Annotated in this window: 58 protein-coding genes and 3 pseudogenes; 2 read left to right on the forward strand and 59 right to left on the reverse strand. The window is 66.5% G+C overall.

Annotated elements, in window-relative coordinates:
• Positions 1-944: TIGR03621 family F420-dependent LLM class oxidoreductase (locus tag QF777_10055; protein MDP6911891.1), on the forward strand; the 944-nt coding region annotated here is incomplete at its 5' end.
• A gap of 20 nt (positions 945-964) precedes the next feature.
• On the opposite strand, the gene QF777_10060 is transcribed toward QF777_10055, so the two are convergent.
• From QF777_10060 to rplC, 55 genes and pseudogenes are all read right to left on the reverse strand, one after another.
• Positions 965-1789 (reverse strand): hypothetical protein, encoded by an 825-nt coding sequence (locus QF777_10060; protein MDP6911892.1) that lies wholly within the window; start codon positions 1787-1789, stop codon positions 965-967.
• 21 nt (positions 1790-1810) lie between these two features.
• Positions 1811-2656, reverse strand: a complete 846-nt coding sequence (locus tag QF777_10065) for a thioesterase family protein (protein MDP6911893.1) — start codon at positions 2654-2656, stop codon at positions 1811-1813.
• 7 nt (positions 2657-2663) lie between these two features.
• Entirely contained in the window at positions 2664-3299 is a 636-nt protein-coding gene (locus QF777_10070) for a TIGR03086 family metal-binding protein (GenBank protein MDP6911894.1), read from the reverse strand.
• The gene (locus QF777_10075) at positions 3290-3490 is read right to left on the reverse strand and encodes a hypothetical protein (GenBank protein MDP6911895.1); all 201 of its coding nucleotides are present in this window, start codon (positions 3488-3490) and stop codon (positions 3290-3292) included. Before QF777_10075 ends, QF777_10070 begins: the two co-directional genes overlap by 10 nt.
• A 61-nt stretch (positions 3491-3551) precedes the next feature.
• A pseudogene (gene guaA, locus QF777_10080) lies at positions 3552-4856 on the reverse strand (glutamine-hydrolyzing GMP synthase).
• Between the two features lie 51 nt (positions 4857-4907).
• Positions 4908-6077 (reverse strand): GuaB3 family IMP dehydrogenase-related protein, encoded by a 1170-nt coding sequence (locus tag QF777_10085; GenBank protein MDP6911896.1) that lies wholly within the window; start codon positions 6075-6077, stop codon positions 4908-4910.
• Positions 6078-6249: 172 nt separating this feature from the next.
• The gene (locus QF777_10090) at positions 6250-7701 is read right to left on the reverse strand and encodes a pyridoxal-dependent decarboxylase (protein ID MDP6911897.1); all 1452 of its coding nucleotides are present in this window, start codon (positions 7699-7701) and stop codon (positions 6250-6252) included.
• Positions 7702-7725: 24 nt separating this feature from the next.
• Positions 7726-8445, reverse strand: coding sequence for a CoA pyrophosphatase (locus QF777_10095; protein MDP6911898.1), 720 nt, complete (start codon positions 8443-8445; stop codon positions 7726-7728).
• The gene (locus QF777_10100; GenBank protein ID MDP6911899.1) at positions 8442-8774 is read right to left on the reverse strand and encodes a hypothetical protein; all 333 of its coding nucleotides are present in this window, start codon (positions 8772-8774) and stop codon (positions 8442-8444) included. Before QF777_10100 ends, QF777_10095 begins: the two co-directional genes overlap by 4 nt.
• Positions 8775-8912: 138 nt before the next feature.
• Positions 8913-10565: a chaperonin GroEL gene (gene groL / locus QF777_10105; protein ID MDP6911900.1), complete on the reverse strand. Its 1653-nt coding sequence runs from the start codon at positions 10563-10565 to the stop codon at positions 8913-8915.
• A gap of 7 nt (positions 10566-10572) precedes the next feature.
• On the reverse strand, positions 10573-10863 hold the full coding sequence (gene groES, locus QF777_10110; protein ID MDP6911901.1) for a co-chaperone GroES: 291 nt from the start codon (positions 10861-10863) through the stop codon (positions 10573-10575).
• A 196-nt stretch (positions 10864-11059) separates the two neighbouring features.
• Complete coding sequence (tsaD, locus tag QF777_10115) at positions 11060-12136, reverse strand: tRNA (adenosine(37)-N6)-threonylcarbamoyltransferase complex transferase subunit TsaD (protein MDP6911902.1); 1077 nt, start codon at positions 12134-12136, stop codon at positions 11060-11062.
• Positions 12136-12645: a ribosomal protein S18-alanine N-acetyltransferase gene (gene rimI, locus QF777_10120; GenBank protein ID MDP6911903.1), complete on the reverse strand. Its 510-nt coding sequence runs from the start codon at positions 12643-12645 to the stop codon at positions 12136-12138. The genes tsaD and rimI overlap by 1 nt, the downstream gene beginning before the upstream one ends.
• Before the next feature lie 5 nt (positions 12646-12650).
• The gene (gene tsaB / locus QF777_10125) at positions 12651-13352 is read right to left on the reverse strand and encodes a tRNA (adenosine(37)-N6)-threonylcarbamoyltransferase complex dimerization subunit type 1 TsaB (GenBank protein ID MDP6911904.1); all 702 of its coding nucleotides are present in this window, start codon (positions 13350-13352) and stop codon (positions 12651-12653) included.
• Positions 13346-13864 carry a tRNA (adenosine(37)-N6)-threonylcarbamoyltransferase complex ATPase subunit type 1 TsaE gene (tsaE, locus tag QF777_10130; GenBank protein MDP6911905.1) on the reverse strand — a complete coding sequence of 173 codons (519 nt, stop codon included), beginning with the start codon at positions 13862-13864 and terminating at the stop codon, positions 13346-13348. The genes tsaB and tsaE overlap by 7 nt, the downstream gene beginning before the upstream one ends.
• Before the next feature lie 13 nt (positions 13865-13877).
• Entirely contained in the window at positions 13878-14453 is a 576-nt protein-coding gene (locus QF777_10135) for a uracil-DNA glycosylase (GenBank protein MDP6911906.1), read from the reverse strand.
• 41 nt (positions 14454-14494) lie between these two features.
• Positions 14495-15400 carry a P1 family peptidase gene (locus QF777_10140; GenBank protein ID MDP6911907.1) on the reverse strand — a complete coding sequence of 302 codons (906 nt, stop codon included), beginning with the start codon at positions 15398-15400 and terminating at the stop codon, positions 14495-14497.
• A gap of 11 nt (positions 15401-15411) precedes the next feature.
• The gene (locus QF777_10145; GenBank protein ID MDP6911908.1) at positions 15412-16581 is read right to left on the reverse strand and encodes a DUF3524 domain-containing protein; all 1170 of its coding nucleotides are present in this window, start codon (positions 16579-16581) and stop codon (positions 15412-15414) included.
• Positions 16582-16589: 8 nt separating this feature from the next.
• A complete protein-coding gene (gene alr, locus QF777_10150; protein ID MDP6911909.1) occupies positions 16590-17708 on the reverse strand; it encodes an alanine racemase in 1119 nt (372 codons plus the stop codon).
• Positions 17708-19132, reverse strand: a complete 1425-nt coding sequence (locus tag QF777_10155; GenBank protein ID MDP6911910.1) for an NAD(P)H-hydrate dehydratase — start codon at positions 19130-19132, stop codon at positions 17708-17710. Before QF777_10155 ends, alr begins: the two co-directional genes overlap by 1 nt.
• 23 nt (positions 19133-19155) lie before the next feature.
• Positions 19156-19521, reverse strand: a complete 366-nt coding sequence (locus QF777_10160; protein ID MDP6911911.1) for a holo-ACP synthase — start codon at positions 19519-19521, stop codon at positions 19156-19158.
• Between the two features lie 19 nt (positions 19522-19540).
• Entirely contained in the window at positions 19541-23068 is a 3528-nt protein-coding gene (locus QF777_10165) for an SIS domain-containing protein (GenBank protein ID MDP6911912.1), read from the reverse strand.
• 119 nt (positions 23069-23187) lie between these two features.
• Positions 23188-24618, reverse strand: coding sequence for a hypothetical protein (locus QF777_10170; GenBank protein ID MDP6911913.1), 1431 nt, complete (start codon positions 24616-24618; stop codon positions 23188-23190).
• A gap of 56 nt (positions 24619-24674) precedes the next feature.
• Entirely contained in the window at positions 24675-25067 is a 393-nt protein-coding gene (rpsI, locus tag QF777_10175) for a 30S ribosomal protein S9 (GenBank protein MDP6911914.1), read from the reverse strand.
• 26 nt (positions 25068-25093) lie between these two features.
• Positions 25094-25546: a 50S ribosomal protein L13 gene (rplM, locus tag QF777_10180; GenBank protein ID MDP6911915.1), complete on the reverse strand. Its 453-nt coding sequence runs from the start codon at positions 25544-25546 to the stop codon at positions 25094-25096.
• 240 nt (positions 25547-25786) lie between these two features.
• The gene (gene truA / locus QF777_10185; GenBank protein MDP6911916.1) at positions 25787-26560 is read right to left on the reverse strand and encodes a tRNA pseudouridine(38-40) synthase TruA; all 774 of its coding nucleotides are present in this window, start codon (positions 26558-26560) and stop codon (positions 25787-25789) included.
• Positions 26561-26650: 90 nt separating this feature from the next.
• Positions 26651-27004: a 50S ribosomal protein L17 gene (gene rplQ, locus QF777_10190; protein ID MDP6911917.1), complete on the reverse strand. Its 354-nt coding sequence runs from the start codon at positions 27002-27004 to the stop codon at positions 26651-26653.
• Between the two features lie 4 nt (positions 27005-27008).
• Entirely contained in the window at positions 27009-27947 is a 939-nt protein-coding gene (locus QF777_10195) for a DNA-directed RNA polymerase subunit alpha (GenBank protein ID MDP6911918.1), read from the reverse strand.
• A gap of 60 nt (positions 27948-28007) precedes the next feature.
• A complete protein-coding gene (gene rpsD, locus QF777_10200; GenBank protein MDP6911919.1) occupies positions 28008-28625 on the reverse strand; it encodes a 30S ribosomal protein S4 in 618 nt (205 codons plus the stop codon).
• A gap of 4 nt (positions 28626-28629) precedes the next feature.
• The gene (gene rpsK, locus QF777_10205) at positions 28630-29028 is read right to left on the reverse strand and encodes a 30S ribosomal protein S11 (protein MDP6911920.1); all 399 of its coding nucleotides are present in this window, start codon (positions 29026-29028) and stop codon (positions 28630-28632) included.
• Positions 29028-29405 carry a 30S ribosomal protein S13 gene (rpsM, locus tag QF777_10210; protein MDP6911921.1) on the reverse strand — a complete coding sequence of 126 codons (378 nt, stop codon included), beginning with the start codon at positions 29403-29405 and terminating at the stop codon, positions 29028-29030. Before rpsM ends, rpsK begins: the two co-directional genes overlap by 1 nt.
• A 12-nt stretch (positions 29406-29417) precedes the next feature.
• On the reverse strand, positions 29418-29531 hold the full coding sequence (gene rpmJ, locus QF777_10215; protein MDP6911922.1) for a 50S ribosomal protein L36: 114 nt from the start codon (positions 29529-29531) through the stop codon (positions 29418-29420).
• 41 nt (positions 29532-29572) lie between these two features.
• On the reverse strand, positions 29573-29797 hold the full coding sequence (infA, locus tag QF777_10220) for a translation initiation factor IF-1 (GenBank protein MDP6911923.1): 225 nt from the start codon (positions 29795-29797) through the stop codon (positions 29573-29575).
• Between the two features lie 194 nt (positions 29798-29991).
• On the reverse strand, positions 29992-30621 hold the full coding sequence (locus QF777_10225) for an adenylate kinase (protein MDP6911924.1): 630 nt from the start codon (positions 30619-30621) through the stop codon (positions 29992-29994).
• Complete coding sequence (gene secY, locus QF777_10230) at positions 30622-31932, reverse strand: preprotein translocase subunit SecY (protein MDP6911925.1); 1311 nt, start codon at positions 31930-31932, stop codon at positions 30622-30624.
• A 56-nt stretch (positions 31933-31988) separates the two neighbouring features.
• The gene (rplO, locus tag QF777_10235; GenBank protein ID MDP6911926.1) at positions 31989-32474 is read right to left on the reverse strand and encodes a 50S ribosomal protein L15; all 486 of its coding nucleotides are present in this window, start codon (positions 32472-32474) and stop codon (positions 31989-31991) included.
• 1 nt (position 32475) lies between these two features.
• Positions 32476-32670, reverse strand: coding sequence for a 50S ribosomal protein L30 (gene rpmD / locus QF777_10240; protein ID MDP6911927.1), 195 nt, complete (start codon positions 32668-32670; stop codon positions 32476-32478).
• A gap of 5 nt (positions 32671-32675) precedes the next feature.
• Complete coding sequence (rpsE, locus tag QF777_10245) at positions 32676-33251, reverse strand: 30S ribosomal protein S5 (protein MDP6911928.1); 576 nt, start codon at positions 33249-33251, stop codon at positions 32676-32678.
• The gene (rplR, locus tag QF777_10250; GenBank protein ID MDP6911929.1) at positions 33251-33607 is read right to left on the reverse strand and encodes a 50S ribosomal protein L18; all 357 of its coding nucleotides are present in this window, start codon (positions 33605-33607) and stop codon (positions 33251-33253) included. The genes rpsE and rplR overlap by 1 nt, the downstream gene beginning before the upstream one ends.
• Complete coding sequence (rplF, locus tag QF777_10255) at positions 33604-34143, reverse strand: 50S ribosomal protein L6 (protein MDP6911930.1); 540 nt, start codon at positions 34141-34143, stop codon at positions 33604-33606. Before rplF ends, rplR begins: the two co-directional genes overlap by 4 nt.
• Positions 34144-34156: 13 nt before the next feature.
• Positions 34157-34561, reverse strand: coding sequence for a 30S ribosomal protein S8 (gene rpsH / locus QF777_10260; protein MDP6911931.1), 405 nt, complete (start codon positions 34559-34561; stop codon positions 34157-34159).
• Positions 34562-34573: 12 nt separating this feature from the next.
• Positions 34574-34759: a type Z 30S ribosomal protein S14 gene (locus QF777_10265; protein ID MDP6911932.1), complete on the reverse strand. Its 186-nt coding sequence runs from the start codon at positions 34757-34759 to the stop codon at positions 34574-34576.
• Positions 34759-35298 carry a 50S ribosomal protein L5 gene (gene rplE / locus QF777_10270; protein ID MDP6911933.1) on the reverse strand — a complete coding sequence of 180 codons (540 nt, stop codon included), beginning with the start codon at positions 35296-35298 and terminating at the stop codon, positions 34759-34761. The genes QF777_10265 and rplE overlap by 1 nt, the downstream gene beginning before the upstream one ends.
• 40 nt (positions 35299-35338) lie before the next feature.
• Positions 35339-35653: a 50S ribosomal protein L24 gene (rplX, locus tag QF777_10275; GenBank protein ID MDP6911934.1), complete on the reverse strand. Its 315-nt coding sequence runs from the start codon at positions 35651-35653 to the stop codon at positions 35339-35341.
• A 1-nt stretch (position 35654) separates the two neighbouring features.
• The gene (rplN, locus tag QF777_10280) at positions 35655-36023 is read right to left on the reverse strand and encodes a 50S ribosomal protein L14 (GenBank protein MDP6911935.1); all 369 of its coding nucleotides are present in this window, start codon (positions 36021-36023) and stop codon (positions 35655-35657) included.
• Positions 36023-36301, reverse strand: coding sequence for a 30S ribosomal protein S17 (gene rpsQ / locus QF777_10285; GenBank protein MDP6911936.1), 279 nt, complete (start codon positions 36299-36301; stop codon positions 36023-36025). The genes rplN and rpsQ overlap by 1 nt, the downstream gene beginning before the upstream one ends.
• Positions 36301-36537 (reverse strand): 50S ribosomal protein L29, encoded by a 237-nt coding sequence (gene rpmC / locus QF777_10290; protein MDP6911937.1) that lies wholly within the window; start codon positions 36535-36537, stop codon positions 36301-36303. Before rpmC ends, rpsQ begins: the two co-directional genes overlap by 1 nt.
• Positions 36538-36539: 2 nt before the next feature.
• The gene (gene rplP / locus QF777_10295; protein ID MDP6911938.1) at positions 36540-36956 is read right to left on the reverse strand and encodes a 50S ribosomal protein L16; all 417 of its coding nucleotides are present in this window, start codon (positions 36954-36956) and stop codon (positions 36540-36542) included.
• A gap of 306 nt (positions 36957-37262) precedes the next feature.
• Positions 37263-37889, reverse strand: a pseudogene (gene rpsC, locus QF777_10300) (30S ribosomal protein S3).
• Between the two features lie 359 nt (positions 37890-38248).
• Positions 38249-38599 (reverse strand): annotated as a pseudogene (gene rplV, locus QF777_10305) (50S ribosomal protein L22).
• The gene (rpsS, locus tag QF777_10310) at positions 38599-38877 is read right to left on the reverse strand and encodes a 30S ribosomal protein S19 (protein MDP6911939.1); all 279 of its coding nucleotides are present in this window, start codon (positions 38875-38877) and stop codon (positions 38599-38601) included. Before rpsS ends, rplV begins: the two are co-directional and overlap by 1 nt.
• Before the next feature lie 6 nt (positions 38878-38883).
• Positions 38884-39720, reverse strand: a complete 837-nt coding sequence (gene rplB, locus QF777_10315) for a 50S ribosomal protein L2 (protein MDP6911940.1) — start codon at positions 39718-39720, stop codon at positions 38884-38886.
• Positions 39721-39724: 4 nt separating this feature from the next.
• On the reverse strand, positions 39725-40015 hold the full coding sequence (gene rplW / locus QF777_10320) for a 50S ribosomal protein L23 (protein ID MDP6911941.1): 291 nt from the start codon (positions 40013-40015) through the stop codon (positions 39725-39727).
• Positions 40012-40695, reverse strand: a complete 684-nt coding sequence (gene rplD, locus QF777_10325; GenBank protein MDP6911942.1) for a 50S ribosomal protein L4 — start codon at positions 40693-40695, stop codon at positions 40012-40014. The genes rplW and rplD overlap by 4 nt, the downstream gene beginning before the upstream one ends.
• Complete coding sequence (gene rplC / locus QF777_10330) at positions 40695-41336, reverse strand: 50S ribosomal protein L3 (protein MDP6911943.1); 642 nt, start codon at positions 41334-41336, stop codon at positions 40695-40697. Before rplC ends, rplD begins: the two co-directional genes overlap by 1 nt.
• A 403-nt stretch (positions 41337-41739) precedes the next feature.
• On the opposite strand from rplC, the gene QF777_10335 reads away from it, so the two are divergent.
• The gene (locus tag QF777_10335) at positions 41740-42900 is read left to right on the forward strand and encodes an AI-2E family transporter (GenBank protein MDP6911944.1); all 1161 of its coding nucleotides are present in this window, start codon (positions 41740-41742) and stop codon (positions 42898-42900) included.
• A gap of 67 nt (positions 42901-42967) precedes the next feature.
• Here QF777_10335 and rpsJ read toward each other — a convergent pair whose 3' ends face one another.
• The 4 genes from rpsJ to QF777_10355 all read right to left on the reverse strand — a co-directional run.
• Complete coding sequence (gene rpsJ / locus QF777_10340) at positions 42968-43288, reverse strand: 30S ribosomal protein S10 (protein MDP6911945.1); 321 nt, start codon at positions 43286-43288, stop codon at positions 42968-42970.
• Between the two features lie 13 nt (positions 43289-43301).
• The gene (tuf, locus tag QF777_10345) at positions 43302-44492 is read right to left on the reverse strand and encodes an elongation factor Tu (GenBank protein MDP6911946.1); all 1191 of its coding nucleotides are present in this window, start codon (positions 44490-44492) and stop codon (positions 43302-43304) included.
• A 67-nt stretch (positions 44493-44559) separates the two neighbouring features.
• Positions 44560-46647 (reverse strand): elongation factor G, encoded by a 2088-nt coding sequence (gene fusA / locus QF777_10350; protein MDP6911947.1) that lies wholly within the window; start codon positions 46645-46647, stop codon positions 44560-44562.
• A 170-nt stretch (positions 46648-46817) separates the two neighbouring features.
• On the reverse strand, positions 46818-46973 hold a 156-nt coding region (locus QF777_10355), incomplete at its 5' end, for a 30S ribosomal protein S7 (GenBank protein ID MDP6911948.1).

Below are 46973 nucleotides of genomic sequence, written 5' to 3' on the forward strand. Positions count from 1 at the left end.
GTGTGCGGGCAATGACCCGTTCCTTCCGCTTCAGCATCCAGGCCTCGGCGCCCCGTCCAGCTGCCGAATGGCGCGAACTTGGCCGTCGGGCTGAAGACCTTGGCTACTCCGCCTTGTCGGTCTCGGACCACCTCGATGCCGAGATGGCTCCCCTGATCGCCCTGGCCGTCACCGCCGAGGCCACCCGTGACCTGCGCCTGACCACCCTCGTGCTGGGCAACGACTTCCGGCACCCGCTGTTCCTGGCTAAGCAGGCCGCCACGCTGGACCTGCTGTCGGACGGGCGCCTCGAGTTGGGCCTGGGGGCCGGCTGGAAGACCTCCGACTATGACCAGTCGGGTCTCGCCCTGGATCAACCGGGCGTGCGCATCGCCCGGCTGGCCGAGTCCGTCGAGATCCTGAAGCGGTGCTTCGCCGAGGGGTCGTTCGACTTTGACGGCAAGCACTACACGGTGAGCGGCCACGACGGACAGCCGACCTGCATCCAGTCGCCCCACCCACCGTTCCTACTAGCCGGTGGGGGTCGCAAGATGTTGTCTCTGGCTGCCCGGGAGGCCGACATAGTGGGGCTGAACGCCAACATGGCCGCCGGGGTGATCGACGAGCGGGCCGGCGCCTCGGCCACCGTGGAGGCCACCGACGAAAAGTTGGGGTGGATACGCGATGCAGCCGGCGACAGGTTCGAGGACCTCGAACTGCAGACCCGGGTCCACATGTCCCAGATCACCGACGATCCGATCGGTCTAGCCGAGTTGATGGCGCCGGCCCTGGGCCTGGACGCCGAGGCGGCGTTGGCCTCGCCCCACGTGTTGGCGGGTTCCACGGGCCAGTGCGTCGAGACGCTGCTGGCTTGGCGGGAACGATGGGGCCTGACCTACATCGGCCTCAACGAGGACTCGATGGTCGAGTTCGGACCGGTCGTGGAGGCCCTGTCCGGCGTCTGAGCCCAGATCCGAAGACCGGGCTACCAAAGTTCGTCTGTGTAGCGGTCGGTGCCGACCACGGTGCGCAGGAACGGTGCGGCCGACGTGACCCGACCTAGGCCCGATGCTTCGAGGCGAGCCGCATAGTCCACGAACCGGATCCAGCAGGCTGCTGGATCATCCTCGACGAAGAAAAGTTGCATCGTGGCATCGGGGCCGATGGGTGGCGATCCGAGGTCCATGGGGGCGTTGTTGGTCATGTCGTCGCGGGGGACGGCCTTCCACTGGGCACACGCCGCCACTGGCCCGTCGGCGAATAGGCCCGGCAGCCCCTCGGTGTCCACCCAGGCATCCAGGCCAGCAGCCTCCCCCGAGGGCTCCACGACGACCGACACCAAACCGGCGTACCCGTGGTCGAGAGCCACGTCGACGGGCACCGGGTCGGCGTCTCGGTACCGGTTGGACAAGTGCAGGTACAACACGGTGTGGGCGTGACGGCGCTCCTGGAAGCCCCGGCCGGCCATATAGAGCTTCACCACCTGGTCGGCCCCCCAGGAGAAATGGTCGTCGTGGTGACCCTCCTCCACCCAGTAGACGGCCAGGTACGAGCCCCGGTCCGACGGGTCATTGACCGAGTTGCCATCGGTCGGAAAACGCAGCTCCTTCAACGCCCGAGTGGCCACCCACCGGCTGCCAGCGAAGCACCACGGGCCGGTCATGCAGCCCCCGTAGTAGTGGTCACGCTCGTACCAACGGTTGTAGGCGACCTCATGGCCCTTCTCGGGGTCGACCAGCGTGTAGAGCATGCTGCCCACCCTTACCGGGTGTACGGGCCCCCTCTCCGGGTCATGGGTTTCGTCAGCCATCGGGGGTCCTCCGGGTTCGGGTCAGCGGGGTTCGATGAGGATCGACGCGGTGGCCCTTCCCACCCGCCCGTCCAGGTCATAGAGCACGGCCTCGGACAAGCCGATGCCGTCACCGTCGTTCTTGTGCAGGGCCCGGACTCCCATCCAGTCGCCCACCGGGTCACGGAAGGCGGTTACTGCCAGGTCGGCGTTGACTGTCATCCACTCGTCAGGCTGGAGGTACTGGGCGGCCATGGACGCCATGTCGGCCACCGTAGCCAGGCGCACGAAGGCGCTGGTCTTGCACCCGGCCACCATCTCGTTGTGCATACGCAGCCACACGAGGCCTGGGGCGCCATCGCGATACTCGCCAGTACGTCGGAACTCCACCGCCCGAAGGAAGGCCGGGACACCGATGCCCAGCATGGTGAGAAGCACCGGCTCATCGGGCAGGGCGTGGGGCTCGTCCTCGGGGTGGGCCGTCTTTTCGGGTTCGACCGGGTTGGGGATATCGGCCACCCGCATTCGCAGCGAGGTAGCGCGGGCCATCTCCACATCGAGGTCGGAGCCGGAAAAGAGCGACGCCCTCACGACCTGGATTCGGCGACCGGACCGCAACACCTCCACCTCGGGCCGCAGCGGGGTGAGCGGCACACCGCGCATCATGTCGACGGTATGGCGGACCGTGCGCATGGGTGCAGGGGCGGGAACCGTCTCAACGAGATGGGCGAGGATGCCCGAGATAGGGCCGCCGTGCTGGATGGTCGGGTCCCACGGGCCGCCGGTCAGCGGTCCGGGCACCAGGAGGCCGCCACGTTCCCCGTAGAAGGGCTCAGTCGAGTACTGCTGATTGGTCTCGGCAATGCCGCCGACGGGGTCCGAGGTCACCGCCCGATCATGCCGTCCGGCCGAGCAACGACAGGAGTCGGACACCGGCCGATGCACCGTCGGGCGGCATCACCTTTGACCCGAAGTGGCCGGTGAGGGCGTCCGAGCCGGCCAGCGGCAACCAGAAGTCGAGACACCGTTCGGCCAGGGTTTCCGGCAGTTCAACGTAAGCGCCGCACGACCGGGCCAGGTCCCAGCCGTGGACCAGATTCTCGGTGACCCGGAAGCCGATGATGACCCCGCCCGGCAGTTCGCCCACCGCGTGGGGGTGTAGGGCATCCAGCACGCCGTCGACCGATGCCGACTCGATGGCGGCCAGCACCGTGCCCCGCCAGGTGGCCATGGGATTCAGGCCCAGGATCGACGGGTCGGCCTGGGACTCCCATGCTCCACCGCCGCGCAGCACGCGGGTGACCAGCGCCTCGCCGGTGATCACGTGGGCTACCAGCGTGCGGACGTCCCATCCGTCGCACGGGGTATCGGCCGTCCAGTCCAGTTCGGTGACCTCAGCGAGGCGTTCACCGAAGAAGGCGCACGCCGTCGTGTAGGCGGCCACCGTGTCGGTGCGCTCGCTGTCAGTCAGGCCCGTTCCCGGCCCTTCGGGCGGATCGGCGCCCGGCCTGTCCGCTGGGTTCACTCCCACTCGATGGTGCCGGGGGGCTTGGAGGTGATGTCGTAAGCCACCCGATTCACGCCGTCCACCTCGTTGATGATGCGGCTGGACATCCGCTCTAAGAGGTCGTGGGGCAGGCGGGCCCAGTCGGCGGTCATGGCATCTTCGCTGGTGACGGCCCGGATGATGACCGGTCGGGCGTAGGTGCGCTCGTCGCCCATGACGCCTACGGACCGGGCGGATGTCGGCCAGTACTGCGAAGGCCTGCCAGATCTCGCGTTCCAGACCAGCCTCACGAATCTCCTCACGGACAATGAGGTCGGCGGCCTGCAGGGTGGCGGCGGTCTCCGGTGTGACCTCGCCGACAATGCGAACGCCCAGGCCGGGGCCGGGAAACGGCTGGCGCCACACGATCTCGTCGGGCAGGCCCAACTCGGAACCGACAGCTCGCACCTCGTCCTTGAACAGGTTGCGGAGCGGTTCGACGAGGGCGAAGTCCATGTCGTCGGGTAGGCCGCCCACGTTGTGGTGGCTCTTGATCTTGGCTGCGTCCTTGGTGCCCGATTCGATGACGTCCGGGTAGAGCGTGCCCTGGACGAGGAACTTCGCATCGGTGATGCCGCTCGAGGCGTCCTCGAAGATCCGGATGAACAGTTCGCCGATGACCTTGCGCTTGTCCTCCGGGTCGGTGACCCCGGCCAACTTGTCAAAGAACCGGTCGGCGGCCCGCACGTGGATGAGCTCGATGCCTTGGGTCTTCTGGAAGGTATCCACGACCTGTTCGCCCTCGCCGGCCCGCATCAGGCCGGTGTCGACGAACACGCAGGTCAGCTGGGACCCGATGGCCCTGTGCACGAGTGCCGCGGCGACCGCTGAGTCAACCCCGCCGGACAGTCCGCAGATGGCCCGTCCGGTGCCAACCTGTTCTCGGATGGCGTCCACCGACGAGTCGATGACCGAGGCCATCGTCCAATCGCCAGCACACCCGCAGACGTCGCGGACGAAGCGGGTGAGCAGGTCCTGGCCACACGGCGTGTGGTGGACCTCGGGGTGGAACTGGACGGCGTACAACCCGTCGTCGGGGGCCTCAAAGGCGGCTACCGGGGCGTCGGGCGACGAGGCGGTCACCGTGGCGCCGCCCGGCGCGTCGGTGATGGCGTCGAAGTGGCTCATCCAGACCGAGTGGCTGCCGGTGCCAGCGTCGCCCAGGAGCACGCCGGTGTCGGCGACGGTCAGCTCGGTGCGGCCGTACTCGCCGTGTTCGTTGCGACCCACCGTGCCGCCCCGCTGGTGGGCAATGAGTTGGGCGCCGTAGCAGATGCCCAGGATGGGCACACCGAGGTCGTAGACGCCGGGATCGATCCGAGGGGCGCCGTCGACGTGAACCGAGGCTGGGCCACCGCTGAAGATGATTCCGGTGGGTGCCCGCTCGGCGAACTCGGCCGCCGTCAGGTCGTGGGGGACGATCTCACTGAAGACATCTGCCTCACGAACCCTTCGGGCAATGAGCTGGGCGTACTGGGCGCCGAAGTCGACAACCAGGATGCGGTCGGTAGCGCGTGCGCTCCCGCCGGGGGTCTCAGCCATGAAGTGGTGGGTCGATCCGGTTGCGTTGGTCGGAGAAGCCGGGCCGCAGGCCTAGTGGCCCATCCCCACGCCCTGGGACTTCTGAAGCGACTTGCCCTCGGTCATCAGCGCCGGGGCGACCATGACCTCGGCCTTCTGGAACTCCTTGACGTCGAGGTAACCACAGGTAGCCATCGAGGTTCGGAGCCCGCCGAACAGGTTCAACTTGCCGTCGTTCTCGTTGGCCGGACCGAGGAGAATCTCCTCGAGAGAGCCTCTCGTCGCGGTCTGGACCCGAGCGCCGCGGGGCAGCGTCGGGTGGAAGGTGGCCATGCCCCAGTGGTAGCCGCGGCCTGGTGCTTCCGAAGCGGCAGCCAGAGGCGAGCCGATCATCACGGCGTCGGCGCCACACACGATGGCCTTGGAGATGTCGCCACCGGTGGCCATCCCGCCATCGGCGATGACGTGGCAGTAAACGCCGGTCTCGTCAAGGTGACGCATGCGGGCCGCACGGACGTCGGCAATGGCCGTGGCCTGCGGGACGCCGAGGCCCAGCACACCGCGGGTGGTGCAGGCGTGGCCGGGACCCACGCCAACCAGCACACCAGCCGCACCGGTACGCATCAGGTGGAGGGCCGCTTTGTTGGTGGCACAGCCGCCGACGATGACCGGGATGTCCAACTGGCGGATGAACGTCTTGAGGTTCAACGGCTCGACGGTGGTCGACACGTGTTCGGCCGACACGACGGTGCCTTGGATGACCAGCATGTCCAGTTCGCCGGCGAGAATGTTCTCGATCATCCCGTGGGTGCGCTGCGGGGTGACCGAGGCGCACGACACCACACCGGCGGCGTTGATCTCGCGGATCCGCTCGGTGACTAGGTCAGGGATGATGGGCTGCTGGTACAGCTCCTGCATCCGCTTGGTGGCCTTCTCGACGGGCTGTTCGGCAATCTCGGCGAGGATGGAGTCGGCGTCCTCGTAGCGGGTCCAGAGGCCCTCAAGGTTGAGCACGCCTACGCCACCTAGGCGGCCAATCTCAATAGCCGTGGCCGGGCTGATGACACCGTCCATGGCTGAACCCATAAGGGGCAGGTCGAAGCGGTAGGCGTCGATCTGCCAGGAAATGTCGACGTCTTCGGGGTCGCGAGTCCGACGGCTGGGGACGATTGCGATGTCGTCGAACCCATAGGCCCGTCGACCGCTCTTTCCCATCCCGATCCCGATCTCGATCTCGGCCATGGTTGCTGCAACTCCCTGTTGGTGCCTGAAAGTCACCGTCTCCGGCCGGAAGGCCTTGTGACGGCCCCCGGAAAGGGTCGATTCTAGTCACGCGCGTCCGACGCGAACGGCGAGAAGAGCCCGCTGTTTTCGGGTTTGTCAGGCTCAGCCTCGACCCGGCCATCGGCGTCGATCAGGGGCCGTCGAAAACCAGGGCGTCGAGGAGGTCGGCCAGTTCGGTGACGTGCTCGGCAGTCGTCCAGGTACCACCCACTGCGACTCTCAGCGCGTACCGGTCGTCGAGGCGGGTGTGGGTGAGGAAGGCCCGGCCCGAGGCGTTGACGGTGGCCAGCAGGTGCTCGGAGGCCTCGTCTCCGTCCACGTGGCGGAAGCACACCAAGCCCAACGACAGGGGCGCCGCCATCTCCAAGCTCGGGTTGGACGCCACCCGGTCGGCTAGATCGGTCGTGGCCGCCACGTGGGACCGGATGTGGGCTCGCAGGCCGTCCGTCCCGTAGGAGCGCAACACGAACCAGAGCTTGAGGGACCGGAAGCGGCGCCCGAGGGGCACCTGCCAGTCCCGGTAGTCGATCACCTCGCCGGCATCGCTGGCCGCGTTGCGGAGGTACTCGGGGACGATTGACAGCGAATCCAGCAGCGGACCCGAATCGGCCACAAAGAACGCCGAGCAGTCGAAGTTGGTGAGCAGCCACTTGTGGGGGTTGAAGCAGTAACTGTCGACCCGGTCCAGTCCGTCCAACAGGTGGCGGTACTCGGGGCACACGGTGGCCGAACCGGCCCACGCGGCATCCACGTGTACCCACGCCCCGACGGGCCCGGCCACATCGCAGACCCTGGCCACCGGGTCGATGGCGCCCGACGACGTAGTACCTACCGTGGCAGCGATGAGGCACGGCACGAGGCCCTCGGCCTCGTCGGCGGCAACCATGGCGGCCAACGCATCGGCATCCATGGCGAACCCGACGTCGGTGGGCACGACCCGCAACTGCTCACGGGCGAAGCCGGCGACCAAGATGTCCTTTTCAATCGAGGAGTGGGCTTGGGCTGACGTGTAGACCCGCAGACGTGGCAGTTCGGCAGCGCCGCCGGATCGGTCGCGGGCAGCCAGCACGGCACACAGCGACGCTGACGAGGCCGAGTCCTGGATGACGCCGCCGCCCGGACCGTCGGAGCGGAACCGGTCGGGAAGCCCGCAGGCCTCGACCAGCCAATCCAGGACAAGGGTCTCCAATTCCGTGCAAGCCGGACTGGTCGACCACATCATTCCCTGAACCCCCAGGCCGGCTGAGATCAACTCACCCAGGATTGATGGCGGCGACGAGTCGGCCGGGAAGAAACCATAGAAACCGGGGTGCTGCCACTGGGTGGTAGCCGGGACGATGAGACGGTCCACGTCGGTCAGCAGATCGGCAAATGGTTCGCCGACGGCGGGCGGGGACGAAGGCAGTGACCGGTAGACGTCCCCAGGAGCCACGTCGGGCACGATCGGTCGGTCATGCCCGCCATCGCGGTGGTCGGCCAGGAAGTCGGCCAACCAGTCGATTGCAACCCGTCCGGCCTCCCGGAATTCGTCGGGCGTCATGTGCTCGGGGCCCGTCGGTTGCTCAGAAGGTCGGTCAGTCATCGCTGATTCCTCTCAACACGGGCATCACGAGTCAGCACGATAATTGCGGTGGTCGTCAACGCCGAGGGCGAGCGCCAGCAGCTGGCGCAGCATGGCTGCCGTGGCACCCCATATCGTGTCGCCGACCAACTCGAAGAACGTGATGATCCACGGATCACCGTAGGTGGACCACTCCTCCTCGCGGTACACCTCGTCCAGCAGCAGCTCGGCCAGCGGCACGTGGAGGATGGCCTCCACCTCATCGGGGTTGGCCACCAGATCAGGACGGCCGTCGAGGACGGCCACAAACGGGTGGATGAGACTCCGACTGCCCACGGTGACCAGCGGGTCGAGACGACCGACAAGTCGGACCAGCGACGGATCCAGCCCGATCTCCTCCTCGGCCTCGCGCAAGGCGGTGGCCCAGAGGTCCGGGTCGGTCGGATCATGGCGGCCGCCGGGGAACGAGACCTCGTGGGTGTGGCTGGAAAGGCTGGGCGACCGTCGGGTCAGTACCACGTGGGGTCCACCACCCTCGGGGTCGTCATAGAGGGCGACCAGCACGCCGGCTTCGCGTTCGTCGCCGCGGGGTCGCCCTCGAATGCCGCCGGGTTCGCGGCCGACGAACACGGCAACTAGGTGGCCGAGGGTCAGATGCCGGTCGACCAGCGCGCCCCACGGCGGCGCCTCGCCTAGGCGCCAACCATCAGGCCGGGGGATCTCTTGGGGTCCGCCCCATCCGGTGGGCCGCACGACGGCGGTCACTGCTCGATCGGGTCGGCCAGGAACGCCTCAAGCCCCGCGTCTCGGAGGCCTTCGGCCACCTCGAGGGGGACAATGGAGCCACGCTCCCAGCCATCCCAGTGAACGGATAGGGCGGCGACCAGCTCGGCTCGGGGGTCGTCGTCCTCAGCAGCCAAGGCTGCGGCGGCCAACACCTCGGGGAAGCGACCCGTCTTGAGGTTGGCCAGCATTCGACCCACCAAGGTCTCACCCCGGATCCATTCCGCGAACTGGCCGGCCAACTTGACGGAATCGGGGGCGGGCCGGTGGTCAGGCACCGTTGAATCGTCGAAAACCACCGGATCGGACATGGTTGCCACGGTACCGGCGCACCCGACTCGCCAGTCAGCGGGACGGGCCGAAAGTGGGTTCAAAACGACGGAAGCCGGACCCGTGGGCCCGGCTTCCGTGACCCCCGGCCGAAGCCGGAGGACAATCCCGAAGGATCCCTACATCATGCCGCCCATGCCGCCCATGCCGCCCATGGGATCCATGCCTCCACCAGGAGGCATTGCCGCCTCGGGCTCGGGCTTGTCGGCCACGAGCGCCTCGGTGGTCAGCAGCAGGGCTGCGATAGACCCCGCGTTCTGCAACGCCGCACGGGTGACCTTGGCCGGGTCGATGACGCCGGCTTCCACCAGGTCGACCAACTCGCCGGTCGCTGCGTTAAGGCCGGTCGGACCGGAGGCCTGCTCGACCTCACGAACCATGACCGCACCCTCGAGGCCGGCGTTGTCGGCAATGAGCCGAGCCGGAGCGTCGAGGGAAGCGTGCACGATGCGGGCACCGGTCGCTTCATCACCCTCGAGGCCCTCCATGGCCGTGGAAACCGAAGCACGCGCCCGCAGCAGAGCGGTACCGCCACCGGCGACCACACCCTCCTCGATGGCCGCACGGGTCGCCGACAGGGCGTCCTCGATGCGGTGCTTCTTCTCCTTGAGCTCCACCTCGGTGGCTGCACCAACCTGGACGACGGCGACGCCGCCGGCCAGCTTGGCCAGTCGCTCCTGGAGCTTCTCGCGGTCCCAATCGGAATCGGTCTCTTCGACCTCACGCTTGATCTGGCCGATGCGGCCTTCGACGTCGCCGGCATCGCCGGCTCCGTCGACGATGGTCGTCTCGTCCTTGGTGATCACGACCTTTCGGGCCGAGCCCATCATGTCGAGGCTCACACCGTCGAGCTTGAGTCCGACCTCCTCGGCAATGACCTGACCACCGGTGAGGATGGCCATGTCCTGGAGCATTGCCTTGCGGCGTTCGCCGAAACCCGGGGCCTTAACGGCCACCGAGTTGAAGGTGCCACGGATCTTGTTGACGACCAGCGTGGCCAGGGCCTCACCCTCGACGTCCTCGGAGATGATCAGCAGCGGGCGACCCGACTGCATGACTTTCTCGAGCACCGGGAGCATGTCCTGCACCGAGCTGATCTTGCCCTGGTTGAAGAGGATGTACGGCTCTTCAAGGATCGCCTCCTGGCGCTCCGGGTCGGTCACAAAGTACGGCGACAGGTAGCCCTTGTCGAACTGCATGCCCTCGACGAAGTCGAGATCCATGCCGAACGTGTTGGACTCCTCCACGGTCACGACGCCGTCCTTGCCCACCTTGTCGATGGCGTCGGCGATGACCTGGCCAATCGTCATGTCGGCAGCCGAGATGGCGGCCACGTTGGCGATCTGCTCCTTGGAGTCATCGACCCGCACCGCCTGGTCGGCAATGGAGCCGACAGCGGCGGCCACGGCGGCCTCGATGCCCTTCTTGAGGCCCATCGGATTGGCGCCGGCGGCTACGTTGCGAAGGCCCTCGCGGACTAGCGCCTGGGCCAGCACGGTGGCAGTGGTGGTGCCGTCTCCAGCGATGTCGTTGGTCTTGGTGGCCACCTCCTTCACAAGCTGAGCACCCATGTTCTCGAAGCTGTCCTCCAGCTCCACCTCACGGGCGATAGAAACGCCGTCGTTGGTGATGGTGGGGGCACCGAACTTCTTGTCGAGGACCACGTTGCGGCCCTTGGGGCCGAGGGTGACCTTCACGGCGTCGGCCAGCTTGTTTACGCCGGCCTCGAGGCCGCGACGGGCCTCTTCGTCGAACTTCAGGATTTTTGCCACGGAGCGACTACTTGAGGATGCCGAGGACATCGCGGGCGTTGAGGATCAGAAGATCCTCACCGCCGACGGTGATCTCGGTGCCGCCGTATTTGCTGTAGACGACGGTGTCGCCCTCGGCGACGTCCATCGGCACAAGCTCACCGGTCTGCTCCGAACGACGGCCGGGGCCGACGGCCAGGACGTCGCCCTGCTGGGGCTTCTCCTTGGCGGTGTCCGGAATGACCAGGCCGGAGGCCGTGGTCGACTCGAAGTCGCTCGGACGGACCACGATGCGGTCCTCGAGGGGCTGGAGGTTCATCGAATGATTCCCTTTCGAGACGACGCCGGACCATGTGGCCGCTGGCGTCTGGATGGGGTTCTGAATGTCTCGCACGGTCGGACCCGCCGATTGGCAGTCTCCCTGTGCGAGTGCCAACGATAGGGCTGCACTGGCCCGCGGCCAACGTGGCAGCCGGCGGTTTTCCCACTATCCGACCAGCGACGGGGCCCGTGACTCAGTCCAGCAGCGGCAGGCTGAGGTTCGGATCGGCCCCCACGTCCAGCGGGCTGGGGCCGTCCGAACGTAGACGCCACCAGCCGGCGGCCGCCACCATGGCCGCGTTGTCGGTGCACAGGGCCCGCGACGGAAGGAAGGCCCGCACCCCGGTATCGGTGCACATGTCCAGGAAACGCTCCCGTAGTCGGGAGTTGGCGGCCACCCCTCCCCCGAGGCACGCCCCCTTGGCCCCGGTGGCCTCCACGGCCCAGCGGGCCTTGGTGACCAGCGCGTCGACCACGGCCTCCTGAAATGAGGCGGCCACGTCGGCGGTTGCCGCGTCGGGTTCGTTTCGAACGTGGTTCACCACAGCGGTCTTCAGACCGCTGAACGAGAAGGCATACCGGCGGTCGTCGGACAGGGTGGCTGGATTCTCTTGGACCATGGAGCGGGGGTAGGCGTACGCCGTTGGGTCACCATCCATGGCCAGGGCATCGATCGCTGGGCCGCCCGGATATCCGAGCCCCAGATAGCGGGCCACCTTGTCGTAGGCCTCTCCGGCTGCGTCGTCCAACGTGGAACCCAGTAGGCGGTAGCGACCATGGTCCTCCATGAGGACCAGCATCGTGTGGCCGCCGGACACCAGCAGGACGACCAGGGGCAATTCCAGATCGGGCTCCTCGAGAAACGACGCATACAGGTGGGCCTCGAGGTGGTTGACGGCCACGAACGGCACGCCCCACACCAGCGACAGGGCCTTGGCGGCGCTCACCCCGGTAAGGAGTGATCCAACGAGGCCAGGGCCGGTGGTGGCGGCCACTGCGTCGATGCCGCCGGCGCTTCCTCCCGGAACCTCGATCCCGGCGGTGGCTAGCGCCTCGGCCAGGACGGGCACCAACTCGCGCACATGAGCCCGCCCGGCGATCTCCGGGACCACCCCACCGAACACCGCGTGCTGCTCGACCTGGCTGGACACCACTGACGACCGGACCACGGTGGCCCGCTCAACGACGGCAACCGCTGTCTCGTCGCATGATGTCTCGATTCCCAGAATCGTGTTTGGCGTGACCGTGTCGCCCAAAGCCGTGTCACCCATCAACTCTGGTCCTTCTCAAACTGTTCATCGAACGCCGGATCGTCGACATCATGGATCCACATCACCAGGGCATCGGTTGTCGCACCATCGGAATCGGTGTAGTAGGCGGGTCGCACTCCAGCCGGGACGAACCCGAACCGGCGGTAGAGCGAGATGGCCGCCGTATTGGACGTCCGGACCTCCAGCGTCATGGACGTCAGGCCTCGAGTCCGGGCGTCGCGGCACAGGGCAGCCATCAGGCAGGCTCCGATCCCACGACGCTGGTGGGCGGGATCCACGGCAATGGACGTGACGTGCCCCTCGTCGGCCACCACCACGAGCACCGCGTGGCCCACCGGGGTGCCGTCAGCCCCCTCGGCCACCAGGAGGGTCCGGGTCTCGGTATCGGCCAGTTGGTCACGCAGGAAGGTCTCGGACCACGGCGTGGGCTGGACGAGGGCGTCCAATGCCCTGACGGCGTCCACATCACACTCGCCCATGGGTCGCAACACGACCTGCGTGGCGGCCACCGGCATCACGCCCCACCGGCCCGGGTCGCCCAGTTGATCTGGGCGTCGGGCTGACGTAGATACACCGGCTCGAGTTCCCACGGCTGAACGAACTCCTCGCGCATGGCGCGGGCGTGGGCCAACTGCACGAGCGACCGAGCACTCGGGTTGGCCAGGCCCTGCTCGGCCATCTCGATGCCCCTCAGGCCAGCGAACTCTTCGGCGTGGCGTAGTGCCCCGTCGCCCAGCAACAGGGTCGGCTCGTCGAGGGCCTCCAACTCGGCCGACAACTCGGCGGGCGTGCAGACGTTGGCGTCGCGGACCCGCTGGATACCGCCCGGTACCTTGCGGAACAACGCCGTGAACAGCTCACCCCGACGGGCGTCGAGCGCCGGGACGATCAGGCGGGTCGTCCAGCGGGCTGGGAAGGCCATCAGGTCGAGGCTGGGCACCGGGATCATGGGCACGCCGAGACCCTGGGCGAGAGCGACCGCGGTGGCGATCCCGACCCGCAGGCCAGTGAACAGGCCGGGACCGACGTCGACGGCCACCGCGCCCACCTCCGACAGTTCGATGCCGGCCTGGCGGCGGACGAAGTCGATCTGAGGGGCCAACGCCTCAGCGTGACGGCGCCCCCGGCCGGCCTGGGCCGAAGCCAGCACACCCTCGTGGCCGCCCACCGCACAGCCCACCTGAGCACCCGCACTTTCGATGCCCAGAATCAACATGTGATTCCCCCGTCTCCACCGACGGGCGTCTCGAGGGTCAATAGGGCCACCTCGCGGTCGGACCAGTCGGCCCCCACGGTCCGGAGCTCCAGCACCCGGTCGTCGGAGCCGTCGCCGAGGGTGAGACGGACCTCGAGGTAGCCGCCGGGCAAGGCACCGGAGATGACGTCCCCCCACTCGATGAGAGTGACTGACCGATCATCGACCAGCTCGTAGAGACCGAGGTCACGAACCTCGTCGATGTGGGTGAGTCGGTACACGTCGAGGTGGTGAACGGTCAACTCGTCGCCCGTGTAGCGGTTGGCCAGGGTGAAAGTGGGCGAGGTGATGGGTGTGGTCACCCCGAGGGCCCGACCGAACCCCTGGGTGAACGCCGTCTTGCCGGCCCCCAGGTCACCACACAGCACCAGCAGGTCTCCAGCACGCGACAGCCCAGCTAGTGCGGCGGCCACGGCCTGAGTGCCTTCGGCCGAGGTGGTGGACACCGTCAGGAGGGGCAGGTCCGTCGTCATCTCGGACGCCCGTTCATGAGGCCATCATCAGGTTGCGGGCCCGTCCGAAGTCGGACCGCATGTCGGCCAGCACGCCGGCCCCACCACGGAGAGCGGCCGCCGGGTGGAAGGTTGGCACGAGGTGACGGGGCGGATTCCCGTAGCGGTAGTCGGCGCCCCGTAGCTTCGTGATGCCGGTGGCGGTGGCTAGAAGGAGCCTGGAGGCGAAGTTGCCCAGCGTGACAATGACCGCCGGATCCACAAGTTCCAGCTGTTGGGCCAGCCAAGGCCGACAGGCGGCGATCTCGTCGGGGCGAGGGTCACGGTTGTCGGGCGGGCGGCACTTCACGACGTTGGCGATGTAGACATCGGACCGTTTGACGCTCAGTTCCTCGGCCAGTAGCCGATCCAGGAGCTGGCCGGAGCGACCCACGAAGGGCACGCCCTGCTCGTCCTCGCGGGCGCCGGGTGCTTCACCGACGAACATCACGTCGGCGTTGGGGGCACCGGTACCGAAGACGACCTGCGTACGACCCTTGGCCAACCCACAGGCCGTGCAGGAAGCAGCCTCGTCGGCCAGAAGAGCCAATGACTCGGGGGTGGTCGTCACCCGGGCAGATTATCGACCCGATCCCCTCAGAACGGGGCCCGTCAGCAGGCCCGTACCACGGCCCGCTCGACGGCAGCCACGGCCAGCACCCTCAGCACGTCGATGTCGGCAGCCTCTGCCGCCTCGGCGCGGCCGGTAGCCGCGGCGACGAAGGCATCTCCATCAGATCTCATGTGGGGCGGGAATACGGCCCGGGCCAGACCGTCATGGGCCGACTGGGCCATGAGCAGGCACTCCCCCTTAGTAAGGGCGGCGTCGGTGACTACCGCCCCGATGGTGGTGTTGCCCCGCCGACCCGGCAGATCCGAGGCGTCTCCGGCATCTCCAGCAACCGGCCAACCGCCGAACACCCCGTCGGCCACCGCGGCCGACGTGGCCGGATGACCGACGTCGCCCGCCGCGTTGACGGCCACCACGGCGGCCACCGTGACCCCGCCGTGGGCGACTACGGCTACCCCCACTCCACCAGGACGGGCATGGGTCCGGCCCCGCCACTTACCGACCGTGGCGCCGGTGCCGGCCCCGACCGGCCCGGTGGCCACCGCCATCTCGGCGGTTGCCATGGCCGTTTCAGCAGCGACTCGACCATCAGCGGCCGTGGGACGGACCGAACCGTCCCCCTCCAGAAGGTCGTAGAGCGCCAGGCCGACCACTATGGGCACCGGACCGCCTTCGGTGGCGTAACCGATTCCGGCACCAGCAAGATGCGAAACCACCCCATCAGCGGCCGCCAGGCCGAAGGCCGAACCACCAGACAGCACAAGGGCGTCTAAGCGCTCCACCGAGCGCTCAGGAGCCAGCAGGTCGAACTCACGTGTCGCGGGGGCACCGCCGCGGACCTCGCCGGAGGCCACCGTCCCTTCGGGGAACAGCAGGACCGTACAGCCGGTGCGTGCCTCACTATCGGTGTAGTTGCCGACCCGCAGGCCATCGATGGGAATCCTCACGTCAGCCGACGCTAGTCCCAGCCCCCGGTGGTCCCGCTCGTGATGTCACGGTCGGTGCCGGTGGCAAGTGTCTCCAGGCGATCGTCGTAGTCGGTAACCACGGTGCGCCAGTCAAACCGTCGAATGGCCTCGTCTAGGCCGACCATCCGGGCGCGCCAGCCATCGAGGTCGACCAGTACGTCACGCAGACGGGTCCGCAGGCCACCTTCCGGATAGAGGGCGTCCTCGGACCACGATCCCACCAGCTCCGGGTAGCTCTGCCCGGTCGGGAGGACCGGCACGCAGCCGGCGGCCATGGCTTCCACCACGGCGATCCCGAAGAACTCGTGGTGCGCCGCGCTGACCACCACATCTGACCGGTCCAACAGGTCGACGTAGGCGGCCCGGTCCTGGAACCCCCAGGCCACCACCCGATCGCCAAGGTGGTCCCGAGCCTCGACGAACTCCCTCGGATCGACCCGTTCATTCTCGCCTACCAGAGCCACCCTAAAGGCCACGCCCTCGTCGGCCAGGTGGCGTAGCGCATTCAGCACAGCCTTCGGGTTCTTGTCGTGATCCCAGCGTTGGTTCCAGAGCACCAGCGGGCCCGTCGAATTGGCGGAAACGATCTCTTCAGAAACCGTCCCTTCAGGAATGGGCACGTCGGCCAAGTCGACGCCCACGGGCACCACGTGGCACCGGTCGGCCACCTCGCTCAGGAATCCGACATGGGAATGGTCGGGGGCCCGCTTCAGGAGGTCGGGCAGGGCGGCCAACAGTCCATCGCGCTGGAACGCCGAGTTGCACCACACCTGGTCGGCGCCGGCCATCCCCATCCAGTTGACCAACGGCATCTCGTCGGACGCCGACCCCTTCTGGTTGGGACTCACCGGGTACATCAACTGGTTCTCGTGCAGGTAGAGCACCACCGGCGGATCACCTAGGAAGCGTCGGGTGAGGCCCAGCCAGCCCGCTAGGTCGACCATGCCGGAGACCAGCACCACTTCGGGCGGGCCGTGCTCGGCCACCGCCCGGCGGGCCGCCTCGGCCAGAGTGAGTGCCCCGCCTCGCATCCGCCAACGCCACGCGGCGGCCGGGTGCGAGACGACGACCATTTCGTGGCGGCTGTAGGCGACCAAACCATCGGCCCACGCTCCGTGGGAGCCCCCGTAAAACGGTTCGACGAGCAAGACTCGGGCCATTTTCGGACCTAGGGGTAACGTCGGGGCGGGCGTTGACTGAGCGAACAGAGGACCTCCCACGGGATGATCCCGATCGTGTCGGCGACCTCACCGGCCCCGATCTCCTCGTCGCCCTGGCTGCCCAAAAGGACCACCTCGTCGCCGAGGGAGACCGACCCGTCGACTTCGACCATTAGGGCGTCCATCGAGACGACGCCACGTAATGGCCGGCGTCGACCACCCACCAACGCCTCGCCACCCAGGCCCCACGCCCGGGCCAGGCCGTCGGCGTAACCCATGGGTACGGTGGCCAGGATGGTCTCGTGGTCGGCCACCCAACGGTGGCCGTACCCCACTCCCTCGCCTGACGGCACGACATGCAGGTGAGTGACCTCACTGCGGATGGACATGGCCTGACGAAGACCAAGCGCCCGGCAGGGCTCAGCCACGTCCGGGCCGGGCGATACGCCGTACATTCCGATGCCGACCCGGACCAACGAACGGTGGGTGTCGGGACGGGTGACCGAAGCAGCCGTGTTGGCCAGGTGGACGACCGGCGGTTCGATACCTACGGCGGCCAGGGTGGCCAGCACGGCGTTGAAGCGGTCAACCTGCACCCCGGTGAACGGATCCTCAGGCACATCGGCCGTTGAACAGTGCGAGAACACTCCCTCAAGGATTAGGCCGGTGTCACTGATGTGGCGCGCCGTGGCTAGTGCCTCCTCGGGCCGCACCCCGACCCGGTGCATTCCGGTATCGACCTTCAGATGGACGGCCGACGGGCCTACCCCGGCCCGGGTCGAGTGGACCGCGGCGGCATAGGCGTCGATCCCGACCGGCGTGTAGAGGGTGGGGCGCACCCCACCGAGGGCCACCACCTCGGCCATCTCATCGGGCCTTGGTTCGGACAGGACCAAGATGGGAGCGGTCAGCCCGGCCGCCCGGAGATCGGCGGCCTCCTCGACCAGGGCCACGGCCAACCAGGTGGCTCCGGCCCGTACCGCCGCGTCAGCCACCGCCGGGGCACCGTGGCCGTACCCGTCAGCCTTGACAACCGCGCAGACGGCGGCGTCACCCACCAGGGCGTCAAAGGCGGCCACGTTGTGGCCCACGGCGTCCAAGTCGACCGACACCCAGGTGGGACGCATCAGCTTGCGCCTCCCGAGGCATCGACGGAAAGGTTGGTCAGCACGGACACCAGCCTCGCCGCAAGATCGCCCGCCGCCACCCCGGTGGACGAACCCGCCATCGGGGGGCCATCAATGCCCGGCCCGGTGACCAGGCGTCCGTGCACATGGGCGGCGGCGGCCGCGGCCTCCAACGGCGCGGCCCCACGGGCAAGGAAGGCCCCGATGATCCCAGCCAGCACATCACCGGACCCAGCGGTAGCCAGGCGGGCGTCGCCCGCCGCGGCGAACCGAACCTGGCCGTCGGGGGCGGCGACCACCGTGGTCGGACCCTTCAGGAGCACCACAGCGCCGGTATCGGCAGCTAGGGCACGGGCGGCAGCCATGCGGTCCAAACCAGGCGGCCCACCGGCCAGACGGGTGAACTCACCGTCGTGCGGGGTCAGGATCAGCGGCCTCCCCGCGGTAGCCACCCGACCGCCGGCCGGGACGGTGAGGGCGGCCAGGCCATCACCATCGATGACTAGCGGTGGGCCCGACGAGGCCACCAGCCGTCGCACTGCGTCGGCCACCTCGGGGGCGGTCCCCAATCCCGGGCCGACCACCATCGAGGCGAACCGGTCCCCGTCCAAGCCCTCGGGGCCATCTAGCCCCAGGTCAGTGGTGACGGGCATCCGTACCACCTCGGCCGGGACACCCAGCTCGTCGGAAATACCCGGGCCATCGTCGCCGGGTACAGACAGACGGACGTAGCCCGCCCCGGCCCGCAGCGCCGCGGTGGCGGCCAGACCAGCGGCCCCCTTCATGCCCGATGAGCCAGCGATGACCCAGCAGGCCCGCTGCCACTTGTGGGCGTTGACCGGACGTGGGGGCACCAGGCCAGCGATGTCGCCGTCGGTCAGCAGATAGGACGTCGCCCCCGACACGTCGAGACCCAGGTCCACCACCTCGATCCGTCCAGCCAGCGCCGGACCGTCACCGAACAACAGGCCCGGCTTGAGGGCCGCAAAGGTCACGGTCCGACGAGCGCTTAGGGGCCGACCCCGCGCCTCGCCGGTCAGACCGTCGAGGCCCGACGGGAGGTCCACGGCCAGTACCGGAGCGACGACGGCGGGTGCATCAAAAGGGCGGCCAAGCCCGGTGCCGTAAGCGGCATCCACTACCAGGTCCACCGCGTGATCCCCCGCGGTCGGTAGGTGGTCCGAGGTTGCGGCAGCATCAACGACCGTCGCCCGCACCCCCCGTCGGGCCAGCAGACCGGCGGCCACCCGGCCATCTGCGCCGTTGGATCCCTTGCCGGCAAGCACGGCCACTCGCCGTCCGTATCCTCCACCCAACTCGTCCAGTACGGCACGGGCCACTGCGGCACCGGCCCGTCCGATCAGGACCTCTAGCGGTTCAGTTGCCGCGGCATCCACGGTGGCCATCTCATCCGGCGTACACACCGGGATCACGTCGGATCGACTCCTCAGAGAGCGACGACGGTCGCCTGGGCCAGAGTGTCAGTGTGGCTCAGTGTGACCAACCAGCGGCTCACGCCGGCCCGCCGGGCCACCTCGGCTGACTCACCGTGGAGCACCATCGAAGGAGGCCCCAGCCCGTCGCGCACCACCTCGATGTCGTACATGTCCATCCCGCCGAGACCCAGACCGAGAGCCTTGAGCGTCGCCTCCTTGGCCGCGAACCGCACCGCGTAGCGACTGGCCGGGTCCACATGGGCATCGGCATAGGCCCGCTCAGCCGGTCGGAACAGCCGGTCTCGTAGCGACGGCGTGCGATCCAACGAGCCTCGGAACCGGTCGATATCGACTAGGTCCACTCCGATGCCGATCATGGTCGGTAGAGCGCCGGACTCAGGCCCGGAGCCGGTCGGCCCGCAGTCGGTCAGCAATGTCCGACACCGGGTCAGTCAACAGGTCGACCACCGACACCTCGGCTAGCAAGTCGTCTCGTAGGTCGGGCTCAGTCTCACAAACCGCGTCACGCACCGCGGAATAGCGGTTGCCATAGCCCTGCAGCACGCCACGCAGGACGTCCGGGGTGAGGCGCTCGCGCAACACCACGTGCAGCAGGGTGATACCCACCGTCTCGCGGTCCTTGACCTCGGGCACCAGCACGATGATCCGGTCGTCGCGGGCACCCCGGGTCACCAAGACGTCACGATCCACAGCCACCCGATGCTTGGTGCCCCGCAGGGCCGGGTCCCTATCAGTACGCGAGCGGATTCCCGTCGACACCCCAGCACGGTCCACGATCGCCGCGGTCGGCGAAGCCCCGTCCAGGCCGTCCACCCGGTAGCGGGTGTAGCCGGCGACGTCGGACACCGCCGGATCCAGGGCAACCAGTGCCCGAAGTGTCCGGTAGCTGAGCGAATCACGAGGCGCCCCGGCGTCGAGCACCTCACGGGCCAAGCGGGCGTCCAACAGGGTCTCGTCAGTCCTTGAGATGCCCACGGTCACCGTCTTTGCCTGATGCTTGATGGCGTCGATGGGTCTGGTCAGCTCCTCGATTGCCACGGTCAACGCGGCGGCCAGATCGTCCAGCACCAGTGCCGGCGTGCCGACCCGACCGAACTCCAACTGGTACGACTCCAACGGCACGGCGCCCAGAGCAAACCGAAACAACGTCGACAGGCGCACCGCTGTGGACGCCTCGAGGTGCCCGTTGAGCCGCCCGTTTCGCAACTCGTCGGCGAAGGTACTGGCGGCGGCGCCCAACTCGGTGGCCAAGCCTGGGGTCAACGCATCGGGTAACGCCTCGGGGGCGGAGGAGTCAGTCCCCGGGTCGTCCGACGTCGCCTGGACCGCCCCGCCGGCCAAGCGACGCTCGGCCTCGGCCTCGATCGCCGCGTGGGCGGACCGCAGCACGTGGGCCTGAGCGTCAATGGCCCGGGCCGCCTCGTAGCCGAACAGATGGCCGACCATGGTGGACAGCAGGAAGGCCAGACGGGGATGCACCGGCGGTACCGACACCACGTCGTGAGCATCGGCGAATCTCGACGAGCCGGCGTCGGCCACCACCACTGGCAGCGCCTTATGCGCCCGGTAGATGGCCACCTCCTTGGCCACGTCATCGGCTGTGGAACCGACCAGGCCGGTGGCGCACACCAGGATCAGCGGCTCCGACGAGAGGTCGATGTGCTTCTTGTCCTCAGTGGCATCCGCGGCGATCGACTTGTAACAGAGTTCCGACAGTTTGATCCGGATCTCGCGGGCTGCCACCAGGTTGGGTCCACTCCCCACCACGGCCCAGTAGCGCCGACCCGGGGCGTGCCGTGAGGCGATCGACGCCACCTGGTCACGCATCCCCAGCACCTCGACCATCGCGTCGGGCAGGGCCCGCAACCCGGTCAGCACGTCGGCCCGATCGGGCGCACCGGGGGCCCCGGCCGCGTCAGCAATCGCCACGGCTAGCAGGATCCCGGCCACCGCCTGGGCGTAGAAGGCCTTCGTGGAGGCCACGCTCATCTCTACGTCGCGACCATCGGACGTGTACAACACGCCGTCGGCCCGGCCGACCAGGTCGCTGTTGCGCCGGTTCACGATGGCCACCACCCGGGCACCCCGGGTCCGCACCAGATCGACAGTGCGATTGGTGTCTGTCGTCGTCCCCGACTGGCTGATGGCCACTACGAGGGTGTCGGACATGTCCGGCGTCAGGCCGAAGCCCGAGAGTTCGGTGGCCGGTAGGTCCTCCACGATGATGCCGTCGGACCCAGCCAGTTCAGCCTCGAGGGCACGGGCCACCGAGCCACCTGCGATGGCCGCTGTGCCCTGGCCGATGATCAGGATCCGTCGAATCGATCCGTCAGACAGGCCGGCCCGCACATCGGCTCCCAGCGCGTCCTCCCCCAGACGGACCCGCCAGACCGCGGGGGTATCGCCGACAGGCACAAGCCGGCCACGCAGGGTGGCCCTGACCGAGTCCGGAGACTCGCCGATTTCCTTTAGGAGAAAGTGGGGGTGATCGCCCCGGTCGATATCCCGGGTGGTGATCTCGGCTCGGGCCAGATCGGCCTCGGTGACCGGCAACGATCGTCCGTCATACGACCGTCGGACCATCCCGTGGAGCGTCCCCGCCAGCGCACCGTCCAACTCCAGGATCTGGCCCCGGCTGGCCCCCGGATCGTCCGGATCGGCCGGTGTCTCGCCATCCATCCGGACGAACTCAGTCGTCACCTCCACCACCCCGTAGGGTTCGGAGGCCACGACGTAGGCGTCCTCGGCTAGGCCCACGTAAAGCCCCTGGCCGCTGCCTCGCAGAGCGAGGAGGAGCCTGTCGGGCGCGTCGCCGATCGCCGCCCCGATGGCCACTGACCCATCAAAGACGCTCACCGCCCGGCGGAATGCCTCGGAACGATCATGGCCGGCAGCCAAATGGGTGGCACACAGCACCGGTATCACCTTGGCGTCGGTGGTTATCTCCGGAGCCACGCTGAGACCCTCGGACACCATCAAGTCGGCGTGGTTGTCGACATCACCGTTGAGCACCGCGGTGACCAGCGGGACTGCCACCCCATCGGCCCGAACAGAATCCACCGGGTGGGCGTTGGACTCGGAGATCAGGCCCACGCTGGCCCACCGGGTGTGGCCCAGGATCGACCCCTCCACCCCGGGGGCGACCAGAGCCCGGGCCAGAAGGCCGTCGGCAGCCAACGACGCACGTAGGACCGCCGTGTTGTCGCCCAGCTCGCCTATCTCGGCTGCCGCCTTGACCACGAAGGCCAGACCACCGCCGTCCAGCACCCGGACACTGCCCGTGCGGTGGAGACCGTCGACCGTTCGGCCGGCCACCTCCGGGTCGTCAGCAGCCAGATCGTGATTCCAGACCGTCACCTGGATACCGGCTGAATCCCGGCCCCTGACCTCGAGGCGGTCGATGGCCGACAGGGCCTGTTGGATCGAGAGGAGGACACCCAGCCCGGCGTCGCTCGGTGCGATGCGAGGCGAACGGAGTGATCCCACTCCGACGTGGGTACCGAGCCTGTCCCGGGTCACGCCCCAGACGGCATCCCGCAGTGCTACCAGGGCGGCATTGGCCACTTCGACTCCGTCGGATGAATCCGATCCGTCTGGAGTGGTCACCCGACGCTCCAGCACCGCTTCCATCCCAGCGATCTGATCCGGAAGATCAGCCAGTGCCGCGGTGATCCGCCCGGCCAGACCAGCATCCCGATCGAGGGCCAGGAGCCCGGGGAGGCCTCCCAGCAGACGATCGGCCTCGGCGATCTGACCAGCGGCCGTGGTCACCCGGTCAGCCATCTGCGGGCCGTCAGGCCCGCCGAGCAGCGCGGTGGCGTCGACGAGCAGCGTCAGGATCGACTCGGCGGTGGGAACGTCCCGGGAGGGCGGCCTTCGGAGGATCGCGATTATGCCGCACATGTGTTGATCACCCTCCTGTTGCTCGATGCCTGTCGTTGTTTGGTCGTCGCCGGCCGTTCGTTGTCGGCACAAGATCGCAGGCCGGCCCGGTTTACAGGCACTCTAGGAATCGTACGGGGTTAGTACCGGTCGGCCCGGCGGACGCTCTCGACAAGACGATCGGCCACCGCTGCGGCCTCGGCCGCGTCAAAAGCCTCGACCATGACCCGAACCACCGGTTCGGTCCCCGAAGGGCGCACTAGCACGCGGCCCGCCGAGCCCAACTGGGCGGCGGCCTCGGTCACCTCGTCAGCCATCGATGCCACCACCGTGACACCATCGGCTGACACCGGAACAGCGTGCAGCACCTGGGGGGCGCGCACCATCAGGTCAGCCACCCGGCCACCGAGAGTTCGGCCGGCACGGCCCGCCGCCACCAGGGCCTGGATGCCCGTCAATAGGCCATCGCCGGTGGTGGCCATGGACCGGAAGATCACGTGGCCGGACTGCTCACCACCTAGGACCCAGCCATTGGCCTCCAAGGCCTCGAGGACGTAGCGGTCGCCGACGGCCGTCTCGTGCACGGCGATGCCGTGGTCGGCCAACGCTCGGCGCAGGCCCAGGTTGGCCATGACGGTGACGGCCATGGTGTCGCCGGTCAGCAGCCCACGATCGTGGAGGTCGATACCGCACACAGCCAGTAGGTCATCACCGTCGAGCAGGGTCCCGTCGTCGCTCACGGCAATCACACGGTCGCCGTCGCCATCGAAGGCGAGGCCGGCGTCAGCCCCCGTCTGGAGCACGGCGGCCCGAAGGTCGTCCGGATGCGTCGAGCCACACCCTTCGTTGATGTTGCGGCCATCAGGCGAGGCGTGTATCACGCCCACCTCGGCACCCAGTCGACGCAGGATGTCGGCCGCGAACGCTGAGGTGGCACCGTTGGCGCAGTCCACGACTAGGGATCGTCCGGCCAGGGGTCGCTCGTCAACCTGCTGCCTGGCGACCTCCCGCCCATCGAGAGACCCCTCATAGATCGCCCATCTGATCAAGGCTTCGACCCAACGACGACCAGCGGCGGTCTCCTCGGAGGGGTCGTCCCAGTCGGGCGCCACCCTCGGACCATCGAGCCGGGGGCAGGCGTCCCACGCCTCCTGGATCGCCGACTGCACCCGGTCATCGAGCTTTCGGCCCCCAGCGGCGAACAACTTGATCCCGTTGTCGAACCACGGGTTGTGCGACGCCGAGACCACCGCGCCAGCCACCCCGTCGATCTGGCACTCGTGTGCGACAGTAGGTGTGGGGACAACCCCGAGGGAGGTGACGTCGAGACCACCGTCCACCAGGCCTTCGGCCAGTGCAAGGGCAAGAGCAGGACCCGACTCACGGGTGTCGCGGCCGATGACCACACAATCCGCTCCCAGATGGGCCGCCGCGGCACGCCCCAGGGCCCGTACCGCCGGCTCATCGAGAACGGAACCGGCCCGGGCGCGGACGCCGTCAGTACCGAATCGCAGCACCTGTCCTGAAGCTGCCGGTCCTGAGGAAGGCGGATGCACTGAGCGTCCGGTCATGTCGGCAGCGTAGGAGCCAGCCGGGGACCAGTCCCCGACCCCCCCCACGCCGTCGATCAGCGCTTGGAGTACTGCGGAGCCTTGCGGGCCTTGTGGAGTCCGTACTTCTTGGACTCCTTCTTGCGATCGTCGCGGGTCAGCAGGCCAGCCTCCTTGAGGGCCGGACGACGCTCGGGCTCTAGGGCCTCTAGTGCACGGGCGATGCCGAGGCGCATGGCCCCCGCTTGACCAGCGATGCCGCCGCCGTGCAGGGTGGCGTCGATGTCGTAGGCGCCCTCCGTGGCGGTGACCCTCAGCGGCTCGGTGAACACCAGACGGTGGCTCTCCGACGGGAAGTAGTCCTCGGCCGTACGACCGTTGACGGTGACCGTGCCGTTGCCCGGGCGCAGGCGCACACGAGCGACCGACTCCTTGCGGCGACCAGTGGATTGGATGAGGGGGCTGGGCATCAGGTGCTCCTGTCAGGGCCGGCCGCTCAGGCCGTGCGGGCCCGTGCGTGATCGATGGCCAGCGGCTGGGGCTGCTGTGCCTCGTGGGGATGATCGGCGCCGCGGTACACCTTCAGCTTGGTGAGCTGCTGGCGGCCCAGGCGGTTCTTGGGAATCATCCCCCGGATGGTCCGGCGGATGGCCTCTTCGGGCTTCTTGGCCAGGAAGGTGCCGTAGGCCTGGGTCTTCAGACCGCCCGGGTAACCCGAGTGGTCGTAAACGTTCTTGTCGGTGTTCTTGGCGCCCGTCAGCACGACTTTTTCGGCGTTGATGATCACCACGTGGTCACCGGTGTCGATGTGGGGCGTGAAGGTCGGCTTGTGCTTGCCGCGTAGGATCGACGCGACCTCGGACGCCATACGACCGAGGATCATGCCCTCGGCGTCGACGACGTGCCAGACGCGCTCGATTTCGCTGGCCCTGGGGGTGTAGGTGGACACGGTTGACCGCCTGTACTTGATCGGAGACTGGTTGGGAAGGCTGCTGGAAGCCTCAAGGAGGATTCCTAGAGGACGCGGCACGACCGGGGGTCAAGGCTAGGGCCGGCCCAGGACCCCGGCAACCCGTCGACCTGGGATGGGACGCGTGCCACAGCGGGCCCAAAACCGGGATTCGGAAACCACTATCAGCGCCACGGCTCATTCCTGGCCGTTTAACCGATCCGGTGCCCGCAGAAAACGTCAGCCGTAGGTAACCGACCAGAAGACAAGGCCCTGGGCCGGAGCGGAATCCGCCGCAATACGTCGATCCTCGGCAGCCAGCACGGCGGGGATTACGTCAATGGCCAGCTCACCGCGGCCGATATCCACCAATGTTCCAACAATGGTTCGGACCATCCGCTGGCAGAAGGCCGACGCGGACACCTCGAACTCCAACAGGTCCGCTCCCGACGGACCATCGGGCAACCTCCGCCACGAGGCTGCGGTCACCCTCCGCATCATGGTGGGCATCGACCCGTCCGGTCGAGGAGCCTGCTGAAGGCAGAACGACGTGAAGTCGTGCAGGCCCACCAGGTCGGCCGATGCAGCCTCCATGGCGGCCACGTCGAGAGGCTCGGCCACGTGCCAAACCCGGGTGACCAGCAGCGGATCGGGTTCCAGGCGATCCAGGATCCGGTACCGGTAGGTCCGACCGGTAGCCGAGAACCGGGCGTCGAAATCATCGGCGGCCCGCTGAATGGAGGTCAGGACCACGGAGGGTCCGATCCGCCGGTTCACGATGTCGCGCAGCGTCTCGAGCTCGGCGTCCGAACGCTCCGACAGATCGAAACCCACTACCTGGCCCACGGCGTGCACGCCGCGGTCCGTGCGGCCAGCACACGTCAGGGTCACCTCGGTCCGTAGGACGCGTGACAACACGTCGACCAGCAAGCCGGCGACGGTGGGTACGCCTGCATTGGCGGCGAACCCGTGGAACGGGGCCCCGTCATAGGCGACGGTCGCCCTAGCCCTCATTACAGGACCCTCATTACAGGACCCTCATTAACTGGTCCTCCCACCCCGGTCCGAACATGCTGGAGCGGGATGTGCCCTAAAGGGGCTGGGTCAGACGAGCTCGATGCGAGCCATCGGCGCGTTGTCACCATGGCGGGGGCCGACCTTGAGGATCCGCGTGTAACCACCCGGACGGTCGACGTAGCGGGGACCAATCTCGTCGAAGAGCTTGGCGGCCATCTCACGATCTCGGAGGAACGAGACCACCTGACGGTGGTTGTGGACACCGCCCTTACGGGCCTTGGTGATCATCTTCTCGGCGATGGGGCGCAGAGCCTTGGCCTTGGCCTCCGTAGTCGTGATGCCCTCAGCGGCAATCAGCGACGCCACGAGGTTGGCCATCATCGACTTCTGGTGAGCCGAGCTGCCACCGAAGCGACGGCCCTTCTTGGGGGTTGCCGGCATGACGTCAGTCCCGGACCCGCAGCGTCAGGCCGCGCTCGTCAAGCTTTTCGATTACCTCGTCGAGCGACTTCTGGCCGAAGTTGGTGACGGCCAGCAGGTCGTCCTCCGTCTTCTCCAGGAGCTGGCCGACGGTATCGACCTGAGCTCGCTTGAGACAGTTTCGGGGACGCTCGGAAAGGTCGAGATCCTCGATCAGTAGGTCGAGGTCGGGAGAACCGCCACCTACCTCCTCAGCTTCGCCTAACTCAAGGCCACGGGCCTCGTCGCTCATGTCCTCGACCAGCTGGACGAGGGTCCGCAACGTGGCGCCGGCCGAAGCCAGGGCATCACGGGGGGTGATGGAACCGTCAGTAGTGACGTCCAGCACGAGGCGGTCCATGTCCGTGGTCTGACCGACCGACACGGGCTCCACCTCGATGGAGACCCGACGAACCGGTGAGAAGAGAGCGTCGACCGGGATCACCCCGATGACAGCATCGCCGCTGGCGCGGTCCGAACCGAGGTAGCCGCGGCCGATCTCGACGGTCAGCTCCAGGGCCAGACGACCCTTGCCGGTCACCGTGGCCAGGTGGAGGTCGGGGTTCAGTACCTCGACCTGCTCGTTGGTCTCAAGTGCTCCAGCGGTCACCTCAGTGTCGCCTCGCACGTCGACCCGCAGGGTGATGGGCTCGTCGCTGTGGCAGCGGAGCTCCACGTCCTTGAGGTTCAACACGATGTCGGTCACGTCCTCGACGACGCCGTCGATGGTGCCGAACTCGTGGAGTGCGTCATCGAACTTGACCTGGGTGACCGCAGCCCCCGGGATGGACGACAACAGTGTCCGACGCAGGGAGTTTCCGAGCGTGTGGCCGAAGCCTGGCTCGAGGGGTTCAATGGAGAACTGCTGACGATTGCCGTCGGCATCTGCCACCGCGGTGACCGTGGGTCGCTGAATGACCAACATGAGATTGTCCTTCGCTTCGGGGGGATCGGGAAAGAGTGGGAGGCGCCGCGAGGCGGACGCCTACTTGGAGTAGAGCTCGACGATCAACTGCTCACGGACCGGAATGTCGATCTGCTCGCGGACCGGGATTTCACGAATGACGGCCCGGTGGCCATCGTCTTCAATGTCCATCCACGCCGGAGCCTGACGGTCCAGCACGTCGATGTTCCACTGAACCACGACCATCTTGCGGGCCTTGTCACGCAGGGTGATCACCTCACCCTTGCTGCAGCGGTAACTGGGGATATCGACCCGGCTGCCGTTGACGTCCACATGGCCGTGGTTGACCAACTGGCGGGCCTGAGGCCGAGTGGCGGCCATGCCGGCCCGGTAGACGATGTTGTCGAGGCGGAGTTCTAGGTACTGGAGCATGTTGTCGCCGGTCACTCCCTGACGGCGGTTCGCCTCCTCGTAGAGACGACGGAACTGACGCTCGGACAGGCCGTACGAGAAACGGGCCTTCTGCTTTTCCTGAAGCTGCAGCAGGTACTCGGACGGGTTGCCCCGACGACGGGTACGGCCGTGCTCGCCGGGCGGGTACGGGCGCTTGTCCAGCGCGACGACCTCACCCTTGGTGCCGAAGATGTTGGTGCCCAGACGCCGCGAGACGCGGGCCCGGGGGCCGGTGTAACGAGACATTCGGTCAGACCCTCCTACGCTTGGGCGGCCGGCAGCCGTTGTGGGGAATCGGCGTGACGTCCTTGATCCCCGTCACCTCGAGGCCTGTGTTCTGAATGGTCAGGATAGCGGTCTCACGACCGGATCCCGGTCCACGCACCACCACGTCGACCTTGCGGACACCATGTTCCATGGCCCGCCGGGCGCACTCTTCGGCCGCCATCTGAGCAGCGAACGGCGTCGACTTGCGAGAGCCCTTGAAGCCAACGTTTCCGGCAGAGGCCCACGCCAGAGTGTTCCCGCCCTGGTCGGTGATGGTGATGATCGTGTTGTTGAAGGAACTCTTGATGTGCGCAACGCCATGGGGGACGTTCTTGCGTTCCTTCTTGCGGGGACGTCGGCCCCCAGCGCTCGGCTTCGCCATTACTTCGTGACCTGCTTCTTGTTCGCGACTGTCTTGCGGGGGCCCTTACGGGTCCGGGCGTTGGTGTGGGTGCGCTGTCCGCGGACCGGAAGGCCACGACGATGACGCAGGCCCTGATAGCAACCGATGTCCATCTTGCGCTTGATGTTCTGGGAGACCTCACGCCGGAGGTCGCCCTCGACCTTGAACTGCTGGTCAACGAACGCCCGGATCGCCGTGACCTCGTCATCGGTGAGATCACGGACTCGGGTGGTGGGGTCGACGCCGGTGCCCTCGCAGATGTTCAGTGCGGAGGTGCGGCCGATGCCGTGGATGTAAGTCAACGCGATCACCACCCGCTTCTCGCGGGGGACGTCGACGCCTGAGATACGTGCCATGAGATGCTTCCTCTAACCCTGACGCTGCTTGTGACGGGGGTTGCTGCAGATGACCTGCACACGTCCATGACGCCGGATCACCCGGCACTTGTCACAGATGCGCTTGACGCTCGCTCGGACCTTCATGCTTGTTCTCTTCTGCTCTTCGTGACGGCTACGGGTAGCGGTTACTTGTAGCGGTAGGTGATCCGACCTCGTTGGAGGTCGTACGGGGTGAGCTCCACCTGGACCTTGTCGCCAGGAAGGATGCGGATGTAGTGCATCCTCATCTTTCCGGAGATGTGGGCCAGGACGTTGTGGCCGTTCTCCAGTTCGACGCGGAACATGGCGTTGGGCAGCGGTTCGAGAACCGTTCCCTCCATCACGATCGCATCTTCCTTGGGCTTCGACAGTGTGGTGCTCCTGGTTGATTTCGGACTTGGTGGGCGGATGTTGGGTGAGTTGGTGGATGGGAATCCGCCGGACCCGATGTCGGGGGCTGCTCCAAAGGGCGCACACCCGGCTCAGGCCAGTGGACAACGCTATCGGGGGCCCTCCGGGGGGCCAACCCGCGACCCGTTGGTATGGCGGACAGAACGACTGGTCATCAGGCTCCCGGGGCGCATCTGACAGGCATCCCCGACCGCGTCCCTCTGGCGTCTCCGACACGGAGGCGACCGTCGATGACCGAGGTGAGGCGGTCGAACACAGTCTCCTCGTCGGCCAGGCCATCGACCACGTCAAGCAGGTCATGCTCGGCGAACCAGGCTAGGAGCGGCGCTGTCTCGGATTCATAGAGGTCGAGGCGGCGGCGGATGCCCTCCTCGGTGTCATCAGCGCGGCCACGGGCAACCATGCGTGCGGTGACCTCATCGACCGGGACATCGAGGTTGACCGCAACGTCCAACGGCGTGCCAGCCTCGGCCAGGAAGCCCTCCAGCGCGGTGGCCTGATCCGGGGTGCGGGGATAGCCGTCGAGCAGGAAGCCACGTTCGACCACGTCGCCCTCCACCAGGCGTTCGGCCACGATCGAGTTGATGAGGTCGTCGCCCACCAGGTCCCCCGCGTCCATCAGCGCCTTGGCCTGGAGACCCAACTCGGTTCCGGCGGCCACCGCAGCACGAAGCATGTCTCCGGTGGAAATGTGGACTGGTCCGTAGGCCTCGACCAGACGCCCCGCCTGGGTCCCTTTGCCGGATCCCTGGCGGCCGAGAATGACGAGTCGGACGGAGGTCATCTACTTGAGGAAGCCCTCGTAGTTGCGCATCGTGAGCTGCGAATCGACCTGCTTCATCGTCTCGAGCGACACGCCCGCCGCGATGAGAATCGAGATACCGATGAAGCCGAAGCCAGCCGCGCCACCCGAACCAACACCAGCACTGGTGTCCAGGAAGATGTTGATCAAGATCGACGGCACAAGGGCCACACCGGCGATGAACAGGGCCCCGGGCAGCGTGATGCGGGACAGAATCCTGGCCAGGTACCGCTCGGTCTGGTGACCGGGCCGGATGCCGGGCACGAAACCACCCTGCTTGCGGATGGTGTCGGCCTGCTTCACCGGGTCGAAGGTGATCGCCGTGTAGAAGTAGGCAAAGCCGACGATCAGCAGCCCGGTGATGGTGAAGTAGAAGACGTTGTCCGGCTGGGCCAGGTTGTTGTCGATCCAGCCCCGAAAACCGTCCCACGGAAGGGCCGCAGCCACCAGGACCGGCAGGTAAAGAACCGACGAGGCGAAGATGATCGGGATCACGCCCGACTGGTTGACCTTCAGGGGGATGTAGGTGTTCTGGCCGCCATACATCCGGCGCCCCACCACGCGCTTGGCGAACTGCACGGGGATGCGGCGCTGGCCCTGCTCGACGAACACGATGGCCGCCACCATCAGCATCAGGAAGGCCAGGACGACCAACGAGACAATGGCCCCATTCTCTGCCTGGATCAACGAACCCTGCGCCGGGAAGCCACTTACGATCGAGATCATGATCAGCAGTGACATGCCGTTGCCGATCCCCTTCTGGGTGATCAACTCGCCCATCCACATCAGCAGTGCCGTTCCAGCGGTCAAGGTCAATACGACGACGCTGACCGTGCCGATGTGAAAGTCGGGCAGCAGATTCGCACCTGACTGGCCGGAGATGGAGTTGCCCTGGTCGTTGAACAGGAAGGCAAAGCTCGTGGACTGGATGACGGCGATGGCCACCGTCAGATAGCGGGTCCACTGGGTGATCTTGCGCTGGCCGACCGCTCCCTGCTGCTGCCACTGCTCGATGCGGGGCACAACCACGCCGAGCACCTGCATGATGATCGAGGCGGTGATGTAGGGCATGACGCCCAGTGCAAACACGGCGAAACTGGTCAGTGACCCGCCGGAAAAGAGTTGCAGGAAGGCAAGCACGCCGCCCTGGTCAGCACGATCGCGCAGCAACTGCACCTGCTCGACGTCGATGCCCGGAGCGGGCATGAACGCGCCGATCCGGTAGAGCAGGATCATGAGAAGGGTGAAGACGATCCGCTTTCGCAGATCGGCAACCCGGAACATGTTCAGCATGCTGGACAGCACGTGGACTCCTGTCGCCTATCGGATCGAGACCGAGATGGATCGGGTTAGCGGTTCATCAGCGCGTTACCGCTGGCTGCGGGACGTACTGCGAAGGGGAGCGGAAGCTTCTCGATGGTCCCACCGGCAGCCGTGATAGCCGCCTCGGCCGACGCCGAGAAGGCGTGGGCCTTCACGGTGACCGCACGAGTCAACTCGCCACGACCCAGCACCTTGACCAACGACTTCTTGCCGACCAAGCCCTGAGCGTGCAGCGCCTCGGGCGATACCTCGTCGAGGCCACACTCCTGGATGGTGTCTAGGTTGACCGCCTGGTACTCCACGCGGAACGGGTTCTTGAAGCCCTTGAGCTTCGGAATCCGCTGGTGGAGAGGCATCTGGCCACCCTCGAAACCAACGCGGACGGTGTTACGGGCCCGCTGGCCCTTGCTACCGCGACCGGCGGTCTTGCCACCCTTCCCGCCGATACCTCGACCAACACGCTTGGCCCGCTTTGTGGAGCCGGGAGCCGGCTGTAGATCATGAACCTTCATGTCACTCAGCCTCCCCGGCCAGTTCCTCCACCCGGACCAGATGCGGAACCCGGGCAATCATGCCCCGGATCTCACCACGGTCCGGCAGAGTGTTGCTTCGTCCGATCCGGCCCAAGCCGAGAGCTCGGAGCGTGCCCCGCTGCTTGGGCTTGGCGCCGATGGCGCTGCGGATCTGGGTAACGACCAACTGGGTCATGTCACTCACCGTCCCGCAGTGTCGTCTGAGCCGACGCCGACGCCGGCCTCGGTACGACGGTACGCCTCAAGCAGGGCACCTGGCACGAACTCCTCCGGGTCCAAGCCACGCAGGCGGGCGATCTCGTCGGGCCGTCGCAGCCCCTTGAGGCCGGCGATGGTGGCCCGGGCCACGTTGATGTGGTTGGACGACCCCTGTGACTTGCACAGGATGTCGTGGATGCCAGCCTCTTCGAGAATGGCACGAGCAGCGCCACCGGCGATGACCCCGGTACCAGGAGCGGCAGGCTTCAACATCACCCGCCCGGCGCCCATGACGCCGAGGATCGGGTGGATGATGGTCGAACCAGTCAGCGCCACCTTGAACAGGTTTCGCTTGGCCTCCTCAGTCCCCTTCTGGATGGCCAGCGGAACCTCCTTGGCCTTGCCGTAGCCCAGGCCGACCCGGCCAGCGCCATCACCGATCACCACGAGCGCGGTGAACGAGAACCGACGGCCGCCCTTGACCACCTTGGCCACGCGGTTGATGTGGATGACCCGCGACTCCCTGAGGGAGGCATCGTCATTATTGTGCTGTGCCACTAGAACTCCAGTCCGGCTTCGCGGGCAGCATCGGCCAACGCCGCCACCCTGCCGTGGTACTTGTATCCGCCTCGGTCGAAGACCACCGACGCGATTCCGGCTTCGCGTGCTCGCTCAGCGACCACCCGTCCGACCTCGGTGGCGGCAGCCACCCCGGTCACACCCTCGGCCACACCGTCCTGAACGGTCGATGCCGCGGCCACGGTGCGACCCGAACGGTCGTCGATGACCTGGGCTGAGATATGACGAGCCGAACGGAAGACCGCAAGACGGGGACGGGACTCCGAGCCCCGGACCGATTTGCGGACCCGACGGTGTCGACGCTGACGCGCCTTGGAACGATCCAGGCTGCTCACTTGGCTGCCTTTCCGGCCTTGCGGGCCACGTGCTCGCCGAGGTACCGCACGCCCTTGCCCTTGTAGGGCTCCGGCTTGCGATACGAACGGATGTTGGCGGCCACCTGGCCGACAACCTGCTTGTCAGTGCCTGACACGATGATGCGTGTCGGTTCCGGCACGTCGAACGAGATGCCGTCCGGAGCCTCGACGTTCACCGGATGACTGAATCCGAGCTGCAGCTCCAAGGCGTTTGTGCCCTTGGCCGCTGCTCGGTAGCCGACGCCGACGATCTGGAGTTCCTTGGAGAACCCCTCGGTCACGCCGACCACCATGTTGTTCACCAACGACCGAGTCAGACCGTGCAGGGCACGGTTCTGACGTTCATCATCGGGGCGCTCCACGAGGAGCACCTCGCCGTCCTGACGGACGGTGATGTCACCGGGAACCTCGATGTCGAGTTCGCCCTTGGGACCCTTGACGGCCAGCTGGCGACCCTGGATCTGGACCTCGACACCGGACGGAACGGTGATAGGAGCCTTCCCGATTCGGGACATGTCGTCTCCTTCCCTACCAGACGTAGCAGAGCACCTCGCCACCGATCCTTCGGCGGCGGGCCTCGCGGTCGCTCATAAGTCCGCGGCTCGTGGAGATCACGGCGACGCCGAGACCTCCGAGCACGCGGGGAATCCGGTTGGAGGCGCTGTACACGCGAAGGCCGGGCTTGGAGACCCGCTTCACGCCGCTGATGACGCGCTCCCGCTCGGGGGAGTACTTCATCTCTATGTTCAACACCTGGCCGGGGCCAGTCTTGGCCTCCGACACCGCATAGTCGCGGATATAACCCTCGGACTTGAGGATGTCAGCGAGCGCCACCTTCTGCTTCGACGACGGCATATTGACGCCTTCGTGCATCGCCACGTTGGCGTTGCGAATGCGCGTCAACATGTCAGCGACGGGATCGGTCATGGTCATGTCAGACCCTCCTCACCAGCTCGACTTCGTGAGCCCGGGGATCTCTCCCGCGTGGGCCATGCTCCGCAGGCAGATCCGGCAGAGGTTGAAGGCGCGGTAGACCGAACGCGGTCGGCCGCAACGGCGACACCGCGTATAGGCCCGAACCTTGAACTTCGGGGTCTTCTGCTGCTTGTTGACCAGTGCTTTCTTAGCCACTACTGCCCTTCCTTCCGGAATGGGAAACCAAACGCCGCGAGCAGGGCCCGCCCTTCGGCGTCATCGGACGCAGACGTCACAATCGTGATGTCCATTCCCCGGGTGCGATCGACCTTGTCGTAGTCAATCTCCGGGAAGATCAATTGTTCGGTCACGCCGAACGTGTAGTTACCGCTACCGTCGAACGACTTCGGACTGAGCCCGCGGAAGTCACGGATACGGGGGATCGCCAGAGTGATCAGGCGGTCCAGGAACTCGTACATGCGGTCGCCCCGCATCGTGACCTTGGCCCCGATGGGCTGGCCCTCGCGGAGCTTGAAGTTCGAGATGGACTTCCGGGCCCGAGTCACCATCGGTTTCTGGCCGGTGATGGCCTCCAGATCGGTCAGTGCACCATCCAGAAGCTTCGCCTGCTGGGCGGCGTCACCGACACCCATGTTGACGACGATCTTGGACAGCCTCGGAACCTGCATCACGTTGGCGAGGCCCAGCTCGGTCTGTACCGCGCTCCGGATCTCGTCGTTGTAACGCACACGCATCCGCACCGCTGCGGTGGTACCGGAGTCAGAAATGAGTGTCTCAGCCATCGATGTCCACCCCCGTGCGTTTGCAGATCCGGACCTTGTCGCCGGTCTCAGTGAATCGGTACCCGATGCGGGTCGGCTTGCCGTCCGACGGGCTCAGGATGGCCACGTTGGACACGTGTAGTGGCATCGCCTTTTCGATGATGCCGCCCTGGTCCGTAGCGCTCGTGGGCTTCTGGTGGCGTTTGGCGATGTTGATGCCGTCCACGATGACTTTGTCATCAGCGGGGATGGCTCGGCTCACCTTGCCCTCCTTGCCCTCATCCTTGCCGGCCAGGACCCGCACCTTGTCTCCTTTGCGAATCTTCATCTCAGAGCACCTCCGGCGCCAGCGACACGATTCGCATGAACTTGTGGTCCCGTAGCTCTCGCCCGACTGGGCCGAAGATGCGGGTGCCTCGAGGCTGGTTCTGGTCGTTGATAAGCACCGCCGCGTTCTCGTCGAACCGGATGTAGCTCCCGTCCGGACGACGACGTTCCTTCTTGGTCCGGACGACGACGCACTTGACGACCTCACCCTTCTTGACGGCCGCACCGGGATTGGCGTCCTTCACCGTCGCGGTGAAAATGTCGCCGATCGAGGCGTAACGACGCTTGGAGCCGCCCAGCACCTTGATGCAGAGCACCTCGCGGGCGCCAGAGTTGTCCGCGACCCGGAGTCGGGTCTCCTGCTGAATCATTACTTCGCCCTCTCGAGGATCTCGACCAAACGCCAGTGCTTCAACTTGGACAGCGGTCGGGTCTCCTGGACCCGCACGCGGTCGCCCACGCTGAGCTGGTTGTCTTCGTCGTGGACGTGGAGTCGCTTGGTCCGCTGGACCGTCTTGGCATACCGGCGATGCCGGACGCGGTCGACAGTCTCGACGATCGCCGTCTTGTCCTGAACATCAGAGACCACTAGACCCTCACGCACCTTGCGGCGGTTCGGACGTTCGGTCGTTTCGGTCGTCTCGGCCATCAGTCGGCCACCTCCTCGCCGCCGGCCACAATGGCCTCGGCAGCGTCGATTTCACGGGCTCGCAGCTCAGTCAGCATGCGGGCCACCTCTTTTTTGACCTGCCCGACCCTCGCGTAGTTCTCGAGCTGGCCGGTTACCAACTGGAAGCGCAAGTTGAACAACTCTTCCTTGGCGTCGGACAGACGCTCTAGGAGGTCAGTGTCACCGAGGGTGTTCAGGGTCTCTTTCTTCGCCATGGCTAGAAGCCCTCCTCACGCTCGACGAAGCGTGCCTTGATGGGCAGCTTCTGAATGGCGCGGTCGAGGGCCTCGCGGGCCACGACCGCGTCGCTGTACGACAGTTCGAACAGGATCCGTCCGGGCTTGACCACCGCGACCCACTTCTCCGGGTTGCCCTTGCCGGAACCCATGCGGGTCTCAGCCGGCTTCTCGGTGATGGGCTTGTCCGGGAAGACGTTGATCCACACCTTGCCGCCACGCTTGATGTGACGGGTCATGGCGATACGGGCAGCCTCGATCTGGCGGGCGGTGATCCAACCCGGCTCAAGAGCCTGGATTCCGTACTCACCGAACGTCATCTCGGTCTGGCCCTTGGAATTGCCCTTGAGGCGACCGCGGTGCTGCTTGCGGTGTCGAACCTTCTTCGGCATCAACACGGCTCAGTCACCATCCCCACCGCGGAAGTGCGGCGTCTCGTGGTTCTCCTTGGTGGATGCCTCAATGGCCTCCTCCTCAGCGAGCAGCTTTTCGAACTCGGCGTCACCCTCCTTGACTAGCGGCGCCGGATCAGCCTCGGTGACCTCCGGCGCAGGGGGCTCGGTGGCCGCCACCTCAGCAGCCTCGGGGCGCCGGGGGGCGGCAGCCGAGGACACCACGGTGCGAGGCTTGGTCTGGCCGGAGGTCTCACCGACGGCCATGGCCGCCTCCTTGGTGATCTTGTCCTCAAGCACGCTCTTGTAGGGCAGGATCTCGCCCTTGTAGATCCACACCTTCACGCCGATGCGACCGTATGTGGTGCGGGCCTCACGAAAGCCGTAGTCAATGTCAGCCCTCAGCGTGTGCAGCGGGACCCGACCTTCGCGGTACCACTCGGTCCGGGACATCTCGGCGCCACCGAGGCGACCCGAGCACTGCACCCGGATGCCGAGAGCGCCAGCCTTCTGGGCGTTCTGGACAGCCCGCTTCATGGCGCGACGGAAAGCGACACGGCCAGCCAACTGGTCGGCAACGCCCTGGGCGATCAACGCAGCCTCGAGCTCGGGCTCCTTGATCTCCTGGATGTTGAGCTGGACCTGATGGTTGCCACTGATCTTGGTCAGCCCGGAACGGAGGCGGTCGGCCTCCGAACCCTTACGCCCGATGACGATGCCCGGGCGGGCCGTGTGGACATCGATCCGCAACTTGTTGCTGGTCCGCTCGACCTCGATCCGGCTGATCGCCGCGTGCGCCAGATCCTCCATGATGTACTCGCGGATCTTCCAGTCCTCAAGGACGTTGTCGGCGTACTCCTTTCGGCTGGCAAACCACCGCGACTTCCAGTCGGTGGTGACCCCCAGACGGAAGCCGTACGGATTGACCTTCTGGCCCATCAGTTGGACTCCTCTTCGTCCTGCTGCTCTTCGGCCTGATCTTCGGCCTGCTCGGCAACCTGCTCTTCGGCCTGCTCTTCGGCCTGCTCTTCGGCCTGCTCGGCAACCTGCTCTTCGGCCTGCTCGGCAACCTGCTCTTCGGCCTGCTCGGCGACGGTGACCTCTGCCTCAACGGTTTCCACGGCCTCGACCTCATCGGCGTGGTCGTGGTCGTGGTCGTGGTCGCTAGCTTCCTCAGCGGCCGCACGGCTGCGCTCCACACGCTGACGACGGGCCTCCGCGGCATGGGCGCTCGACCCTGCCTGGCCCTTGGCCTCTTCGCGCTCGCGCCGGTCGGCGAGCGTGGCATCGTCGTAGCGACTCACGATCATCGTGATGTGGCTGGTGCGCTTGAGGATCTGCGTGGCGCGCCCACGTGCACGAGGGCGCCAGCGCTTCAGCGTCGGGCCCTCGTCGGCGTAGCACGCCGACACGAAGAGTTCTTCGGCCGGAATGTTGTCGTTGTTCTCGGCGTTGGCCACTGCCGAATCCAGGCACTTGCCGATCACCTCAGACACCGATCGCTCGGAGAAGGCGAGGATCTCGGACGCACGACCGTAGGACTCGCCCCGCACGAGGTCCAGCACGGCACGGGCTTTACTCGGTGACACACGGACGTACTTCACGACCGCACGCGTCCCTGGACGCTCGTTGGTCTTCAGGCCGGTCATTAGCGACGACCACCCTTCTCCTGGCCGGCATGGTGCCGGAAGGTCCGCGTTGGAGCGAACTCGCCCAGCTTGTGGCCAACCATCGACTCGGTGATGTACACCGGCACGTGCTTGCGGCCGTCGTGTACACCCATCGTGTGTCCGACCATGTCGGGCACGATGGTGGACCGACGGGACCACGTTCGAATGACCTTCTTTTCGCCGGACTCGTTAAGTACGTCCACCTTCTTGAGCAGGTGGTCGTCCACGAACGGACCCTTCTTGAGACTCCTCGGCATCGCCGATTACCTCCGCGATCCACGCCGACGACGACGGCGCACGATCAACTTGTCGGACTGCTTGCCCTGCTTACGGGTACGGCCTTCAGGCTTGCCCCAGGGTGACACCGGGTGGCGACCACCCGAAGACTTACCTTCGCCACCGCCCAGGGGGTGGTCGACCGGGTTCATGGCAACACCACGGGACTGCGGGCGGACACCCTTCCAGCGGTTGCGACCGGCCTTGCCGATCTTGATTAGTTCGTGCTCCTGATTGCCCACCTCACCAACCGTGGCCCGGCAGTCAATGCGGACACGCCGCATCTCGGTGCTGGGAAGTCGCAGGGTGGCGTAGTCACCCTCCTTGGCCACTAGTTGGACGCTGGCACCGGCACTGCGGGCCATCTTGCCGCCGCCCTCGGGCTGCAGTTCAACGTTGTGCACGACCGTACCGACGGGGATGTAGCGCAACGGCAGGGCGTTGCCGGGCTTGATCTCGCTGCCCTGGCCGGACTGCAGGGTCTCGCCGACCTCGACGCCCTTGGGGGCGAGGATGTAGCGCTTCTCGCCGTCGAAGTAATGGAGCAGGAGGATGCGGCAACTCCGATTCGGGTCGTACTCGACGGCCGCCACCTTGGCCGGCACGCCATCCTTGTTGCGGCGAAAGTCGATGACCCGGTACTGCTGCTTATGGCCGCCGCCGCGGTGACGGGCGGTCTTGCGGCCATAGTTGTTGCGGCCACCGGTGCGGTTCTTTTGTTCGGTCAGCGACCGCTCCGGGATCGTCTTGGTGATCTCAGAGAAGTCGGCGACGGTCTGGAACCGCCGGCCGGGACTGGTGGGCTTGCGCTTGCGCTGCGGCATGTTCCTAGACCTCGAACAACTCGATCGAATCACCCTCGGCGAGGGTGATGTATGCCCGCTTGACGTCCGGGCGCTTACCGAACGTCGGCATGCGCCGGTTCCGCTTGCGCTTGCCGGCCCGATTCAGGGTGTTCACCTTGAGGACCTTCACATCGAAGATCGACTCGACGGCATCACGGATCTCAGGCTTGGAGGCCGACTTCGCGACCTCGAAGGTATAGACGTTCTCCTCGAGCAGGGAGTAGGACTTCTCCGACACGACCGGCTTAACGATGACGTCACGTGCGTCCTTCACTCTTCTTCTCCCATGTCGGAGTCATCGGAGGTTTCAACCGGTGCGGCCGGGACCGTCTTCGACGCCGCCGGGGCAGCGATTGGCAAGGTGGCCTTGGTGAAGACCACGACGTCACTGACCAGCACGTCATAGGCGTTGAGCTCGCCCGGCGAGAGCACGTGGACCGTGCCCAGGTTGGCGAAGCTCTTCCAGGTGTTCTCGTCGGAGCGCTCGGCCACCACCAGAACACGACCCTCGATACCGAGGGCCGCCAGAGCGGCGACCGCGTCCTTGGTGCGGGGCGCATCGAAGGCCCAGCCATCGATTACGACAATCTTGCCCTCTGAGGCCCGGTCGCTCAACGCCGAACGCAGGGCGAGGCGAACCATCTTCTTGGGCGTCTTCTGGGCGTAACTGCGGGGCTTGGGGCCCAGCGCGACACCGCCACCACGCCACTGCGGCGAGCGGATCGAACCCTGCCGGGCACGGCCTGTGCCCTTCTGGGCCCACGGCTTGGCACCGCCACCCCGGACCTCGGCCCGGGTCAGCGTGCTCTGGGTCCCCGACCGGCGGGCAGCCAACTGAGCGGTCACGACTTGGTGCATCACGGCGACATTCGGTTCGATGCCGAAAGTGGCATCGTCGAGATCAACGGAACCTGCCGCTGCGCCGGTCTGACTCAGAACGTCCATCTTCGCCATCACCGGCCTCCCTTCACAGCATCACGAATGAGGACAGTGGCGCCACGGGCACCGGGCACCGAACCACGTACCAGCAGTAGCTCGCGCTCGGCATCGGCCTGCACGACCTGAAGGTTCAACGTGGTGGTCTTCTGGTTACCCATCCGGCCCGGCATCTTCTTGCCCCGGAACACCCTGGACGGAGTGGCGCACTGGCCGATGGCTCCCGGCTTGCGGTGCACCTTGTGCGCACCGTGGGAGGCCCGCTGGCCCTTGAATCCGTGGCGCTTCATGGCGCCGGCGAAACCCTTTCCCTTACTCACCGAGGTCACGTCAACGTGACCCTGATCGACGAGCGACTCAACGGTGATCTCCTGGCCAACCTCGTAGCCAGCCACGTCATCGATTCGGAGTTCCACCAGACGCTCGCCGGCTTCAACCCCCCCGGCGGCGAAATGGCCGGCCTCGGGACGGGTGAGCTTCTCGGCGTCACGATGGCCGATGGTGACCTGGAGTGCGGAGTAACCATCGCGCTCGGTGGTCTTGACCTGGACGACGCGATTAGGACGGACACGAAGCACGGTGACGGGCTGGACACGATTGTCCTCGTCCCACACCTGTGTCATGCCGACCTTCTCGCCGACGATTGCCTTGTTGGCCATGATGGCTCCTGCGACTGGTGCCGGTGATCTGCCGGCATTGGTGGCCCTGACGGACCATTCACGCGAACGCTCCGCACGGGCACAAGCCCGGCGGAGCGGCGATTCTGTTTTGCCGTGCGGTTCGCCGGTCCCGGTCTCCCGAAACCGCCGCCTACCCGGACGTCGATTCACCCAGCGGGCCGACCACGGACGGTCTGCCAGAAGTGCAGGGGACAACGATACGGCGGTCCGGGTTGGGCCACAACCGGCTAACCATCAGGTCGTTGTGCCGCGCGTCATGGCCAACCGGAGCCCTCCCACCGACCAAGGATCCCCGGCCGCCTCCAAGCCGACCGATAACGTCGCCAACAGTGCGAGATCCCTTCAATTCCAACGATCGCGGGGCCATGTCCTGGCCCGACACATGACCGGCAACACCGACCACCGGCTCCCGCCCAGCGACGAGGGGCGATCTCTGCCGTCGTGGGCGCGACGGGCGATCCTAAGCCTGTTGGGGGGAATCGCCGCGATCTACTACCTCCGAGGGATTATCGAGGCGCTCCGGCCGCTCATCCTGGTGGTGCTGGTGGCCTTCTTCCTGTCGTTCGCCCTCGAGCCCGCGGTTAACCGCCTCGAACGGGCCGGCCTCCGCCGAGGGGTGGGCACGGCGCTCACCATGATGGTGCTGGTGGCCGGGATGGGTGGCTTCGGTATCCAGGTCGGCAGTCTGCTGGCTGAGCAGGTAACCGACTTCAGCGAGGACGTCCCCGTCTACCTAGCCGACGCCGACCAGTGGCTGACCGACTCGTTTGGCATCGACAATGCCCTAGCCGATCTACGGACCAACTACGACTCGGGCGCCCTCGCCGGGTGGCTGGGTGACGTGGCCGACGATCTGGCTCGCTTCGGAACCACCGTGGTCAACGTCCTGTTTCAGTTGTTCACCGTCGGGCTCTTCACCTTCTACCTGGTGGCCGAGGGACCCAAGCTGCGGCGGCTGATCTGTTCGTTCCTCGCCGAGCGCCATCAGCGCCACGTGCTCGAAGTCTGGGACCTGGCCATCGAGAAGACCGGCGGCTACATCCTCTCCCGGAGCATCTTGGCGTTGGCATCGTCGCTCGTCCACTGGGCGGCCTTCGAGATCATCGGCCTGCCGTCGGCACTCGCCCTAGCCCTGTGGGTGGGGATCATGTCCCAGTTCGTACCAGTCGTCGGGACATTCATCGCCGGCGCCCTCCCACTAGCCATCGCCCTGCTCGGCGAGCCGGTCCACGGGCTCTGGGTGGTCATCGTGATCGCTGTGTACCAGCAGGTCGAGAACTACGTATTGGGGCCGCGTATCACCGCCCACACCATGCAGTTGCACGTGGCGGTGGCCTTCGGCGCTGTGATCGCCGGGGCGGCCGTCCTCGGCGTGGTCGGGGCTCTGCTCGCCCTCCCAGCCGCCGCCACCATCCAAGCCGTGATCGCCGCAGAAGCCGAACGCCACGTGGTGTCCGAGGACCTCCAGGAGGCCAGCAGCCAACGGCGGGGCCACGGCGACCGGAGCGACGCCCCTCCCGAATCCGAGCCCGAGCCTGCCTGAAAACGGTCGAAGCGCCCCCGGAGGGGCGCTTCCACTCTCGTTCTTCGATCGCAGACCCGGGAGGCGCTTACACCTGCTGGATCTTGATCTCGATGTCGACGCCAGCCGGCAGGTCCAGGCGCTGCAGCGAGTCCACGGTCTTGGGCGAGGGATCCAGGATGTCGAGCAGGCGCTTATGAATGCGCATCTCAAAGTGCTCCCGGGAGTCCTTGTCCTTGAAAGGGCCACGGATGACCGTGTAGCGGTGTTTCTCGGTCGGCAGGGGGATCGGACCGCGAAGGTCGGCCTGGGTCCGTCGAACCGTCTCAACGATCTTCTTCGTCGACTGGTCGATGACCTCGTGGTCGTAGGCCTTCAGTCGGATCCGGATCTTCTGCCCTGCAGGCATCTACGTCGTCCTGCTACTTCAGGATCTTGGTGACGGCGCCAGCACCAACGGTGCGGCCACCTTCACGGATGGCGAAGCGAAGGCCCTCGTCCATGGCGATCGGAGCGATGAGCTCGACGGTCATGGTCGTGTTGTCGCCGGGCATGCACATCTCGGTACCGGCGGGCAGTTCGATCATGCCGGTCACGTCAGTGGTCCGGAAGTAGAACTGCGGGCGGTAGTTGGAGAAGAACGGCTTGTGACGGCCACCCTCCTCCTTGGTCAGCACGTACACCTCGGCCTCGAACTGGGTGTGGGGAGTGATCGAACCGGGCTTGGCCAGAACCTGACCGCGCTGGACCTCCTCCTTGTCGATGCCACGCAGGAGGGCGCCGATGTTGTCGCCGGCCTCACCCTGATCGAGCAACTTGCGGAACATCTCGACGCCGGTACAGGTCGTCGTCTGGGTGTCCTTGAGGCCGATGATCTCGATGCTGTCGCCCGTGTTGACGACGCCCTGTTCGACACGACCGGTCACCACGGTGCCTCGGCCGGTGATCGAGAACACGTCCTCGATCGGCATCAGGAAGGGCTTGTCGATGTCACGCTCGGGCTGGGGGATGTACTCGTCCACCTGGGCCATCAGGTCAACGATCTGGTCGGCGGCGTCGCTGTCGCCCTCGAGGGCCTTGAGCGCCGAAACCCGCACGATCGGGGTGTCGTCACCCGGGAAGTCGTACTCGCCAAGGAGCTCGCGCACCTCCATCTCGACCAGCTCGAGTAGCTCCTCGTCGTCGACCATGTCGCACTTGTTCAGCGCCACGATGATCTTGGGCACGCCGACCTGGCGGGCCAGGAGCACGTGCTCACGGGTCTGGGGCATCGGGCCGTCAGCGGCCGACACCACGAGGATCGCACCGTCGACCTGAGCGGCGCCTGTGATCATGTTCTTGATGTAATCCGCGTGACCCGGCATGTCGACGTGGGCGTAGTGCCGGTTCTCGGTCTCATACTCGACGTGGCTCACGTTGATCGTGATGCCGCGCTCCCGCTCCTCGGGTGCCTTGTCGATGTCCGCGAACTCGGTGAAATTGGTGGAGTTGGGATCACGATCCGACAGGACCTTGGTGATCGCCGCGGTCAGCGTGGTCTTGCCATGGTCAATGTGACCCATGGTGCCCACGTTTACGTGGGGCTTGTTTCGCTCGAATTGGGCCTTGGCCATTTCGCTTCTTCCTCGGTTCTCTTATTTCTCTGTGGACTGGACTTGCTGGTGGAGAGGGTTGGGCAGGTCACTCACCGTGGATTCGGCGGGTGATCTCCTCCTGTACGGACCCGGGCGTCTGCTGGTAGGAGTCAAACTGCATCGTGTACGTCGCACGCCCCTGAGTGCGTGACCGCAGGTCGGTAGCGTATCCGAACATCTCCGACAGCGGCACCAGTGCACTGACCACCTGGTTGGCCCCACGGGCTTCCATCTGGCCCACTCGACCACGTCGGGAGTTCAGGTCGCCGACCACGTCACCCATGTAATCCTCGGGCGTCACGACCTCGACCGACATCACGGGCTCGAGCAGTACCGGCTTGGCCATACGCATGGCCTCACGAAACCACGCCTGGGCAGCGATCTTGAACGCCATCTCCGAGGAGTCCACGTCGTGAGCCTTGCCATCGTTCAGGCTGACTTTGAGGCCCAGCACCTGGAAGCCGGCTAGCGGGCCGTTCGTGGTGGCCAACTTGACGCCGGCATCCACCGACGGGATGTACTCCTTGGGAATACGACCACCGGAGACGTTGTCCTCGAAGAGGTAGTCCTCTTCTTCGTTCTCGTAGGGCTCGAGGCTGGCCACGATCTCAGCAAACTGGCCGGAACCACCGGTCTGCTTCTTGTGGGTGTAGCGGTAGTCGAGAACCGGCTTGGTGATCGTCTCGCGGTAAGCCACCTGGGGCTTGCCCACGTTGGCGTCCACCCGGAACTCACGGAGCATGCGGTCGACCAGCACCTCGAGGTGCAGCTCGCCCATGCCGCCGATGATCGTCTGGCCCGTCTCCTCGTCGCTTCGGACGGTGAAGGTGGGATCCTCCTCGGACAGGGAGAAGAGGGCCTTGCTCATCTTGTCCTGGTCTGCCTTGGAGCGGGGCTCGACGGCTACGTGGATAACCGGCGCCGGGAACTCCAACTGCTCCAGGACAATGGGGTGGTCGGGGGCGCACAGCGTGTCGCCGGTACGGGTGTTCTTGAGGCCGATGCCGGCCACGATGTCGCCGGTCCGAACCTCGTCGCGATCCTCGCGGTCGTTGGCGTGCATCTCGAGCACGCGACCAAGGCGCTCCTTGTTGCCGGTCCGGGTGTTGAGCACCGCTGAACCCTTGTCGAGCACGCCGCTGTAGGCCCGAAAATAGATGAGCTTGCCGACGTGCGGGTCGGTCATGATCTTGAAGGCCAGCGCAGAGAACGGAGCGTCGTCCGATGCCTCACGATCGAGGGTGTCGCCCGAGCGCGGGTGCACGCCTTCGACCGGCGGAAGATCGACCGGCGACGGCAGGAACTTGACGACGGCGTCCAGCAGTGGCTGCACGCCCTTGTTCTTGAAGGCCGACCCGGTGAGGATCGGCACGCAGTCGCCGGACAGGGTGCCGGAGCGGACCGCACTGCGAACGTCCTGGGAGGTGATCTCCTCCTCGCCGACGAACTTCTCGAGGATGTTCTCGTCGAACTCGGACAGTGCGTCGATCAACTCGGCCCGGTACTGCTCGGCCAGTTCGGTCATGTCCTCGGGGATGTCCACGACGTCCCAGGATGCGCCGAGGTCCTCACCCTGCCAGATGAGAGCGTTCATCTCGATGAGGTCGATAATGCCGGCGAAGTCACCCTCGGCACCGATGGGCAGTTGGATGACCGCCGCGTTACAGCCCAGGCGATCACGGATGGTGTCCAGCACGAAGTAGAAGTCAGCACCGGTGCGGTCCATCTTGTTGATGAAACACATGCGAGGGACGTTGTATTTGTCGGCCTGGCGCCACACCGTCTCGGTCTGGGGCTCCACGCCGGCGACGCCGTCGAACACGGCGACCGCTCCGTCGAGCACGCGTAGGGAACGTTCCACCTCGACGGTGAAGTCCACGTGGCCCGGCGTGTCGATGATGTTAATCCGGTGGTCGTCCCAGAAGCAGCTGGTGGCAGCCGAGGTGATGGTGATTCCCCGCTCCTGTTCCTGCTCCATCCAGTCCATGGTCGCAGCGCCGTCGTGGACCTCGCCGATCTTGTAGTTCACGCCGGTGTAGTACAGGATCCGCTCGGTCGTCGTGGTCTTACCCGCGTCGATATGGGCCATGATCCCGATGTTGCGGGTTTTCTGGAGGGGGTGTCGCGTCGCCATCTCAGTGCTCGGTGTCTCGTCTGTCTCGGTGGACGTGTTCGGTCAGGTCCCGGGTCGGGACCCGAGGTGGTTCACCGTCAGACGCCGGAGCGCCACGGCGACGGCCAGTGAGTACGCATCTGGTGCGCGCCCCGGGCCGGTCTAGGTGGGGGGGATGGTCGGGTAACCGCCTACCAGCGGTAGTGGGCGAACGCTTTGTTGGCGTCGGCCATCTTGTGCAGATCTTCGCGACGCTTCACCGACGAGCCGAGGCCGTTGGAGGCATCCATGATCTCGTTGGCCAGTCGCTCGGCCATCGTCCGCTCGCGGCGATCCCGTGAGTAGTT

It is taken from the genome of Acidimicrobiales bacterium (genome assembly GCA_030747595.1).
Classification (GTDB): domain Bacteria; phylum Actinomycetota; class Acidimicrobiia; order Acidimicrobiales; family MedAcidi-G1; genus UBA9410.

Coding starts and splice junctions, on each gene's coding strand:
- QF777_10060 (MDP6911892.1), bottom strand. CDS start 1,789: ATGGCTGACGAAACCCATGACCCGGAGAGGGGGCCCGTACACCCGGTA.
- QF777_10075 (MDP6911895.1), bottom strand. CDS start 3,490: ATGGGCGACGAGCGCACCTACGCCCGACCGGTCATCATCCGGGCCGTC.
- QF777_10085 (MDP6911896.1), bottom strand. CDS start 6,077: ATGGCCGAGATCGAGATCGGGATCGGGATGGGAAAGAGCGGTCGACGG.
- QF777_10090 (MDP6911897.1), bottom strand. CDS start 7,701: ATGACTGACCGACCTTCTGAGCAACCGACGGGCCCCGAGCACATGACG.
- QF777_10100 (MDP6911899.1), bottom strand. CDS start 8,774: ATGTCCGATCCGGTGGTTTTCGACGATTCAACGGTGCCTGACCACCGG.
- groES (MDP6911901.1), bottom strand. CDS start 10,863: ATGAACCTCCAGCCCCTCGAGGACCGCATCGTGGTCCGTCCGAGCGAC.
- tsaD (MDP6911902.1), bottom strand. CDS start 12,136: ATGGGTGACACGGCTTTGGGCGACACGGTCACGCCAAACACGATTCTG.
- tsaB (MDP6911904.1), bottom strand. CDS start 13,352: ATGTTGATTCTGGGCATCGAAAGTGCGGGTGCTCAGGTGGGCTGTGCG.
- tsaE (MDP6911905.1), bottom strand. CDS start 13,864: ATGACGACGGACCTGCCCCTCCTGACGGTGTCCACCACCTCGGCCGAA.
- QF777_10145 (MDP6911908.1), bottom strand. CDS start 16,581: ATGGCCCGAGTCTTGCTCGTCGAACCGTTTTACGGGGGCTCCCACGGA.
- alr (MDP6911909.1), bottom strand. CDS start 17,708: ATGCGTCCCACCTGGGTGTCGGTCGACTTGGACGCCGTGGGCCACAAC.
- QF777_10160 (MDP6911911.1), bottom strand. CDS start 19,521: ATGATCGGCATCGGAGTGGACCTAGTCGATATCGACCGGTTCCGAGGC.
- QF777_10165 (MDP6911912.1), bottom strand. CDS start 23,068: ATGTGCGGCATAATCGCGATCCTCCGAAGGCCGCCCTCCCGGGACGTT.
- QF777_10170 (MDP6911913.1), bottom strand. CDS start 24,618: ATGACCGGACGCTCAGTGCATCCGCCTTCCTCAGGACCGGCAGCTTCA.
- rpsI (MDP6911914.1), bottom strand. CDS start 25,067: ATGCCCAGCCCCCTCATCCAATCCACTGGTCGCCGCAAGGAGTCGGTC.
- truA (MDP6911916.1), bottom strand. CDS start 26,560: ATGAGGGCTAGGGCGACCGTCGCCTATGACGGGGCCCCGTTCCACGGG.
- rplQ (MDP6911917.1), bottom strand. CDS start 27,004: ATGCCGGCAACCCCCAAGAAGGGCCGTCGCTTCGGTGGCAGCTCGGCT.
- QF777_10195 (MDP6911918.1), bottom strand. CDS start 27,947: ATGTTGGTCATTCAGCGACCCACGGTCACCGCGGTGGCAGATGCCGAC.
- rpsD (MDP6911919.1), bottom strand. CDS start 28,625: ATGTCTCGTTACACCGGCCCCCGGGCCCGCGTCTCGCGGCGTCTGGGC.
- rpsK (MDP6911920.1), bottom strand. CDS start 29,028: ATGGCGAAGCCGAGCGCTGGGGGCCGACGTCCCCGCAAGAAGGAACGC.
- rpsM (MDP6911921.1), bottom strand. CDS start 29,405: ATGGCACGTATCTCAGGCGTCGACGTCCCCCGCGAGAAGCGGGTGGTG.
- rpmJ (MDP6911922.1), bottom strand. CDS start 29,531: ATGAAGGTCCGAGCGAGCGTCAAGCGCATCTGTGACAAGTGCCGGGTG.
- QF777_10225 (MDP6911924.1), bottom strand. CDS start 30,621: ATGACCTCCGTCCGACTCGTCATTCTCGGCCGCCAGGGATCCGGCAAA.
- secY (MDP6911925.1), bottom strand. CDS start 31,932: ATGCTGAACATGTTCCGGGTTGCCGATCTGCGAAAGCGGATCGTCTTC.
- rplO (MDP6911926.1), bottom strand. CDS start 32,474: ATGAAGGTTCATGATCTACAGCCGGCTCCCGGCTCCACAAAGCGGGCC.
- rpmD (MDP6911927.1), bottom strand. CDS start 32,670: ATGACCCAGTTGGTCGTTACCCAGATCCGCAGCGCCATCGGCGCCAAG.
- rplF (MDP6911930.1), bottom strand. CDS start 34,143: ATGTCCCGAATCGGGAAGGCTCCTATCACCGTTCCGTCCGGTGTCGAG.
- rpsH (MDP6911931.1), bottom strand. CDS start 34,561: ATGACCATGACCGATCCCGTCGCTGACATGTTGACGCGCATTCGCAAC.
- rplE (MDP6911933.1), bottom strand. CDS start 35,298: ATGCGTGTGCGTTACAACGACGAGATCCGGAGCGCGGTACAGACCGAG.
- rplX (MDP6911934.1), bottom strand. CDS start 35,653: ATGAAGATTCGCAAAGGAGACAAGGTGCGGGTCCTGGCCGGCAAGGAT.
- rplN (MDP6911935.1), bottom strand. CDS start 36,023: ATGATTCAGCAGGAGACCCGACTCCGGGTCGCGGACAACTCTGGCGCC.
- rpsQ (MDP6911936.1), bottom strand. CDS start 36,301: ATGGCCGAGACGACCGAAACGACCGAACGTCCGAACCGCCGCAAGGTG.
- rpmC (MDP6911937.1), bottom strand. CDS start 36,537: ATGGCGAAGAAAGAGACCCTGAACACCCTCGGTGACACTGACCTCCTA.
- rpsS (MDP6911939.1), bottom strand. CDS start 38,877: ATGCCGAGGAGTCTCAAGAAGGGTCCGTTCGTGGACGACCACCTGCTC.
- rplB (MDP6911940.1), bottom strand. CDS start 39,720: ATGCCGCAGCGCAAGCGCAAGCCCACCAGTCCCGGCCGGCGGTTCCAG.
- rplD (MDP6911942.1), bottom strand. CDS start 40,695: ATGGCGAAGATGGACGTTCTGAGTCAGACCGGCGCAGCGGCAGGTTCC.
- rplC (MDP6911943.1), bottom strand. CDS start 41,336: ATGGCCAACAAGGCAATCGTCGGCGAGAAGGTCGGCATGACACAGGTG.
- QF777_10335 (MDP6911944.1), top strand. CDS start 41,740: ATGACCGGCAACACCGACCACCGGCTCCCGCCCAGCGACGAGGGGCGA.
- rpsJ (MDP6911945.1), bottom strand. CDS start 43,288: ATGCCTGCAGGGCAGAAGATCCGGATCCGACTGAAGGCCTACGACCAC.
- tuf (MDP6911946.1), bottom strand. CDS start 44,492: ATGGCCAAGGCCCAATTCGAGCGAAACAAGCCCCACGTAAACGTGGGC.
- fusA (MDP6911947.1), bottom strand. CDS start 46,647: ATGGCGACGCGACACCCCCTCCAGAAAACCCGCAACATCGGGATCATG.